This is a genomic window from Sulfurihydrogenibium sp. (assembly GCF_028276765.1).
Lineage (GTDB): Bacteria > Aquificota > Aquificia > Aquificales > Hydrogenothermaceae > Sulfurihydrogenibium.
In genome coordinates, this window is sequence record NZ_JAPYVU010000008.1 from 1 (window position 1) to 45,611 (window position 45,611).

The 45,611-nt window shown below is 32.9% G+C and carries 43 protein-coding genes, 2 pseudogenes and 1 CRISPR repeat array; of the genes and pseudogenes, 19 read left to right on the forward strand and 26 right to left on the reverse strand.

The window, feature by feature from the left end; translation table 11 throughout:
* The 5 genes from Q0929_RS02210 to Q0929_RS02230 form a co-directional block, all read right to left on the reverse strand.
* Window positions 1-563: molybdopterin-dependent oxidoreductase (locus Q0929_RS02210; RefSeq protein ID WP_299237960.1), on the reverse strand; the 563-nt coding region annotated here is incomplete at its 3' end.
* A gap of 22 nt (window positions 564-585) precedes the next feature.
* Window positions 586-1,077: a rhodanese-like domain-containing protein gene (locus Q0929_RS02215; RefSeq protein ID WP_299237961.1), complete on the reverse strand. Its 492-nt coding sequence runs from the start codon at window positions 1,075-1,077 to the stop codon at window positions 586-588.
* Window positions 1,074-1,223, reverse strand: a complete 150-nt coding sequence (locus tag Q0929_RS02220; protein WP_007547309.1) for a hypothetical protein — start codon at window positions 1,221-1,223, stop codon at window positions 1,074-1,076. The genes Q0929_RS02215 and Q0929_RS02220 overlap by 4 nt, the downstream gene beginning before the upstream one ends.
* A gap of 12 nt (window positions 1,224-1,235) precedes the next feature.
* A complete protein-coding gene (locus Q0929_RS02225; protein WP_299237962.1) occupies window positions 1,236-2,357 on the reverse strand; it encodes a YeeE/YedE thiosulfate transporter family protein in 1,122 nt (373 codons plus the stop codon).
* A 58-nt stretch (window positions 2,358-2,415) separates the two neighbouring features.
* On the reverse strand, window positions 2,416-3,333 hold the full coding sequence (locus Q0929_RS02230; protein WP_299237963.1) for a sulfurtransferase: 918 nt from the start codon (window positions 3,331-3,333) through the stop codon (window positions 2,416-2,418).
* A gap of 782 nt (window positions 3,334-4,115) precedes the next feature.
* Here Q0929_RS02230 and Q0929_RS02235 point away from each other — a divergent pair.
* The 8 genes from Q0929_RS02235 to truB are packed head-to-tail and all read left to right on the forward strand — an operon-like array spanning window position 4,116 to window position 10,024.
* Window positions 4,116-4,325, forward strand: a complete 210-nt coding sequence (locus Q0929_RS02235) for a MoaD/ThiS family protein (RefSeq protein ID WP_299237964.1) — start codon at window positions 4,116-4,118, stop codon at window positions 4,323-4,325.
* On the forward strand, window positions 4,322-5,236 hold the full coding sequence (locus Q0929_RS02240) for a TIGR00269 family protein (protein ID WP_299237965.1): 915 nt from the start codon (window positions 4,322-4,324) through the stop codon (window positions 5,234-5,236). Before Q0929_RS02235 ends, Q0929_RS02240 begins: the two co-directional genes overlap by 4 nt.
* Window positions 5,233-5,898, forward strand: coding sequence for a ribulose-phosphate 3-epimerase (gene rpe / locus Q0929_RS02245; RefSeq protein ID WP_299237966.1), 666 nt, complete (start codon window positions 5,233-5,235; stop codon window positions 5,896-5,898). Before Q0929_RS02240 ends, rpe begins: the two co-directional genes overlap by 4 nt.
* The gene (locus Q0929_RS02250; RefSeq protein WP_299237967.1) at window positions 5,886-6,620 is read left to right on the forward strand and encodes a DUF3298 and DUF4163 domain-containing protein; all 735 of its coding nucleotides are present in this window, start codon (window positions 5,886-5,888) and stop codon (window positions 6,618-6,620) included. Before rpe ends, Q0929_RS02250 begins: the two co-directional genes overlap by 13 nt.
* A 12-nt stretch (window positions 6,621-6,632) precedes the next feature.
* Window positions 6,633-7,166, forward strand: a complete 534-nt coding sequence (def, locus tag Q0929_RS02255; RefSeq protein ID WP_299237968.1) for a peptide deformylase — start codon at window positions 6,633-6,635, stop codon at window positions 7,164-7,166.
* A gap of 9 nt (window positions 7,167-7,175) precedes the next feature.
* A complete protein-coding gene (gene lgt / locus Q0929_RS02260) occupies window positions 7,176-7,958 on the forward strand; it encodes a prolipoprotein diacylglyceryl transferase (protein WP_299237970.1) in 783 nt (260 codons plus the stop codon).
* Window positions 7,942-9,183 (forward strand): folylpolyglutamate synthase/dihydrofolate synthase family protein, encoded by a 1,242-nt coding sequence (locus Q0929_RS02265; RefSeq protein ID WP_299237971.1) that lies wholly within the window; start codon window positions 7,942-7,944, stop codon window positions 9,181-9,183. The genes lgt and Q0929_RS02265 overlap by 17 nt, the downstream gene beginning before the upstream one ends.
* On the forward strand, window positions 9,158-10,024 hold the full coding sequence (gene truB, locus Q0929_RS02270; RefSeq protein ID WP_299237972.1) for a tRNA pseudouridine(55) synthase TruB: 867 nt from the start codon (window positions 9,158-9,160) through the stop codon (window positions 10,022-10,024). The genes Q0929_RS02265 and truB overlap by 26 nt, the downstream gene beginning before the upstream one ends.
* Before the next feature lie 556 nt (window positions 10,025-10,580).
* On the opposite strand, the gene Q0929_RS02275 is transcribed toward truB, so the two are convergent.
* From Q0929_RS02275 to Q0929_RS02300, 6 genes are all read right to left on the reverse strand, one after another.
* Complete coding sequence (locus Q0929_RS02275) at window positions 10,581-11,258, reverse strand: site-2 protease family protein (RefSeq protein ID WP_299237973.1); 678 nt, start codon at window positions 11,256-11,258, stop codon at window positions 10,581-10,583.
* Between the two features lie 499 nt (window positions 11,259-11,757).
* Entirely contained in the window at window positions 11,758-13,335 is a 1,578-nt protein-coding gene (locus Q0929_RS02280) for an alkaline phosphatase D family protein (RefSeq protein WP_299237974.1), read from the reverse strand.
* Window positions 13,336-13,346: 11 nt separating this feature from the next.
* Window positions 13,347-14,105 carry an energy transducer TonB gene (locus tag Q0929_RS02285; RefSeq protein WP_299237975.1) on the reverse strand — a complete coding sequence of 253 codons (759 nt, stop codon included), beginning with the start codon at window positions 14,103-14,105 and terminating at the stop codon, window positions 13,347-13,349.
* Window positions 14,102-14,533 carry a biopolymer transporter ExbD gene (locus tag Q0929_RS02290; RefSeq protein WP_299228679.1) on the reverse strand — a complete coding sequence of 144 codons (432 nt, stop codon included), beginning with the start codon at window positions 14,531-14,533 and terminating at the stop codon, window positions 14,102-14,104. The genes Q0929_RS02285 and Q0929_RS02290 overlap by 4 nt, the downstream gene beginning before the upstream one ends.
* Entirely contained in the window at window positions 14,520-14,957 is a 438-nt protein-coding gene (locus Q0929_RS02295; RefSeq protein WP_299237976.1) for a MotA/TolQ/ExbB proton channel family protein, read from the reverse strand. The genes Q0929_RS02290 and Q0929_RS02295 overlap by 14 nt, the downstream gene beginning before the upstream one ends.
* The gene (locus Q0929_RS02300) at window positions 14,958-17,180 is read right to left on the reverse strand and encodes a TonB-dependent receptor (RefSeq protein WP_299237977.1); all 2,223 of its coding nucleotides are present in this window, start codon (window positions 17,178-17,180) and stop codon (window positions 14,958-14,960) included.
* A 200-nt stretch (window positions 17,181-17,380) separates the two neighbouring features.
* Between Q0929_RS02300 and Q0929_RS02305 the strand changes: the two genes are divergently transcribed.
* Window positions 17,381-17,575: a hypothetical protein gene (locus Q0929_RS02305; RefSeq protein WP_299237978.1), complete on the forward strand. Its 195-nt coding sequence runs from the start codon at window positions 17,381-17,383 to the stop codon at window positions 17,573-17,575.
* 414 nt (window positions 17,576-17,989) lie between these two features.
* On the opposite strand, the gene Q0929_RS02310 is transcribed toward Q0929_RS02305, so the two are convergent.
* From Q0929_RS02310 to rpsP (Q0929_RS02325), 4 genes are all read right to left on the reverse strand, one after another.
* Entirely contained in the window at window positions 17,990-18,229 is a 240-nt protein-coding gene (locus Q0929_RS02310) for a KH domain-containing protein (protein WP_012459845.1), read from the reverse strand.
* 11 nt (window positions 18,230-18,240) lie between these two features.
* Window positions 18,241-18,483 carry a 30S ribosomal protein S16 gene (gene rpsP / locus Q0929_RS02315; protein ID WP_299237979.1) on the reverse strand — a complete coding sequence of 81 codons (243 nt, stop codon included), beginning with the start codon at window positions 18,481-18,483 and terminating at the stop codon, window positions 18,241-18,243.
* A gap of 544 nt (window positions 18,484-19,027) precedes the next feature.
* Entirely contained in the window at window positions 19,028-19,267 is a 240-nt protein-coding gene (locus tag Q0929_RS02320; RefSeq protein ID WP_012459845.1) for a KH domain-containing protein, read from the reverse strand.
* An 11-nt stretch (window positions 19,268-19,278) separates the two neighbouring features.
* On the reverse strand, window positions 19,279-19,521 hold the full coding sequence (gene rpsP / locus Q0929_RS02325; protein ID WP_299237979.1) for a 30S ribosomal protein S16: 243 nt from the start codon (window positions 19,519-19,521) through the stop codon (window positions 19,279-19,281).
* A gap of 686 nt (window positions 19,522-20,207) precedes the next feature.
* Between rpsP (Q0929_RS02325) and Q0929_RS02330 the strand changes: the two genes are divergently transcribed.
* The 3 genes from Q0929_RS02330 (at window position 20,208) to Q0929_RS02340 (ending at window position 22,925) form a co-directional block, all read left to right on the forward strand.
* Window positions 20,208-21,689: an AAA family ATPase gene (locus tag Q0929_RS02330; RefSeq protein ID WP_299237980.1), complete on the forward strand. Its 1,482-nt coding sequence runs from the start codon at window positions 20,208-20,210 to the stop codon at window positions 21,687-21,689.
* Between the two features lie 80 nt (window positions 21,690-21,769).
* Window positions 21,770-22,612 carry a hypothetical protein gene (locus tag Q0929_RS02335; RefSeq protein ID WP_299237981.1) on the forward strand — a complete coding sequence of 281 codons (843 nt, stop codon included), beginning with the start codon at window positions 21,770-21,772 and terminating at the stop codon, window positions 22,610-22,612.
* Window positions 22,613-22,649: 37 nt separating this feature from the next.
* The gene (locus Q0929_RS02340; RefSeq protein ID WP_299237982.1) at window positions 22,650-22,925 is read left to right on the forward strand and encodes a hypothetical protein; all 276 of its coding nucleotides are present in this window, start codon (window positions 22,650-22,652) and stop codon (window positions 22,923-22,925) included.
* An 88-nt stretch (window positions 22,926-23,013) separates the two neighbouring features.
* Here Q0929_RS02340 and Q0929_RS02345 read toward each other — a convergent pair whose 3' ends face one another.
* The 4 genes and pseudogenes from Q0929_RS02345 to Q0929_RS02360 all read right to left on the reverse strand — a co-directional run bounded on the left by Q0929_RS02345 (window position 23,014) and on the right by Q0929_RS02360 (window position 25,100).
* On the reverse strand, window positions 23,014-23,829 hold the full coding sequence (locus tag Q0929_RS02345) for a hypothetical protein (RefSeq protein WP_299237983.1): 816 nt from the start codon (window positions 23,827-23,829) through the stop codon (window positions 23,014-23,016).
* Window positions 23,830-23,887: 58 nt separating this feature from the next.
* Window positions 23,888-24,280, reverse strand: coding sequence for a hypothetical protein (locus Q0929_RS02350; protein WP_299237984.1), 393 nt, complete (start codon window positions 24,278-24,280; stop codon window positions 23,888-23,890).
* A gap of 11 nt (window positions 24,281-24,291) precedes the next feature.
* Window positions 24,292-24,672, reverse strand: a pseudogene (locus tag Q0929_RS02355) (IS200/IS605 family accessory protein TnpB-related protein); the annotation flags it as partial.
* A 50-nt stretch (window positions 24,673-24,722) separates the two neighbouring features.
* The gene (locus tag Q0929_RS02360; protein ID WP_299237985.1) at window positions 24,723-25,100 is read right to left on the reverse strand and encodes a hypothetical protein; all 378 of its coding nucleotides are present in this window, start codon (window positions 25,098-25,100) and stop codon (window positions 24,723-24,725) included.
* Window positions 25,101-25,573: 473 nt separating this feature from the next.
* Here Q0929_RS02360 and Q0929_RS02365 point away from each other — a divergent pair, with 473 nt between their 5' ends.
* From Q0929_RS02365 to Q0929_RS02390, 6 genes and pseudogenes are all read left to right on the forward strand, one after another.
* The gene (locus tag Q0929_RS02365) at window positions 25,574-27,985 is read left to right on the forward strand and encodes a DEAD/DEAH box helicase (RefSeq protein WP_299237986.1); all 2,412 of its coding nucleotides are present in this window, start codon (window positions 25,574-25,576) and stop codon (window positions 27,983-27,985) included.
* Window positions 27,986-28,174: 189 nt separating this feature from the next.
* Window positions 28,175-29,272 (forward strand): radical SAM family heme chaperone HemW, encoded by a 1,098-nt coding sequence (hemW, locus tag Q0929_RS02370; RefSeq protein ID WP_299237987.1) that lies wholly within the window; start codon window positions 28,175-28,177, stop codon window positions 29,270-29,272.
* Window positions 29,273-29,303: 31 nt separating this feature from the next.
* Window positions 29,304-30,824: pseudogene (locus Q0929_RS02375) on the forward strand (class I SAM-dependent DNA methyltransferase).
* 13 nt (window positions 30,825-30,837) lie between these two features.
* A complete protein-coding gene (locus Q0929_RS02380; protein WP_299237989.1) occupies window positions 30,838-32,034 on the forward strand; it encodes a restriction endonuclease subunit S in 1,197 nt (398 codons plus the stop codon).
* Window positions 32,031-33,902, forward strand: a complete 1,872-nt coding sequence (locus Q0929_RS02385; protein WP_299237990.1) for an ATP-binding protein — start codon at window positions 32,031-32,033, stop codon at window positions 33,900-33,902. The genes Q0929_RS02380 and Q0929_RS02385 overlap by 4 nt, the downstream gene beginning before the upstream one ends.
* Before the next feature lie 52 nt (window positions 33,903-33,954).
* Window positions 33,955-37,077, forward strand: a complete 3,123-nt coding sequence (locus Q0929_RS02390; RefSeq protein ID WP_299237991.1) for a type I restriction endonuclease subunit R — start codon at window positions 33,955-33,957, stop codon at window positions 37,075-37,077.
* A 73-nt stretch (window positions 37,078-37,150) separates the two neighbouring features.
* Here the strand turns inward: Q0929_RS02390 and proC are convergent, their stop codons facing one another.
* The 7 genes from proC to hisF form a co-directional block, all read right to left on the reverse strand.
* A complete protein-coding gene (proC, locus tag Q0929_RS02395; RefSeq protein ID WP_299237992.1) occupies window positions 37,151-37,939 on the reverse strand; it encodes a pyrroline-5-carboxylate reductase in 789 nt (262 codons plus the stop codon).
* Window positions 37,932-38,549 carry a 3'-5' exonuclease gene (locus Q0929_RS02400; protein WP_299237993.1) on the reverse strand — a complete coding sequence of 206 codons (618 nt, stop codon included), beginning with the start codon at window positions 38,547-38,549 and terminating at the stop codon, window positions 37,932-37,934. Before Q0929_RS02400 ends, proC begins: the two co-directional genes overlap by 8 nt.
* A 242-nt stretch (window positions 38,550-38,791) precedes the next feature.
* Window positions 38,792-39,859 carry a phospho-N-acetylmuramoyl-pentapeptide-transferase gene (gene mraY / locus Q0929_RS02405; RefSeq protein WP_299237995.1) on the reverse strand — a complete coding sequence of 356 codons (1,068 nt, stop codon included), beginning with the start codon at window positions 39,857-39,859 and terminating at the stop codon, window positions 38,792-38,794.
* Window positions 39,860-39,868: 9 nt separating this feature from the next.
* A complete protein-coding gene (locus Q0929_RS02410; RefSeq protein WP_299225763.1) occupies window positions 39,869-40,441 on the reverse strand; it encodes an RNA methyltransferase in 573 nt (190 codons plus the stop codon).
* A gap of 54 nt (window positions 40,442-40,495) precedes the next feature.
* A complete protein-coding gene (locus Q0929_RS02415) occupies window positions 40,496-41,422 on the reverse strand; it encodes an Rpn family recombination-promoting nuclease/putative transposase (protein WP_299237996.1) in 927 nt (308 codons plus the stop codon).
* Between the two features lie 167 nt (window positions 41,423-41,589).
* Window positions 41,590-43,173, reverse strand: a complete 1,584-nt coding sequence (gene cimA / locus Q0929_RS02420; RefSeq protein ID WP_299237997.1) for a citramalate synthase — start codon at window positions 43,171-43,173, stop codon at window positions 41,590-41,592.
* A 1-nt stretch (window position 43,174) separates the two neighbouring features.
* A complete protein-coding gene (gene hisF, locus Q0929_RS02425; RefSeq protein ID WP_299237998.1) occupies window positions 43,175-43,933 on the reverse strand; it encodes an imidazole glycerol phosphate synthase subunit HisF in 759 nt (252 codons plus the stop codon).
* A gap of 921 nt (window positions 43,934-44,854) precedes the next feature.
* Window positions 44,855-45,219: a CRISPR direct-repeat array (repeat unit 30 nt; unit sequence GTTTGTAGCCTACCTATGAGGAATTGAAAC).
* An 88-nt stretch (window positions 45,220-45,307) separates the two neighbouring features.
* Here hisF and Q0929_RS02430 point away from each other — a divergent pair.
* Window positions 45,308-45,556, forward strand: coding sequence for a hypothetical protein (locus Q0929_RS02430; protein ID WP_299237999.1), 249 nt, complete (start codon window positions 45,308-45,310; stop codon window positions 45,554-45,556).
* The last annotated feature ends 55 nt before the right edge of the window (window positions 45,557-45,611 follow it).

Sequence of the window (45,611 nt, forward strand, 5' to 3'; positions counted from 1 at the left end):
GCTGCTCTTGCCTCTGTAAGCATACCGGCACCAACGTGGATGTAGTTTCCAGCTGGTCCTTTTGTAAGCATAGTTTCATAAATTCTTGTTGCAACTTCTGTTATTGCTTCATCCCAGGATATTCTTTTCCACTTTCCTTCTCCTCTTTCTCCAACTCTTTTCATTGGATAGAGGATTCTGTCTTTTTCATACATTACTTGAGAGTGTTGAACGCCTTTATTACATCCCCTTGGGTTAGCATCAGGAATTTTTGGGTTGATTTGTGGATAGTTAGCTGCTTGGTTTTCTCTTGTAACTATACCGTTTTGAACCCAAACATCCCAAGCACAGTTTCCTTGACAATTTACACAGTGATAAGCAGTACCGTGCTCTTCTTTCTTTCCATAAGTATATGCAAACTCTCTTCTGTACATATTTTCAACAAAAGAGCTGTTTGGATAAGATGCTCTTGGGTCATCTACTACAACAGCTTTAGCTTTAGCAAAAGCTTCGCTTGACCCAAGACCTAAAGCTCCACCTGCTACTGACATTACTTTTAAAAAGTCCCTTCTTGAGATCGCCATCTAAAAACCTCCTATGGTATTTTTATAAACAACCGCCACCGCCACCTGCTTTTGGTGGAGTGTATTCGCCAGATTCATCCGGTAATCCAGCATCCTGCCATGCCTTCATACCACCGGCAAGGTTTTGAACGTTTGTAAATTTAGATGCACATTTTTTAAACATCTCCTGATTTCCATCTGTAGAAACAATTACAGTATAAACATACGGATTAATTCTTTTTAATGCTTCTTTTAGGTTTTCAGTTGTCATTTTAGATTCATCACAGTTTGGAAATGGTAATGCACCGGGTATTCTCGAGTCTTCATAGCCACCAACTTCATCGCTTGAAGTTAACTCTCTTACGTCTATAATTTGTACCTTAATTTTTGGATTTGAAAGTTTTTTATAAAGCTCTTCTGCGGTTATAGGTATTTGCTTTTTAAGTTCAACTTCTTTCTTACCAAGTGTAAAAAGAACGAATGCTAAAACTAAGATGACTACTATATATACGCTTCTTTCAATTTTAGGGTTCATTGCTGGTTGCCTCCGTTAGCAGGTTGTTGCTGACTTACTTGTGAAAGCTGTTTTTCTAAATTATCAACTTTTCCTTTAACTCCGAAGGTTGCAACTATTAAAACTATAATTGCAATCCAAAATAAAAGTCTTTCTGTCATGCTCATTTTTCTCACCTCTTAGTCGTATACTTCTTCTGATGCTTTTTTAGCTTCAATAAATCTTGACCATCTTCCCATGTAAATAAGGTTTGCTGTTAAAACTCCAACTATGAAGTAGGTTCCAGACATAACCATGCTACCGATAGATAAGGTTGGATATGCTGATAAGAATGCTCCGGTTGTACATCCACCGCCGATTAACGCACCAATCGCCAAGAACATTCCAGCAAAGAAAACAAGGATCATTCTTACCCATGGCATAGGTGCAACTTGAGCAAAAGCTGGTGGAACTGGGTCAAATTTGAATTTACCAGAGATGATTGCAGCTAAAAATGCTCCCGGTAATACACCAATGATTAAACCTGCATGCCAAATAATACCTTCTGTTACTTTAGGAACAACGTTTGATAATGGATGTCCAAGAGAATCTGCAACCCATCCAACTAAAGCAAGTAAAGCACCAGAAAATCCAAGATATTCGCCCTGAGCTGTTGCCCATGCAATTATAGAACCTGCCGCAACTCCACCTAACGCCCAATGCCACTCATCTCTTATAAAATTTAGACTAAATTTTTCTTGATAGAACTTTTTAGCCGGGTCTACATAATCAGCTATTAATGCAAAAATTAAGAATAACACACCCCATACAACAGCTAAAGGTCCATAAGATACGCCTAAAACACCATATAATGTAAGGTCTTGTTTGTTTCCGAGAATACCGGCTTCAACCAATGACGGCTGTATTGCGTTGTAGATTAAAACGCCAATAATTAAGCCAATAACACCCGCCGCTGATATAAACTTACCAGCCCCTACCCTTGCAACGCAAGTTCCAGGACAAAAACCGGCAGAAGCCATAGCTATCCCAAACATAATACCACCTATAATATGAGCAACACCCATGTAAGGCATTATTCTTGGAATTAAATTTGTACTTTCTGCAAACCCGAGAATATCAGCTAATCCATAAATGATAGAAGCAGTTGCTATCCCTGTAAAGGCAAACTTCATTATTTTTAAATCTCTAAGTAAAAGCATACCCTCAACTCTTGAATATCTAACCGCCCCTACTTTGAATAAAACGATACCAAAAAGCATTCCTGTTATTATTCCCATGATTAAATGATGTGAATGTTCCATGATACTAACCTCCTTGAAAAATATGTGAAGCCGGCATAGAGCCGGCTTGATTGACTAATTATTGTTCGATTGGTAAAGATTTATCGTTACCCCATTCGTCCCAAGAACCAACGTAAACCTTAGCTTTTGGATATCCAGCTAATTTTAAAGCGGCATATACGAACGAACCTCTACCTAAGCCTACGTGACAGTAAGTAATAACAGTTTTATCCGGAGTAATTCCAGCTTTTTCAAGTTGTTTTTTAATTTGGTCAACCGGTTTGAATAATGGCTTGTCAGGTTCACCGTTAGGGTTTCCTGCAACTTTTTTCCATTCGAAGAACTTAGCTCCAGGTATATGACCACCTCTTTCAACCTGCTTGTGCTTTCCAGGAGCTTCTAATGCTTCTAACAATGTTTTTCCTGTGTATTCTTCAAATCTTCTTGCATCAAGGATAACGTAATTTGGATCTTTAGAAGCTTTTAAAACCTCATCTTTTGTAGCGAGAATTTCTTTTCTAACTTTAACAGTAAACTTTCCAGGAGCTGGTTTTTTAGCCGGTCCTGTTTCTACCGGTAAACCTTTTGCTTTCCAAGTAGCAAATCCACCGTCTAACATTTGAACGTTGTCTACACCGTATAAGTATAAGAAGAACCATACACCAGAAGCGTTTGGACCTTTACCATCGTCATAAGCTATAACGTGAGAGTTGTTGCTGATACCAAGTTCGCTGATAACCTTTTGTGCGTTTTTCTCGCACATTGGAAGACCGCCACACTTTTTAATATCTTCTAAGTAGTGAAGGTCGTGAGCGTACGCGTTAACAGACCCAGGAATGTGACCTTGTGCGAATACTTTTGGGTCGTCTCCGTTTACAAATACTGCCTTTCCAACCAAGTCTTTTGCTTGGTCTACTGAGATAACTAAGTCAGTCGCTTTTGATGATGCTGATACTGCAAGTAAACCTGCTGCTGCGAGTGTTAAAACTTTTTTCATCTGAAAACCTCCTATAAAATTAATAGTATTCAGATATTAATATCTCATTATTCGTGCTTGGTTGTCAAATACTAACCAAAGACCTATTCTTTCGAAGTCTTAATTTATTATATAATCAAAAATCGTGCCAATTGTTAAGAAATTTTAATAATTAAATCCGTTATCTTTCGTTTAATTAGTAAGTATTAACTTATTCGATTATTTGAATATAAGCATATTTCAAAATGAAATATAATATTTCAAAATGAAATACATTTCTTTTTCCTTAAATACAAGATAAAACAACGTTAAAGGTGTTCCAAAATTTTCGTAAATTTAACTTTTCTTTGTCATCCTAAGGACGCAAGTCGGAAGGATCTCCTTTTTTGATTTTTTGACTTGAAAAGAAAAAACACGAGATTCTTCGCTTCGCTCAGAATGACAACACAATAGCCCCTACTCTTACCTTGTCATCCTGAGGTCGTGGCCGAAGGATCTTCTTTTTAAATTTTATAAAAATCGCTAATTTTTCATCCATGGATTAAGTTATAATAAATTATTTTAAAAATCATACGTCGGGTGAGAAATTCATTAAAAACATGAGATTCTTCGCCGGCTGCAGAATGACGAATAAGGTTATCCTTCCTTTAACACTTATTAATCAACCTTTTCCTTGTCATCCTGAGGCCTTAAGGCCGAAGGATCTCATTTTTAAATTCTATAAAAACCGCTAATTTCTCACCCAAGGTATGGATTAAGTTATAATAAATTATTTTAAAAATCATCAGTAGGAGTCTTAAAACTTGAAAATAACAGTTGAGTACAGAAACAACAAAATAGAGCTTGAGTTTGAAAGCAGTAAAGTGAAAGCAAAAGATATTCTAAAAAAGTTGAATCTATCAAGGGATTATGCTTTTGTAGTTAAAAATGATGAAATAGTTGATTTAGATGAGTATATTACACAGTCAGATAAAGTTAAAGTTATCAATGCAATTTCTGGAGGAAAGTTTTGAGAAAATGTTATAAATGTGATAAAAAAGCACAGATTTATCTTCCACAGCATAGATTAGCATTCTGTAAAGACCACTATTTAGAATGGTTTGATAGCAGAGTTGAAAAAACAATCAAAGAATTTAAAATGTTTGATAAAAACAGTAAAATTTTAGTAGCTGTATCAGGTGGTAAAGATAGTTTGTCTTTATGGAATGCTCTTGTAAAGCTTGGATACAACGTAGATGGTTTTTATATAAATCTTGGAATAGGAGATTATTCTCAAAAATCTAAGGAATTAGCTTTAAAATTTACAGAAAAGATAGGAAAAACTCTTCATATTGTTGAGCTTAAAGATGAGATAGCAACCATTCCGGAGATGAAAACATACGACAACAGACCAGCCTGCTCTATCTGTGGAACGATTAAAAGATACTTTATGAACAAAAAAGCCAAAGAGCTTGGATATGACATAATAGCAACAGGCCATAACTTGGACGATGAAGCAGCGGTTTTATTTTCCAATACTTTAAATTGGAGCGTTGAATACTTAAAAAGACAGTATCCTGTATTAAAAGAAGAAAACGGATTTATAAGAAAAGTAAAGCCTTTATGTAAAATATCAGAGAAAGAAAGCGCCATGTATGCTATTTTATCAGGCATTGAGTACATAGAAGAAGAATGTCCATACTCAGTGGGAGCAACTTCTATTGACTATAAATTATTTTTATCACAGCTTGAAGAAAAAAGTCCAGGCACAAAATTAAGATTTTATTCAGAATTTTTAAGAAAAATGTATCCGATCCTTCAAAGTTATGAAGAAAAAGTAGAGCTTGGAAGATGTGAAATCTGCGGAGAGCCGTCTATGAATAGAATTTGTTCATATTGCAGTTTAAAGATGAAACTACAAGCAAAAAAGGAGAAAACTGTATGAAACTATTGGCACCATCTATTTTATCAGCAGATTTTTCTATTCTTGGACAGCAAATAAAAGACGTAGAAGAAGCAGGAGCTGATATAATTCATTTGGATATAATGGATGGTCGCTACGTTCCAAACATAACATTTGGACCACCTGTGGTTGAATCTATCAGGAAAATAACAGACCTGCCATTTGATGCACATCTTATGATAGTTGAGCCGGAAAAATACATACCGGATTTTATAAAAGCGGGAGTAAATATGATATCTTTTCACATGGACGCAACCATACATGCTCATAGAGTTGTTGATATGATTAAATCTAACGATGTAAAAGCCGGAGTAGTTTTAAATCCAGCAACGCCTGTAAACACTTTAGAAGAAATTATTCATTATATAGATTATGTTCTTATTATGTCGGTCAATCCGGGATTTGGTGGTCAAAAGTTTATTCCACAAACAGCAGAAAAGGTTAAAAAATTAAAACTACTGATGGAAGAGACAAACAGAACAGATATATTAATCGAAATAGACGGCGGAGTTAATCAAGAAAATATAAACTATTTATCCATGCTTGGAGTAAATATTTTCGTAGCCGGAAATGCTGTATTTAAAGGAAATATTAAAGAGAATGTTATTAATTTAAAAAGGAAGATGTTAGGATGTGTAATTTAAAGAGAATGGCTTTATTAATCTTGATTTTATCAAGCTTATTGGTAGGATGTCAAAAAGAAGCAAGTAAAAGTGATGTGGGAAACAAACAGGAAGTTAAAAGAAACGATGAAGTTGTATTTACTTTTAAAAGTGTAAAAGAAGACAATGGTGATTTGAATGTTAAATATCCAGTTTTTGAAGGAGAGGCTTTTAAGGATGTAAACGATTTTATAGATAAGGAAGTTAAAAAATTCATCAATGACTACCATGATGTAAAAAAAGATGCAAAAGAAGACAACATAGAACCATTTTATCATATAAGTATGGCAGCTTATTTAATAGATAACGATATAGTAAATCTGAAAGAAAGTCTATCTATTTACCAGGGCGGAGCACATGGATCTGCAGATGAAATTTGGACAGTATTCATAAAAGACGAAAATCAAAAAAAGTACGTTCAGATTAGGCTATCTGATATTATAAATTTAAACGGTAAATGCGAAAAAGATTTGAGACAAGCAATATATGAAGAATTAAAGAGACAAAATGCGTCATCATCAAAAGATGTATTAAAACAAGATTTAGCTTTAGATAATTTCTATTTAGACCAATATGCCATAGTATTTGTCTTTAATCCATATGAAGTAGGATCATTTGCAGAAGGGATTTATAAAGCTGAAATACCGTACAATTCTCTTCCTTGTATTAAAAATAATAGCATAACCAAAAAAATTTTAGACTAACAAGGAGCTAAAATGGATTATAAAATCAGAACATGGCCAGACCCAATTTTAAAAGAGCCAACAAAAGAAGTAGATTTTTTTGATGAAAAATTACAAGAGTATATAAATAAAATGTGGGAATTTATGTATAAAGAAGAAGGTGTTGGACTTGCTGCAAATCAAATTGGCATTCCATATCAAATTTTAGTTATCGATACGTCTTTAAGAGAAAACAGAAGCGAAGAAGAGACAGAACCACCGGTAAAGATGGTTTTGATAAATCCAAAAATTGTTGAAAAAGAAGGAGAAGTTCAATCAACGGAAGGATGCTTAAGCTTTCCGGGTGTGCGAATTACAATTCCAAGAGCAAAAAGGGTTAAAGTAGTAGGTAAAAATGAAAAAGGTGAAGATGTAGAAATAGAAAGCTCAGAGTTTTTAGCTATCGTACTTCAGCATGAGATAGACCATCTAAACGGCATTCCATTTATAAATTATCTTTCACCATTAAAAAGAAAGCTTGTGTTAGATAAATACTTAAAATCTTTGAAAGAGCTTGAAAAAGCTTAAGGAGAGATTATGTTTCCAGACTTAATCAGTATTGGTGGTATCACTATACATACATACGGCGTTTTGACGGCTATTGGTCTTATAGTTGGTTTTTATGTTGGACTTTATCATGCTAAAAAAGAAGGTATTAACGAAAAAGATTACGAAAATGCCTTTATTCTTACAGTCTTAAGTGGTATTGTAGGAGCAAGAATTGCTTACATAATAGAGCATAAAGAAGATTTTGGTTCATTTTTAGATTTTTTCGCAATTTGGAATGGTGGAATTGATTGGTTTGGCGGTTTTTTAGGTGGTTTAGCAGCAGCTATATTGTATTTAAAATATAAAAACATATCAATATTAAAAGTTGGTGATGTGGCGGGTGTTTCTATACCAATAGGACACTTTTTTGGAAGGCTTGGATGCACATCTGCAGGTTGTTGCTATGGAAAACCAGTTCCACCAGATTCACCTTTAAGAGATATTGCAATCATTTTTCCAAATGACCCACATTGTTTAGCACCAAAAGGCATACCACTTTATCCAACTCAGCCAGCGGAAGCAATAGGAAATCTCTTAATCTTTGCCATTTTATTTTATACATACAGAAAAAAGACATTTGACGGACAGATTTTATCTTTGTATCTTATACTTTATGGATTTTTAAGATTCTTATTAGAATTTTGGAGAGGAGTAACGCCGCCTTTGCCATACATTGGTTTAACTTGGAATCAGATAATCACTTTATCGATGGTATTAGCAGGAATAACTTTATTTTTCTACATGAAGAAAAAATATGCAAAATCTGTATAACCTTTTTCAAAAAAAAGTATTTAACATTGAGCCAGGATTAGAAAGGATAAAGTCAGCGTTAAAAGAACTTAGCTATCCGGAGAAAAATTTTAAATCCATTCTTGTAGCAGGAACAAACGGTAAAGGTTCAACGTCAGCATACTTGGAGAGTCTATTTAGACACTATGGCTACAAAACAGGATTGTTTACATCTCCGCATCTGATAAGAGAAAATGAAAGATGGCAGATAGACAGAAAAGAGATCGACGATAAAAAATTACAAAATTACATCAATGAACTAAAACCAATCATAGAAAAATGCAATCTTACATATTTTGAAGCATGCACACTTTTAGCTTTTAAATACTTTTCTGATGAAAAGGTAGATATTGCAGTTGTAGAGGTTGGTCTTGGTGGAAGGTGGGACTCGACAAATGTTTTAGAGCCGGAGATTTCAGTCATTACAAACGTATCCTTTGACCATATGCACATGCTCGGAAACACGCTTTTAGATATAGCATTTGAAAAAACAGGCATTACAAGACAAGATAAACCGGCTGTAGTAGGAAGAAACCAGCCAGAAATCATCCATTGGCTTAAAGAAAGAAAGATAAAAGAGTATTACATCAAAGATATAGACTACTTTGTAAAAGAGATAGATTTTAATAAATACGACTATAGATTTAAAGAGTATATCTTTGAAAATTTAGAAATATTAATGCTTGGAAAAAGGCAGATAGAAAATTCAAGCTTAGCGTTAACAACTTTCCTGCTATTTTTAGACAAGAACAACCAACCGGTTGTTGAAAACATAATCAGAAAAGCACTCTACAATACAAAATGGAAAGGAAGAATGGAAATTATCAGCAAAAATCCTTTTATCATAATTGACGGAGCACATAATGAAGAAGGGCTTATAAAAACATTTCAAGAAATAAAGGAAATCTTTCCAAATAAAAAGATTTTCACTATCTTCTCATTCATGAAAGATAAAGACACAGAAAAAATGATAAATATAATCAAGCAAAATAGTGATTTCTACATAGCTACAACAATGCCATTTTCAAGAGCAATGACAGCAGAAGATTTTAAAAATGTTGGTATTAAAAATGTAAAAGAAAATCATTTAGAAGCAGTTAAAGAGCTTAAAAACAGTGTAGATAAAGATACAATAATATTAATCACAGGTTCGTTATACTTAATAGGAGAGACCTTAAAAGATGGATGGAATACTTTTAGTAAATAAACCAAAGTTTATAACTTCAAACGATTTGGTGATAAAGATAAAGAAGCATCTTAATCAAAAAATGGGTCACACAGGCACGCTTGATTATGCAGCATCGGGTTTGATGGTTTTAACAGTAGGACAAGGAACAAAAATAACACAGTATTTACAAAAGCTTGACAAACAGTATATAGCAGAGGGAAAACTTGGAGAAATTACAGACACATACGATAGCCAAGGTAAGATAATAGAGACAAAACCTGTTGAGATTGATGAAGAAAGGTTAAAAGAGATAATTTTTTCTTTTGTAGGAGAATACTATCAGACACCACCGCCGTATTCATCAAAAAGGATAGGTGGAACAAGGGCTTACAAACTTGCAAAAAAAGGAGTAGAAGTTCAGCTAAAACCTGTATTAATAAAAATATACAGCATAGAAATCTTAGAGATAAATCTACCATACTTTAAAATAAAAGTTGACTGTTCTTCAGGTACTTATATTAGAAGCTTAATAAAGGATATTGGAGACAAAGCAGGCTGCGGAGCTTACATGACAGATTTAATTAGAACTAAAATAGGACAGTTTGATTTAAAAGATGCTTTATCGTTTGAAGAAATATTAAAGAAAAATCCAAATGAGATAAAGCTAATCAGTCTAAAAGATGCATTATACTTCTTACCAGAAATTAAACTAAATCAAGATTATGAAAAAAGATTTAAACATGGACAAAAATTAAAAATTGACTGTATAGAATCAAAAGATATAAAGGTTTTAAATGAAAAGCAAGAGCTAATAGGTATAGGAGAGATAATAGACTGTATTTTAAAGCCAAAGATAGTTTTGGTTAGAAGTGAGAATTAACAAGCATTTTTAAACTTTACCCAGAGAATGCTCTAAAATTTTTGGAAAATTACTTTTTAAAATGTTCTAAAATTCTATTAAGCTTACCTTTCGGTGCCGGGCTTGAAAGACAAAAACCTGAACCCAAATGTAATAACGTTCTTCAAATATATTTCGTACAATACGTCGAGTGAAAAATTCAACAAAAACATGAGATTCTTCGCCGGCTACAGAATGATGATTTGTATTTTTGGAACACTTTCTGCCATGAAGTTGACATCGAGAATTTGCATTTTTTTATTTTTTTTCGGCATTGATGAACGATAGAGGCTTGTTCTTAAAATAAGAAGTTGAGCATGTTTTAATTTTTTCGAGTTTTGGAATGATTATGTATATATAACTTTGTCTTTTTCCTGTTATCTTTATGGCTCTGCTCCGGAGCCTCTCCTCTTTTAAGAAGAAAAGACGAGGAAGTGAGAAATATGTGTAAGAAAGAAAGAAGATTCTTCGTTGTAGCTGCAGAATAACAATCAAAAGCTAACTAATTTTTAGACTTAGTCAAATTTGAAAGCATTCTTTATTGAATTAAAATACTAATCAAATAACTGTATATAGGAAATATTATTTTACTTAGAACACCTGACATTAAAAGCAGGATTAAAATAAAAAACCCATATTGCTCGTATGGTGCAACTTTTTCATACATATGATTAGGTAATAAGTTTAATAAAATATGTCCGCCATCTAATGGTGGAATTGGTAGTAAATTAAATATTCCAATAATAAGATTTGTCATCACAGCATACTTAAAGAAAATAATCAAAGGAACAACAATAGCTTCAATCAGATTACTAGGCATAAAAGATGCTAAGAATGTTAAAAATCCTTCGTTTCTAAATATCCAGTAGAAAAGACTAAAAATAATTGCAAGAAGAAAGTTAGCTCCTGGTCCGGCAAAAGATGTAATTACCAAACCTTGCCTAAAATTAACTTTTCTGAAGTTATATGGATTTATCGGAACAGGTTTTGCCCAGCCAAACAAAAACGGAGAATTAATCAAAATCAAAAGTCCTGGAACTAATAAAGAGCCAAATATATCAATATGAGGTATTGGATTTAAAGTTAACCTTCCTTCTAATTTTGCGGTATTATCTCCCAGCTTATAAGCAACATACCCATGAGCCACTTCATGAAAGATAACTGCAGTAAGTAAAGCCGGTATCATAAAAATAACATCAACTATATTAAAGCTCATAAACAACCTCGTTAAATTTAGTTAGATACTAATTTTATCATAATCTATCTCGGATAAGAAATTAGCGGTTTTTATAAAATTTAAAAATGAGATCCTTCGGCCTTGGAATTGACAGAGTAAGGTTGATTGATAAGCATTAAAGGAAGTATAACCTTAGATATCTAAGCAAAGCCAAGCAGGAAAGCAATCATTATGAAGTTTAGGAGGAAGTATTTACTCAGTTGGACGCTCGCTCATCTCTGTCCCATGTTGCATTGCTACCTGAACATCGAGAAGATTACAATTTTGTAATGTTCTGTCCAATAATCGGTCTCCGGGATAAGAAACGACAAGGATCCAATGAAAACTTGAGTCTGGTATTGTTAAGTTTGACTTTAGAGTAAATATAAAGAGCCCCCTATCCAAGACATAGAACATCCTGAGGCTGTAAGTCGAAGAATCTATTTTTGAATTTTACAAAAACGCCAATTTCTCATCCGTAGTATTTGTTAACAATTTTTTAAACTTTCGCTAATCCCTTTCCAGGAATATACTGATAAGTCGCTGCTATTTCTTTATCTGAGTCTTTTTTATATTTGTTAACGCTTACTATTTGACACTTAGCAGATGATTTATCTATATCTAAAATAGAATATCCCCATACTCTATGGCTTAAATACTTTGTCCATGGGTTTTGTTTTATTTCTAACTGGGCATATTCGTCAGCATCTTTAACTCCGTAATCTTTCCACCAGTTGGCTTCTGCTGCAGAGATCGAGGATACTGCAGGCGTCATAAACTCTACTCCTACGATTTTCTCATAATTTTCTTTAAATTCTGTAGGTATTTCTGCAATCAAGCCGGCGTGTCTATCTCCTGTAAGGGCTACAAATTTGTTTATGTTATTTTTGTTTAAAAATTCTATTATCTCTTGTCTTTCTTTTATATATCCATCCCAAGCATCTAAGGAGCCATAAAGTCCATTTATTTTTCCTTGTACAAATTGAACTTCATTAGCTACTATTTTCCAACTATTTCCTTGTTTTAGCTTTTCATAAAACCAGAATTTTTGATTTTCTCCAAGCATTGAGGTTTTATACTGGTCTTCACAACCTGAAGATGCGTATCTTTTATCGCAAGGTTGCGGAGTTCTGTAAGACCTTTCATCTAAGCAAATCAAATGTGCTAATTCTCCAATTTTGAAATCTCTATAAATGGTAATCCATTCCAAAGGATTTTGAGCGTTAAGGTTTAATTTAGCCCTTGAAGGTGTGTAAAAATGCCATGCCAATATTGCAGCTTTTCTTAGGTTAAGGACTTTTTCCCTGTCATTTTCAAAAGGATGTTTTGGAAGTTTATAAAACCCTTTTTCGTAGTCAAATGAGTAATCGTTTGCATATTCATGGTCATCCCAGATATAGATAAATGGATGCATTGCTCTTGCAAGCTGATAATCTTTGTCTGATAAGTATGTTGTATATAGATATTTATAATCTTCTAAATCAAGTGCGATGCTATGACCTGATGGAAAAGCTAAATCTCTGCCTGGAACTCTTGCTTTGCCATAAATTCTCTCGTAGATTTGGTCTCCAAGATGCAGGATAAATCCTACATCTTCATTGGCTAAGTGTCTGTAGGCTGTAAAATATCCATCGGCGTAGTTTTGACAGGTAACAAATCCCATTCTGTAATTTTCAACATTTCCTGCCGGCAGAGTTTTAAACCTACCTATCATTGAAGGCACATCTGCATAGGAAAATCTGTAATAGTAAGTATTTCCTGGTTTTAGATTGTCTATTGTTAATCTGATTGTGTAGTCTCTTTCTTTTATAATCTTATCTCCGGGTATTTTTATGACTGATGATTCTTTCATCTCTGGACTTTGTGATATCTCTAATATAAGGTCTTTGTTTAATTTACTGTGAATATTGGGATTGATTCTTGTCCATAGTATAATGCCGTCTTGTGTTGGGTCTGCGCTTGCAATTCCAAGGTCAAAAATTTCTACTGCATCGCCCGCCAATACTTCTAAGTTATGTGTAAGTAAATACAAGGTTGATAATGATAAGCTTATAAACTCTCTTCTGTTTAAAAGCATTTTACTTCTCCTTAGTTTAGTTTGTATTCTATCTCTAAATTTAGCGTTATAGACTTTCCTTCCGGTGGTGGAGGAAATTTTAAGCTCTTTAAAAGCTTTAAAGTTTCTCTATCCAAGATGTTACTGTCGCTTGACCTAACAAGTGATACATCTTTAACATTACCATCTTCATCTATTGTAAATCTTACTAAAACAGTCCCCTCTTCTTCCTTTCTTTTTGCTTCTTCTGGGTATCGTTTTTTGGATTCTATGATTTTTCTAACAGTTGCATAATAATGGTTAATTTCTGATTGGTCAGGTTTTTTTGGTGGTGGAGGTGGTGGCGAAGGTAGCTCTTCATGCTTTGGTGGCGGAGGTGGCGGTTCTGGTTTTTTTATTTCTGGTGGTTTTTCTACGATTTCTGGTTTTTTAAAATCTTGTTTTGGCTCTTCTTTTATTGGCTCTATTGGTTTATTCTCTGTCTTAACTTCTTGCTTTACTTCTTGCTTTACTTCAGGTTTTTGTTTTTCTATTGGTTCTTTGTGCTTAACAATCTGTTTTAGCTTATGAATTTCTTTTTTAACTTCTTTTGTAATCTGTTTTTTTGGTTGCTCGGGTCTCTTAATTTCCGGTTTTTCTTTCGGAAACTCAACTATTTCTATGATGGTAGGTGGTTTTGGTGGCTCGTGAAGTTTAATATTAAAAAGTAGATAAGTTCCATAGGCTGATAAGGAAGAAAAAAGCAAAGAAAGAATAAATGAAACTGGTTTTTTATCATCAGAAAATTTCATTTCTTTTCACCGGCGATAGATATTTTTGTTATTTTGTTTTCTTTAAGAGTGTCTATTGCTACCATCAGTGATTGGGCTGTTGCGTCTTTGTCTGGAATTAGAATAACTATAGCTTCTTCCGGAGATTTAACTGTTTTAAGGTACTGTTTTAAAGCTTCTACTCCTGTTCCAAATTTTTCTGTTTTAATATTTCCTTCTTTGTCTATATATACTTTCAAAGGTTCTTGAATTTGGTTTTGTTCTACTGTCGAAGATGTAGGGAGTTTAATGTTTTGATACAACATAGGCAGTACATTAAGAGTATAAAGAATGAAAAAGGTGAGTAGAAATAGCATAACATCTATCATAGGAATTATTTGAATTTCTTCCTTTTCGTTCTCCTGCTCTTCAAGGAGGTAAAGCAATGAAAGCTTTTTATGTTTGTTCATTCAAAACCTCCATCAATATCTTGCTTTTAATATCCTCTTTCTTTTCTTGGATTTTGGAATTAAAGAATTTAAACCATAGATAAAACCATAATGATAATGCTATCCCTATTGCAGTTGCAACAAGGGCTAATCCAATTGCGGCGCTTATTTCTCCGGCTCCTGATACACCTTTTTTACCAAGCTCTTGGAAAGCTATGATAAGACCTATTACAGTTCCTAAGAGTCCAAGCAGTGGTGATGTAGTAGCTGCAAAATCTAAAAACCATAATCCTTTTTTAAAATCTTTAGCCCAGTGGAGGGCATCCACCGGGTTAGCATTTCCACTTGGTTTTTTTATCATGAAAAATTTTTGAAATATGATAAAGTTTCCATAAACAAAAACAATAAACATTAGCAGAAAGACTGCTGATTTAATCTCAACCATTTAAAACCTCCCGTTGATTCCAAAAGATATCGTGAATGGTGCTCCTGCATAGTAAGTACCTGATGCTGTCCCTGGGCTTATTCTACCTACGTATTTTTGATTTGTTAGGTTAATTACATCCATATAAAGGTCAAAGTGTTTATAAATCTTTCTTGTAGCTGATAGGTTTACGATTGTGTAGTTATCAACTTTTTCTGTATTTGTGAAATTACCATATCTTGAACCTATAAACTGGATGCTTGGAGAGACTTTAAAATCATGCACATCAAAACGAGAGCCTAATTTGACCATATATCTTGGAGTGTCTGGGACGCTTTTGTCTTTAATGTCATATCTTGTACTTCCATCATAGAAAGAGTCATCTTTGAATTTAGCTTCGTTGTATGAGAAGGATGCGTAAATGTTAGTTTTTGGCATAGGATTTGCTCCCACTTCTAACTCAAACCCTTTAGCATCTACTTTTCCGGCGTTTCTAATGTATAGTAAAGTTGGGTTAGTTGGGTCAGCAACTCTGATTAGTCTGTTTTTGTATCTTACAATATATGCTGTTGGAGCAATGTAAAACTTATCGTAAGTTAATCTTGCACCTATATCATAGCTATCTGACTCTTCAGGCTTTAGTTGGTCAGCTACAAATTGCGCTGAACTGCTTGTTGGTATAGTTCCCAGAAAATTCTGAGGTACTCTAAAGTTCTTAGCATAAGAAGCATAAAGATATAGATTGTCTAAAACGCTAAATCCTAATCCAAAATTAGGTAAAGTTTTTTTGTATGTTTTTTCGTATGATGTAGTTTGATTTTTGCTTAATCTTGGGTCGTCGTAAACACCATCCTCTGGATAATAAGGCAGTCCAGTCGTACTATAATCGTTAAACTTTCTTTTAATGCTTGCAAATCTAAAGCCGAGATTAAAATCTAATTTACCTAAAAGCTCTTTTGATTCAAATGAAACGTAAGGAGTATTTGTTGTTGTCTTTGTCCTTTGAATGTAGTTGTATCTAAAGGATGCAGAATTATTCAATGTGTAAGTTCCATCTGAATTTATATCTACCCGTCTTGATGGTTGCCATTGTTTTAAGTCTGCGTATTCATACCAGTATCCTAAGAAAAATTTAGAATTATGCGGTAAATCCACCTTTAACTCAGTTGTAAATCCAGGTCTATCTGTATAGTTAAAAGATTCTTTAAAGAAAACATAGTAATTAGATCCAATTTTACTAGATGTTGCACTCGTTCCACTTCCTCTACCAACCCACATGTAAGGTTTGAAATTAAGGGATATTTTGTCTGTAAAGTTAAGATTAAAGATGGCTCTATATTGCTGGTTTGTATAAGGGTTTTGATAGAATTCATAGTAAAGTGTGTTATTGGTAGTATTACCTGGGATTAATTTATTAGTATAATCTCTACTTCTAAAAATGTTTCCGTCTTTGGTTTCTGCGTATGTAAACCCTCTGTAGAAATAGTTTAATTGAACGTTTCTGTCATAGTAAAATTCATAATCAAGAATTCCGATTGTTTGTGCTATTCCTAAGGTATAGTGGTCTCTGTACTGAGGTGCACCACCAGGTCCTTTCCATTTATCAGCTTCTGTGTGAGAGTAAGAGAAGAATATTTTTGGAAGATTCTTGTTTCCAAATAAATATCCAGTGTCTAATCTATAAAATACTCTCTTAAAGTTATAAGAACCAAATTTTAGACCAAATGAGTTTGTAAACTTGCTTCTTGGTGGAGCAGTTCTAACTTTTAAAGCACCGCCAATTTCTGTATAGAAAGGAGACCTTTTGTTTACAGAACCTCTTGTAATAGTTATAGTCTCAAGATTTTCTACATCTGCATACTCATGAGGATAAAGGGCAAAATTTCCTGAGTCGTTTAGTGGCATATCATCAATAGTTACTCCAATTTGAGAATTTTCAAAACCTCTTATTCTTATGGTACCACCACCAAGTCCATATGCATCATCAGTTTGAACGTTTACAGATGGAGTAAGTTCAATAGCCTTAAAGATGTTAACCGAACCAGCTCCGGCTCTTGTTTGAATCTCTTCTTTTTTTACTGTTGTTTCAGTAGCCGGTACATTTTTCTTGATTTCAATCGGAAGTTCTTTTTCTAAGCCTGTTTGGTCTTCGACTCTAACTTTTAAAGTTGCTTCTTGTGCATAAACAAAACTACCACTTACCATAGCAGCATAAAAAAGTGCTAAAGCCTTTTTTCTTTTCACAGCATTTCCTCCTCTTTGATTTAATTTTTGTCTATTTTATAGATAGAGTTTTAAGATTTAATAAAAGAATGGTTAAAATTATTTAAGTTTCTAATAAGTTTCTAAAAAGATAACATTTAAAAATCTTAACTTTATTTTCATAAAACTTTTACAGTTCTGTGTTAACTTTATAATCAATTATTGACTCCGGAGATGTAAAAATGAATAAAGAAGAATTGATCAAGAAAGTTGCAGAAAAGATCTATCACATTACTGGCAAAGATGATTCAAGAACTGTCCAAAACTGGATTGACGCTGAAGAAATAGTGAATATGATTCTTGAAGATTGCAAAAAAGAAGAAAAAACAGAAGAAAAGCCTAAGAGAGGAAGAAAAACTAAAAAAGCAGGAAGTTAGATAATTCACTTTTTTCGTATTCGTTGCGTGAAAAATTAAAAAATTATGAGATCTTTATTTGTTTTAAAAATTTATCACCCTTTAATACCTTCGCGAATACCTTCTGATTAAAAATTAGTGATTTTTATAGAATTCAGGAATAGATCTTTTGGACTTACGTCTTCAGAATGATAGCAAAAATGAAAGTATTAGCGGTTTTTATTGAATTTAAAAATGAGATCCTTCAGCCTTAATGCCTTAGGATGACAGAGAAAGCAAAAGTATGTTAACGATTGCCTTATTTGTCATTCTGCAGCCGACAAAGAATCTCTTAGTTTTATTGATTTATTCACTCTGACGTATCATTTAAGGAGATTAAAGATATTAAAGATATTCAGACTATAGAGGGTCCTTTTAGACCCTCAAACATTTTTTTTATTCTAAAATTTCAAGGACAGCTTTTTTATTTTCTTTTCTTGCAACTGAAGCTAAGATTACTCTCATCGCTCTTGCTGTTCTACCTTGTTTACCGATAACTTTTCCAAGGTCTTCTGGAGCAACTTTTAATTCAATAACTGTTACTTTTTCTCCTTCAATTTCTTTTACTTCAACTTTTTCTGGATGGTCAACGATAGCTTTTGCCATTTGCTCAACGATTTCCGTAAGTTTGCTCATATACATCCTCCTTATGCGTTAGTATTTAATCCAAAAGCTTTGAGAATTTTTAGCGCTCTTTCAGAAGGCTGTGCACCTTTTTTTATCCATTCTAAAGCCTTTTCTACATTAATATTTCCAGTTTTTAATATTGGATCATAGGTTCCAATATAGTCGATTGCTTTAGTTTCTCTTGGTTTTTTGCTATCTACTACAATCATTCTGTAAACTGGATGCTTTTTTCTACCTGCTCTTGATAATCTTATTCTAACCAAAAAATAAACCTCCTCTAAAAAGAATTTAGTTAAAAATTATATCATATTTTTTGATTTCATTTTATGTATAATTCTCTGCAGTATTTGTTAAACCTTATTGCTGATAATGCTGCCTGTAAAATATCTTTCTTGCATAGGATTTCCATTTTCTTTATTTTGCCACTTTTCTTTACACATGCTGCACTCTCCTGCTATAAAGTATGAATCAGCTTTATCTGTTTGACTCTTGTCATTTAGCTTCCGTAAACTTCTTTATTGAAAAAGGCAATGACAAAAACTTGATCTATCCTTCCTTTTTCTCTCATGTCTGCAATTATTATAAAACTTATTCTCTTAAGGCTTAAAAATTTTTGGTATACTTAATATACGACGATGACAGAGAAAGTAAAAGCATGTTAACAATTACCTTATTTGTCATTCTGCAGCCGACAAAGAATCTCTTAGTTTTATTGATTTATTCACTCTGACGTATCATTTAAGGAGATTAAAGATATTAAAGATATTCAGACTATAGAGGGTCCTTTTAGACCCTCAAACATTTTTTTTATTCTAAAATTTCAAGGACAGCTTTTTTATTTTCTTTTCTTGCAACTGAAGCTAAGATTACTCTCATCGCTCTTGCTGTTCTACCTTGTTTACCGATAACTTTTCCAAGGTCTTCTGGAGCAACTTTTAATTCAATAACTGTTACTTTTTCTCCTTCAATTTCTTTTACTTCAACTTTTTCTGGATGGTCAACGATAGCTTTTGCCATTTGCTCAACGATTTCCGTAAGTTTGCTCATATACATCCTCCTTATGCGTTAGTATTTAATCCAAAAGCTTTGAGAATTTTTAGCGCTCTTTCAGAAGGCTGTGCACCTTTTTTTATCCATTCTAAAGCCTTTTCTACATTAATATTTCCAGTTTTTAATATTGGATCATAGGTTCCAATATAGTCGATTGCTTTAGTTTCTCTTGGTTTTTTGCTATCTACTACAATCATTCTGTAAACTGGATGCTTTTTTCTACCTGCTCTTGATAATCTTATTCTAACCAAAAAATAAACCTCCTCTAAAAAGAATTTAGTTAAAAATTATATCATATTTTTTGATTTCATTTTATGTATAATTCTCTGCAGTATTTGTTAAACCTTATTGCTGATAATGCTGCCTGTAAAATATCTTTCTTGCATAGGATTTCCATTTTCTTTATTTTGCCACTTTTCTTTACACATGCTGCACTCTCCTGCTATAAAGTATGAATCAGCTTTATCTGTTTGACTCTTGTCATTTAGCTTCCGTAAACTTCTTTATTGAAAAAGGCAATGACAAAAACTTGATCTATCCTTCCTTTTTCTCTCATGTCTGCAATTATTATAAAACTTATTCTCTTAAGGCTTAAAAATTTTTGGTATACTTAATATACGACGATGACAGAGAAAGTAAAAGCATGTTAACAATTACCTTATTTGTCATTCTGCAGCCGGCGAAGAATTCCTACTTTTATTAGATTTCTCACCCGACGTGATGTAAACTTGAGTCAGATTTATTAAAGTGAATGAGTGAATAAAGAAGAGATAATAAAGTTAAACGATATATCAGGAGTACGTTGCTGTATATAGAGCGTTAAAGAGATTAAACAAGGTAGAGAAATTACTTTTAAGCGTTGTGGATTTAATACGTGAGACGTGAAACGTGAGACGTGAGACGTTAAAGCGTTCAACGTTAAAGGAGGGAAATAGACATGTACTACTATGACGAAGAAGCAGCTAATAGAGCACGTGCTAAAGCTATTTTATTCATCCTTAGCATTCCTATTTTAATCGTGATTGGTGAATCACTTTTTCTTTTGTCAATGCCTGGAGTTGCTTTTGCTTTATTAGGCGTTCAGTATGGATATGAAGCATTGGGTTTAAACGTTAGCCATTCAGTCATAATCGGCACTTTCCTATTCCTTCTCTTCCTAACCATGTTTCTTACAGCTTTTATAATATTCAAACGCATTCGTAAAGATAAAACATACAAAAGAATATTAAGGATATTAGAAATTTTTATTGTTTTAACAGGCATTTACTTCGGACATAAATCTTCAGACTCAAATGATGACGGTTATCTACTCTTAATCGGTGCTCTTCTGCCTTTCATCTTCCTATACATCTCTCTTAGAATTCTAAGAATATTCAGACGTAGCAACAGCACATACGAAAGAGCATTAGAGAAGTTGCAACTTTTCAACCAAACAGGAGACAGAAAATACCTTTTAACACCTGAAGAATCTAACGCTATCTTACAAAAGGCAAGGGAAAGAAGAATAAAAGAAGGAATTTCATTAAATCAACCAACAAACACACCATCTCCCGTTCAACGTTCAACGTCCAACGTCCAACGTTTAGAATTAGATGTAGATGACTTAGAAAAATACTTAAAAGAGAAAATCGTAGGTCAAGATGATGCTATTAAGATGCTAACAGACGGGATTTATCAGCAAGCAAAAGCAGGAAATCAAAACTTTGGCTCATATCTATTTGTAGGACAAACAGGTGTAGGTAAAACTGAAACTGCAAAGGCGTTGGCTGAGTATTTAAAGCCTTACGGATATGCATTCTATAGATTTGATATGAATAACTTTACAGAAGCTCATACTGCTTCAACGCTTCTTGGTGCTCCAAAGGGATATATTGGCTCTGAAGAAGGTGGATTGCTTCCAAGAAAGCTTCTTGAAAATCCAAGGGCTGTAATACTGTTTGACGAGATAGAAAAAGCTCATCCGTCTCTTTACAGAATCTTTATGACGCTTATAGATGAAGGATACGTGCAAGAAGTAACTACAGGAATGAGAGTTCCTGCTAAAAACTCTATATTCATCTTTACCTCTAACCTATATCAAGAGACCATATCTGCCATTATGTCTTCTGATAAAGATGAGATAGAGAAAGAGATGCTAATATTAGATGTCTTGACAGGCAAAATACAGCCACTACCTACTGACTATATATACACAGACCAATACGGCATGCCATTTAAATTCCCTGCTGAATTTGTAGCAAGAATAACTAAAGTAGTGCCATTTAGAAAACTAAGCTACCAAGACTTAGAAAAAATTGCCATTAAAATAGTAGGAGATAAAGATAAAGCAGTAAGACTTACAAAAGAGCTGTATCCGTTGGCTGAAAAGTATGGAGTTAGAGTGTTTGTTAAGAAGCTTAGAGAGAGAGTGTATAATTGAGTAAGAGTGATTTCAGATAAGTTCAAATTTTGGTGTAATATAAATAATAAGGAGAAGTTAAATAAGGGAGGAATGATAAGATGATGATTACAAAACACCCGTACTTATTTTGTGGAACGTTTGATGAAAATCCACTGTATTACCTATTCTTTAGCGAAAGTGGAGAGTTTGATGACGGCTTTGTTTATCCAATAAAGGCACAGATAGTTCCGTTGAAGTTTGAAGACGGTCCAAATGATCCGGTAGGGTCTAAAAGAAAGATAGAACTTTTGACATTCATAGCCAACATTAACATCATACTCTCATACAGACATAATAAGTGGTTTAAAGAAAATATAAACACGCCTGCATCTCTTGAATCAAAGTCGGTAGTGCATTACAAAATCTTTTGGAACAGGGATAACATTGAGATATTAGAAGACTTGGGAGAGCATGCAGAAGCTATAGACCGTCTTTTTGCGAAGAAAGGAGAGATACTCAAAAGACTTAAAATCTCTCAAGAAGAATACGATAAATATTATCCTTTAGCAAGGGAGTATGTAATGTACTTAAGAAAAAGACATATGGAAGATAAAACAAAAATTCACGAACGTTTTTATGATTTGGAGATGGCCAGATATTTAAGTTCCTTCTATATCTACAACGAAAACGGACATCCATTGATAGATAGATATGTTAAAGACCACCATAAGATGTCTAAGTATCCACATTACTTACATTATTTCTTCCAAGATGGTTTATATTATCCTTCATATGAAGCATGGGCAATTCCTTCAAGAAGGCTTGGAATACCTGAAAGTCTCATTATAGAGAAATACATTGAATATGCTAATAAACATACTCCTCCTGAGCTTGAGCCATTTAAGATGATTGCCTTTGAAGAAATGAGAAAATGGGGGGCTTATTTAAAAGTTATCAATTGATTTTAATATTTTAATACTTAAATGGAGGTATGTCGTCATGAGAAAGATAATTCTTCAAGACGTGGAAGCAGAAAAAGAAGAGATAAGAAGAGAGCTTAACATTAAGGAAGATAAGGAAGTAAGAAATAATCAGGCAACTTCCCAGCCACAGCAACAATACTATCAACAATACTATCAGCAACCACAACAACAAAACCCATTTCAAACAGACACAAAGTACGAGTTTATGTTAATTGCAATGAACCCAATTGTTGGTTTCATGTATCAGATATTTAAAGGATTGGCTTGGTTGATTTCAGGTAATAAAAGGTGAGGAAGTAAGGTAAAAGTTGTGGGATGATAAAGGAATCTTCTTTCTTTTACTAAATTTCTCATCCCAGATGTATATTTTTTAATTTTTCTTATTTCTTTCCACGCCTTTTTTCTAATTCCATATTTTCTTTTTCTACAAGCTTAAAAAGTATTTCAAGCAGTCTCCTTCTTACGGTTTTAAGTGCTTTTACTTTATATATCCAGTGATATGTTATATATTTATTCAAATCTTTTAGTTTTTCATCCTTGTGTGTTATTTTGTATAGGTTTACTATTTCTATCGGTCTATATATTGTGTCTATTTTATCATCTCCTTCTTTCGATGCTTCTTTTAACTTTTCTGAAATCTCTTGCAGACTTATATCATGAACCGTTAAACTTTCTTTTTCTTCTGTGTTTTTGTTGACATTGTTCAGAAATTTTCGTTTCTTTTCTATTTCTTGATTTAAGAGTTCTATATCGTTTCTGATTGCTACTTTTAATCTCATAGCATGTCCTATCGCATCTTCTAATGTTTTATGAATATCCAATTCTACTACATCTTTGATTAGGTCCTGTTTTAGTATCTCTATGCTTTCTATTGTTTCCGGTGAAAAATATTTTGTGTTTTTAAATACTATGATTAGATTGTATTTAAGTATGTCTGTATATTGTTTTATTTTGTCAAACTCATCTTCTTCTATTTCTATTTTTGAGTCTATTTCTTTTAAGGTTGATATTACAAACCCTACAAAGTCTTTCTCTGCTTGGATAAATTTTTGAATATTTTGTAGTTGGTTTTTTTCTTTTTTCATTTTAACTATAGAGAGAATAAATTCCATGAAAGCTTTTTTGCTTTTTATTAAACCTATTGCTTCTTCTTCTACTTTTGATGGGTCTTTTAGGAATTTAATATGCTCTCTCATTAGGCTTAATGATTGCAATGCTTGGAATAGGATGAAAGTTCCAAATTTTTCAAAGTTTTTAGGTTCTTTTTCTAAGATTTTTTCCCACCTTTTTTTTAGTTTTATTTAGGTATTCTCCAAAAATCTTTAACCTTTCTTTATCTTCAATAAACTTATCCAATGTTATATTTTTATCTAAACTTTCTTTCTTTTTTATCTCTTCAAATGTTTTATTTATAAGCTTATCCACTTCAAGCTCAAACAAATAGCCTTCTGCCATTTCTTTCGAAAGCTTTTCTAACTCTCTTTTGTCTATATTGATGCTGTAGCTATCGAAAATAGACAGTATCTCTTTTGATAGAGCTTCTACATCTTGTCTTTGAATGTCTGATGGAAATATTATTGGTCTGGTTCCTTCTCTATGCTCTTCATACATTTGTGCTAATTTTGATAATAAATCTTTTTTGTTCATTCTTAACCTGGTCAGCCAAACTGTACAAAATTCGCACAGCTTGGGTTGGGGTATTTGTATTCCGCCATTTCAGACACTTCCGTCCCCCAACAGGCGGTATTTTGGAAGTGTCCTATTAGCCACTACTATCCAATCCTTTGAAATTATAACACGTTTCAAGCAGAAAGCTAAGGCTATGGAAAGAACTTGCCAACTTTTATGTCTGATTGCAGGCAAACGTCTCATCTGCTGCTTCCGTTGTCTGACAGGTTGTTGGGTAGCTGTCTTACTCTTTCCACTTTCTGAACGTGAGACGTGAGAAGTGAGACGTGTTTTTGTAATGTTTTTAAGTTTTTTCTTAGTTTTGCTAATGTGCTTTTTAGTTTATTTCTCTTGTATTCGTAAGACTGTTTCAAAAATCCAAACTGTCATTCTGAGCGTCAGCGAAGAATCTCTTTTTTCATCAATTTTTAAAATTAGCTAAAAGTTCTAAAGAGTTTTGATTCAAAATTACTATAATTGCAATCAAAATGATAACCGCAATTCTTAAGTCTTTCTTGAATTCCAGTCTTGTTATTTCAATTTCTTTCCTAACAACATCAATCTCTTTCTTAAATTCAACTTCCATTGTTTTCATTTCTTGTCTTAGCAACTCAATATCGTACTTAGAAGCAAGTTCTTTTTTAAGGTCTTCTGAAATAGAGATTTTTAATTTTTCTTCAAAAGACTCTAAGGATTCATTAATAGATTTTTGGAGTATTTCAACGGCTTTTTTAGCATCTTCTTTTCCAAGCACTTTTTCAAACATTTGATATACTTCAAGTGGTATTCCATATGCCATAAGTCAACACCCCTTATGTTAACTGTAATTTTAATTTAAATCCATCAAAATAATTTTACAATAAAATACATTAGGGTGAGAAATAATAGTGTTCCAAAATTCCCGTAAGTTTACCTTTCCTTGTCATCCCGAGGCCGTAATGTCGAAAGATCTCGTTTTTGATTTTTTGATTTGAAAAGAAAATTATGAGATTCTTCGCCGGCTGCAGAATGACAATTTTGATTTTTGGAACAGCCTCGGGTGAGAAATTGGGGAAAAGTGGGAGATTCTTTGCACAGCTTCAGAAATGACAGATTTTTATTTTCCTCGTCATTCAACAGCGAAGTAAATGATCTCATTTTTATTTTTCTTTAAAGAGACATAAAAAGAGCCTTAACTTCAATCAAAATTAAAAACTTTCTAATTTCTAATCCAAACCCTTTGTTATAATATTTCTTTCAAACTGAGCAATAAAACCATGAGACAGTAGAAAAATGAAAATAGTCTATGAGAAATTAATACCGGCTACAAAACCAGAATACAAAGAATTTGAATTTAAATCTCAAAAAATTAACAACTTTATAAAAGAAAACAGTATAAAACTTTACAGCCATCAAGCCGATGCAATAGAGCAGATACTCAAAGGAAATGACATAATCGTTATTACACCTACAGCTTCAGGAAAGTCTTTAATCTATACTTTATCTATCTTAGAAAAAATAGACCAAAACCCGGACACAACAGCCATTTTAATTTTTCCCCTTGTTGCCCTCGCAAGAGACCAAAAAGAAAAAATAGAAAACCTTATAAAAAAGACAAAAATCAAAGCAACCGTTGAAACATACTACGGAGACACTTCAAATACTGAAAGAGCAAGAATTAGGTCAAATCCGCCAAACTTTTTAATCACAACCCCGGATATGTTAAATAAGGGAATTTTGCCAAATCATTGGAGCTGGGATAAATTTTTTACAAATTTAGAGTTTGTCGTTGTTGACGAAATTCACGCCTACAGAGGAGTGCTTGGGTCTCATGTTGCAAATATTTTTAGAAGATTAAACAGATTAGCTAACTTTTACACAGGGAAAGAGCCTTTATACATCTGCAACTCTGCAACCATTAGAAACCCAAGCCTTTTTGCAGAAAAGCTTACAGGAAAGAAAAATTTTATAGAAATATCAAAATCCGGAGCACCATCTCCAAAAAAATTAATATACATTACAGAGCCGGCTTCTAATCATCAACTTATGGAGCTTATAATAGAATATCTAAAAACAGGGACATCAACGATAGTTTTTATAGACAGCAGAAAAGATATAGAAGTTATTTATCTAAACATAAAAAAAGAGCTTGAAAAAAGAAAGCTTTTCCATCTTATAGGCAAGGTAAAACCTTACAGGTCTGGATACAGACAGGAAGAAAGGAGAGAAATAGAAAAAGGTTTGGCTAATGGAGATATAACGGTCGTACTTTCTACAAGTGCGTTAGAAATGGGAATAGATATTGGAGAGATTCAGTGCGTCGTTTTAAAAGGTTTTCCTGGGACGCTGGCTGCTATGTGGCAACGTTTTGGAAGAGCCGGCAGAAGAGGACAAACAGCATACAACTACCTAATCACAAAACAAAATGCCTTAGACCAGTATTATCTTAAAAACCCGGAAGACATTTTTAACAGAAACGTAGAGGAGCCAATCATCAATCCGGAAAATAAATACATTCTTAAAAAACATCTAATATTATCAGCTAAAGAACTTCCTATTCATATCAAAGACATAAAGCCATCAGAAAAAGAAGCGGTAAAAGAGCTTTTAGAAGAAAAAATTCTTTACATTGATAAGGATAAAATCAAATCAAGGAAAAAAATCTCCTTTAGCATCAGGTCGGCAGGGGATAGTTATGAAATAGTAGACATACAGACCAATCGTTCTATCGGAAATCTTAATCAAGAGTATGTATTTTATGAAGCTTTTCCAAACGCAGTCTATATTCACTCTGGAAGAACTTATAAAGTTATCAATGTAGATAATGATGATAAGGTGGTGTATGTTGAAGAAGCGGATTTAAATTACTTTACCCAACCAGTATTGGCTTCAGAGACAGAGATACAAAACATTGAAAAATCAAGAAAATTTAAAGATATAGAGATCTTTTATGGAAGCGTTAACGTTAGGTCTATGATAATAGGATACTCAAAAATAGAAATAGAATCTAATAAAAGAATCAACGATGTTATGTTCGATGATGAAAAAATTTTAGAAAGAAATTTTGCAACAAAAGCAGTATGGTTTACCATTCCGGATTATTATGAAAGTTTGATAAAAAAGCACACATTAGAAAACAGTCAGAAAATAGTTTTATCGTTGCTTGAAAGAAAGCTTGAAAAACCGGTCTATGAGATGGTTTTAAACATAGTTTCAAACAGTAAAACTCCATACAAAAAACTTGGAGAAATTTTAAAAGAGAATGATGCTAATTTCATAAAAAATTATTTAAAAAATCTATCTAAAACAGAGATTGAGATTTTGATGGCAGAAGCTGAAAGATTATTGAACGAGAAAAATATTTTCATAGGTGCTTTACATGGAGCCGAGCATGGAATGATTGGCATTTATTCCATCTTTGCCATGAATGACAGATGGGATATTGGCGGATTGTCTACAAACTACCATCCACAGACAGAAAAAGCAAGTATATTTATTTATGATGGCTACGAAGGCGGGATAGGCTACGCAGAAGCAGGTTTTGAAAGATTGGAAGATATTTTAAAAGCAACTTACAAAAACATTAAAAACTGTAAATGTTTAAACGGCTGTCCGTCTTGTATCTTGTCTCCAAAGTGTGGAAACGCAAACGAGCATCTTGATAAACTAGCAACAGAAAAATTTTTAGAATTAATCTTAGCATGATACCTATGGATGAGAAATTAATGATTTTTATAGAATTTAAAAAGGAGATCCTTCGGACTTACGTCTTCAGGAAGGTTAAATGATAAATATTAGAGAAAAGATAATCTTATTTGTCATTCTGAGCGAAGCGAAGAATCTCCTGCTTTTATTGAATTTCTCGCCTGACGTATTTTTAGAGTTAGTCTTAGCATGATAAAAGGAATTTATATACACATACCATTTTGCAATATAAAATGTCCATACTGTGATTTTACATCTTTTGTTTGGCAAGAAGATAAATTGAAAGATAGGTACGTAGAAGCTTTAAAAAAAGAGCTTTTGATGTACTTAGATAGTGATTTTGATATTCAAACCATCTACTTTGGAGGTGGGACACCATCAACGCTAAAACCTGAAAAGATCGCTGAAATAATAGAGTTTATAAAAAACAACGTAAAGCATCAAAAAAATCTTGAAATAACAGTTGAAATAAATCCAAAAACCTATGAATATCAAGAGTTTAAAATCATAAAAGATGCAGGAGTAAACAGAATAAGCATTGGCAATCAATCATTTTTAGAAAAAAATCTTGCAATGCTTGGAAGAGACCACAAACCGGAAGATAGCTATAAAACCATAGAAAACTGCCTTAAAGCCGGAATATCTAACATAAACCTTGATTTGATTTATGGAATTCAAAATCAAACTTTACAAGACCTTGAAAAAGATTTAGAAATATACACATCACTACCTATAACTCACATATCAGCTTATATGCTAACTGCCTACGAAGACACACCCCTTGGAACACTTGTAGAAAAAGGACTTTATCATCTACCTGACGAAGATTTAGTATATCAAATGTTTTTAATGATAGACCAAGCTTTACATAACAAAGGTTTTGAAAGATATGAACTTTCAAATTGGGCAAAAAAAGGCTATGAATGTAAACACAATCTTTTTTATTGGACAGATGTAAACTTTCTCGGCATTGGCGTTTCTGCTTGGTCTTATGTAGACAATAAAAGGTTTGGAAATACTAAGAATATAAACGAGTATTTAGAGAATGTTGAAAAAGGCATCAAACCTGTCAAGTTTAGTGAGGTTTTAGATGAAAAGAAAAAGCTTGAAGAAAAAATCTTCTTAGGCTTAAGGCTTAAAGAGGGTATAGATGTAGATTTGATTAAGAATAAAGATTTTCTAAAAGAGTTAGTGGATGAAGGCTATGGAGATATAAAAGATAGAAGGTTTTATCTACTTCCAAAGGGAATAATGGTTATTAATGAAATAGTTAGGAAGGTTTTATAGTAAAATTTTTTAATAAAAATAGGAGAGCATCATGGCAAAGAAAACAAAAGTAAAAAATAATGAGCCGTTAGAGGCTAAGCTTTGGAAAGCAGCAGACACTCTTAGAAAAAATATTGACGCAGCAGAATATAAACATGTTGTATTAGGCTTGATCTTTTTAAAGTACATTTCAGATGCCTTTGAAGAACTTTATGAAGAACTCAAAAAAGACCCTTACGCCGACCCGGAGGATAAAGACGAATATTTAGCAAAAAATGTTTTTTATATTCCAGAAAAGGCAAGATGGAGTGAGATTAAAAAACATGCAAAAAGTCCGGAGATAGGAAAATACCTTGACGAAGCAATGGATGAAATAGAAAGAGAAAACCCACAATTAAAAGGTGTTTTACCAAAGGTTTATTCGAAAGGAAACATAGACCCATTATCTCTTGGCGGGCTTATAGACCTATTTGATAACATTGAGTTAGAAGCTGCAAAAGAAAAAAGCTCTGATGTGTTAGGTTATGTCTTTGAATACTTTTTAGGACAGTTTGCATTAGCTGAAGGAAAGAAAGGCGGGCAATTCTACACTCCAAAAAGCGTTGTAGAGCTGTTGGTAGAAATGATACAGCCGTTCAAAGGAAGAGTATTCGACCCTTGCTGTGGCTCTGGCGGGATGTTTGTTCAATCTGAAAAGTTTGTATTAGCACATCAGGGAAGAATTGATGACATTTCTATATACGGACAAGAGAGTAACCAAACCACTTGGAAGCTTTGCAAAATGAATTTAGCAATCAGGCATATAGACAGCTCACAGGTAAAATGGAACAGTGAAGGCTCACTTTTAAACGATGCACACAAAGACTTAAAGGCAGATTTCATATTGGCAAACCCGCCGTTTAATCAAAAAGAATGGGGAAGAGAACATTTAGAGAATGACCCAAGATGGCAGTATGGAATACCACCGGCAGGAAATGCAAACTATGCTTGGATACAGCATTTTATTTATCATTTAAGCAATAAAGGAAAAGCTGGGTTTGTTCTTGCTAAAGGTTCTTTAACATCTAAACAAAAAGAAGAGTATGAGATAAGAAAAAACTTAATAGAGGCTGATTTGATAGAGTGTATAGTAAATTTACCCCCTAAGCTGTTTTTAAATACAGGTATTCCTGCCTGTTTGTGGTTTATAAATAAAAACAAAAAAAGGAAAGGAGAAATTCTTTTTATAGATGCAAGGGATATGGGAGAGCTAATAAAAAGAAGACTAAGAGTTTTAAGACCTGAGGATATACGAAAGATTGCAGATACTTATCATCAGTGGCAAAAAGGTAGCGACGGAAATTATCAAGATATAGCAGGTTTTTGCAAATCTGCAAGTTTGGATGAGGTAAGGAATTTAGATTATGTTTTAACCCCTGGCAGGTATGTTGGGCTTCCTGATGAAGATGATGATTTTGACTTTGTAGAAAGGTTTAATAAGTTAAAGGCTGAGTTTTAAGAGCAAATAAAGGAAGAGGAGAGATTGAATAAACTTATCTTAGAGAATTTGGCAAGGTTGGATTTGGAGGGTTAAAGGTAAAGAGTTTTTGGAAGAGATAGAGTATATGGAAGATATTCCTGAAGGTTGGAAGTGTATGAAAGTAGAGGAATTTGCAGAAGTTGTGAGTGGAGGAACACCGAGAACAGATAAACTAGAATTTTGGAATGGAGATATAGCTTGGATTACTCCAAAAGATTTATCTAATTTCAAATTTCGTTATATAGAGAGGGGAGAAAGGAACATTTCGAGAGAAGGGTTAGAAAATTCAAATGCAAAATTATTACCAAAAGGAACTGTTTTATTAAGCAGTAGAGCACCTGTAGGATATCTTGCTATTGCAAAAAATGAACTTTCTACAAATCAAGGCTTTCAAAGTTTAATACCTAAAGAAAATGTTATTTCGGAATTTTTATACTATCTTTTAAAAAATAATGTTGAATATTTAAAGTCGCAAGCATCAGGAACTACTTTTGGGGAACTATCAAAAAGCACATTAAAAAAGTTGACTTTCCCCCTCCCCCCTCTCCAAGAGCAAAAGGCTATAGCTGATGTTCTTTCAAGCATAGACGATAAAATAGAGCTATTACATCGTCAAAATAAAACACTTGAAGAAATGGCAATGACTTTATTCAGGCAGTGGTTTATTGAGCCAACAAAAGATGGATTGCCTGATGGATGGGAAGAAAAAAAGCTGAAAGATATTTATGTTTTTGAAAAAGGCATAGAACCAGGAAGCAGAAATTATTTAGAAACTCCAAGCGTTGATGCTATTAGATTTATAAGAGTTGGTGATATGTTAGACAATAAAGCTGATGTTTATATTAAGAAGGATTTAGCGGGAGATAGTATTTGTAAATTTGACGACCTTTTAGTTTCTTTTGACGGTACAGTTGGCAGGGTTTCATTTGGTTTAGTTGGTTGTTATTCATCAGGAATTAGGAAAATCTATTCAAAATATGAAATTTATAATAAGCTTTGGTTAAAGCACCAGATATTTATTAGCGAAGAAGTCCAAGATGAAATAAACATGCACGCAGAAGGCACAACAATTTTACATGCAAGCAGTAGCATTGATTATTTATCCTTTGCATTTCCACCAAAAGAAAAAATTAAAGAATACGATAAATTTTTTGACCCTATCTATAAAAAGATATTACACAATAAAGCTCAAATCCAAACCCTTGAAAAACTAAGAGATGCACTACTACCAAAATTAATGAGCGGGGAGGTGAAAATAATATGAAGATATCAAAATTAATTTTAGAAAACTTCAGAGGGTTTTATGGTAAACATGAAATTTTATTCGATAATTTTAATGTTTTTATAGGAAAAAATGACCAAGGTAAATCTTCAATCTTGGAAGCAATAGATATTTTTATCTATGATGGGAAAGGGAATGTTAAAACAGAATCAAAAGATTTAAATATTGACGCTGAAAAAAATGGAATTTCAGAATTTAAAATTGCTATAGAGTTTTCCGATGTCCCAAAATATGTGATTATTGATGCCTCCAATCCTACCTCCTTAGAAGATGAGTATTTGTTAAATGAGAACAATTTGTTAGAAATTTGGAAAATATTTAGGAATGGCAAGGTTGCAGATACCATTTTAAGATGCAAACATCCTGTTAATGATGATTTTTTGAAAAATATTATGAAAAAAAAGAGAAGTGAATTGCAAGAATTTGTAGAAGAAAAAGGAATATATGTAGCTGATAAACGAAAGGCAGCAGAGTTGCGAAAATCTATTAGAGAATATTACATAAAGAAAGATGGTGAACTTAAATATGATATTATAGATTTACCTATTAATGCTGAAGGTTTAAAAGATATTTGGAGTCAATTAAATAAATATCTTCCCATATATGCCCTTTTCCAATCGGATAGAAAAAACATAGATCAAGATGCAGAAATACAGGACCCATTAAAAATAAAAATTGAACAAGTTTTTAAAAAAGAGGAAATACAAGAAGCTCTTGAAAACATAGCTAAAAAAGTGAATAACGAAATTAAAGAGATTGCTGATTTAATAATTCATAAATTCAAAGAAATATCAACCATTGAAACTTCAATATACCCAGATATCCCTAATGTCTCGGATCTTAAATGGAAGGATGTTTATAAGAATCTTGGGTTTAAGACTGAAGATGATATACCTTTAAACAAGAGGGGGAGTGGTTTTAGAAGAATTGTACTGCTAAGCTCTTTATTAGTTGATGTTGAGAAAAAAACAGAAGGAAATGAAGATTCTCATGTGATATATGCAATTGAAGAACCAGAAACTTCTCTACACCCAGACCTACAGATAAAATTGGTAAATTCTTTAATTGAATTATCAAAGAAAGCTAATTATCAAATAATATTGACTACGCATAGTCCAGCCTTAATAAGGTTGTTTGAGACTAAACATATAAAGTATGTTGAAAAAGTAGAAGGAAAATCTAGGGTTTTTGATTTTTCGGAGGAAATTGTCGGAAAAATTATTGAAAATCTTGGATTACTACCTGAAATATCAAAGGTGGTTTTATGCGTAGAAGGCAAAATTGATGAACTATTTCTTAAAAATATAAATCAAAATATTGAAGAACTAAGAAAAATAATAGATTTAGAGGGTTGTATAAATAATGGACTTTTAGCCATTATTCCTATGAATGGAAGCAATCTAAAAGATTGGATTAATAGACATGCTTTAAAGAATACAAACGTAATCGAATATCATTTATACGATAGAGATCATAACGAGCAATATAAAAAAGCGATTGAAATCGTAAAATCAAGAGAAGATGGTTCAAAAGCTCAATTAACCAAAAAGAGAGAGATAGAAAATTATGTTCCGAAAGAAATCATAGAGGCAGAACTTGGAATTACTTTGAATATAGAAGACTCAGAATGGGATAATGCAGATATTGTGGAAGCTATTAAAAATTATGATAAATACAAAAAAATGAAAGACTCGGATATTAAAAAAATCATTTGCGGATCATGTGCAAAAAAAATAACCAAAGACCACCTTGTAAAATTAGGTGCATGGGATGAGGTTAAGGGTTGGTTTGAGGATATAAAAGGCCTTATAGATAAGGCATGGAAAAGGAGGGATAATTCTCGTGCCTAACCTTAACGAGTTTTCCATCAATATGAAAAGATAATAAAATGCGAGGGTTTTCATGATATACGAAAACGAAATAGAACAGTTAGCTATAGACCAGCTAAAAGAAATTGGCTATGAATACTATCACGGACAAGAAATAGCTCCAAACAGCCAAAATCCAAAGAGACAATCTATAGAAGAAGTCATACACGAAGGAGACTTAAGAAATGCACTAAAAAGAATAAATCCAAACGTTCAATCAAACTTAATAGAAGAAGCTATAAAAACTATAAAGCATCCACACAGCCAAAACCTAATAGACAACAACGAAAAATTTCATAAAATGCTTATAGAAGGCGTTAGTGTAAACTATATAAAAGACGGAGAAGAAAGAGCAGAAATTATAAAAATAATAGATTTTCAAAACCCAGAAAACAACCACTTTTTAGCAGTAAATCAATATACAGTAAAAGAGAAAAACAACATTAAAATACCTGATATAGTGCTGTTTATAAATGGCTTACCGTTAGTAGTTATGGAGCTAAAAAATCCAACAGAAGAAGATGTAAATATCATGTCAGCCTACAATCAACTTCAAACCTACAAAGAAACTATACCATCACTATTTACCTATAACGAAATACTCATAATCTCTGACGGAGAGGAAGCAAGAGCAGGGAGTTTGACAGCAGGATTTGACAGATTTCTTGCTTGGAAGTCAGCAGATGGAAAAACGATATCAAAAACTAATCAGCTGGAAACCATCATAAAAGGATTACTAAATAAAAAAACAATCATAGATTTTATAAAAAACTTTGCAGTATTTCAAAAATCAAAATATGAAGATGAAAAAACAAGACAAATATTTATAACATTAGATAAAAAAATAGCAGCATATCATCAATACTACGCAGTAAATAAAGCTATCGAAACCACTATAAAGGCAATATTAGATAAAACAAGAAAAGCAGGCGTCATATGGCATACACAAGGCAGCGGAAAGTCTTTAACGATGGTATACTACGCAGGGAAAATCATTCAACATCTAAACAATCCTACCATAGTAGTTTTAACAGATAGAAATGATTTAGACGACCAGCTTTTTGAAACATTTTCTCAATCTAAGGATCTTTTAAGACAAGAACCAAAAAAAGCAGAAAGTAGAGAAGATTTAAAACGGTTATTAAAAGTAAACTCAGGAGGTATTATTTTTACCACCATTCAAAAATTCTTGCCAGAAGATGGAAACGTCTTTGAGTTGTTATCAGAAAGAGAAAACATAATTGTTATAGCAGATGAAGCACACAGGACACAGTATGGCTTTAAAGCAAAGATAGATAAAAAGACAGGAGAGACCACCTACGGTTATGCAAAATACATAAGAGATGCATTACCAAACGCCACATTTATAGCCTTTACGGGAACGCCAATAGAAAAAGAAGATAAAAACACGCCAGCAGTGTTTGGAGACTATATAGACATATACTACATCTCACAATCAATAGAAGACAAAATGACAGTTCCTATATACTACGAAAGCAGGTTAATAAAAGTATCATTAACAGAGGAAGGAAAACAGCTTATAAAAGAGTTTGAAGAAGAATTGGAAGAAGTAGGCTTAGAATTGGTAGAACAAAGCGATAAGACAAAAAGACTTGAACAAATACTTGGAGCAGAAGACCGACTAAATCAGCTTGCAAAAGATATAGTAGAACATTTTGAAAAAAGGCAAGAAGTCTTCGAAGGAAAAGCCATGATAGTGGCATTATCAAGACCAATAGCAGCAAAGCTATATCAAAAAATCATACAGCTAAGACCGGATTGGCACAGCGACGACCTGACAAAAGGAAAAATAAAAGTAGTCTATACCCGTAGCTCTTCTGATGGATCAGAAATAGCAAAGCACCATACCACAAAAGAGCAAAGAAAACTACTTCAAAAAAGAATGAAAGACCCACAAGATGAGCTAAAGCTTGTAATAGTAGTTGATATGTGGTTAACAGGCTTTGATGTACCATGCTTGCATACAATGTATATAGACAAACCAATGAAAGGACATACCCTTATGCAGGCTATAGCAAGAGTTAACAGAGTATACAAAGATAAACCAGGCGGATTAATAGTAGATTATCACGGAATAGCAACAGACCTAAAAGAAGCCCTTTCTTTCTACTCAAAAAGTGGAGGAAGAGGAGACCCGGCAATAATACAAGAAAAAGCGGTAGATTTAATGATAGATAAATACGAAATCGTCTCAAACATGCTGCATGGATTTAATTATAAAGAATACTTTACAACATCAGATACAAGGAAAAAGCTTGATATATTAAGAGATGCAGTAGAATATGTACTTGGATTAGAAGATGGCAAAAAGAGATTTATAAAACATGTAACAGAACTTTCAAAATCTTTTGCACTGGCAATACCACACGAAAAAGCATTAGAGATAAAGGACCATGTAGCATTTTTCCAAGCCGTAAAATCAAGAATATTAAAACTAACAAGCACAGGCGGAAACACAGATAGAACATCAAAAGCAAACTACGAGATAGAAACAACCATAAAGCAGATATTAGACAAAGCTTTAATATCAGAACAAGTAATAGATGTATTTGAAATAGCAGGCATCAAAAAGCCAGAAATCAGTATATTATCTGAAGAATTCCTGTTAGAAATAAAAAATATGCAACATAAAAATATAGCAATAGAACTATTAAAAAGAATTATAAACGACCAAATAAAGATAATAACAAAAAGAAGCTATGTAAAAAGCAAATCCTTATTAGAGCTATACGAGGAAATTATTAAAAAATATCAAAACAAAATCCTTACCGCAGCCCAAGTAATAGAAGAACTTCTTAATCTTGCAAGAGAAATAAGAGAAATAAGTAAAGAGCCAGAGCAAATGGGACTTACAGAATACGAATACGCATTTTATACAGCAGTAGCAGACAATAAAAGTGCATTGGAATTGATGGGAAAAGAAAAATTAAAAGAGCTTGCGACAGTTTTATTCCAAGAGGTAAGAAAAAATGCTACTATAGACTGGACGATCAGAGAAAACGTTAAAGCCAAGCTAAGAGTTGCTGTAAAAAGAATCTTGAGAAAATACGGATATCCACCGGATATGCAAGAATTAGCAACAGAAACTGTAATAAAACAAGCAGAAATGATAGCTCAGGAAATAGCGGATATGTAAGCAGAAGTAGCCTCAGGATAACGAATTGAAGTTTATATTAGTTTTAGGCAGACTAGAATTTTAGCAGCAGTCCCTAACTCAATTCCTTGCTTCTTTTTGTTGCAGATTCTACCGCAGACATTACAGCATCTTTAAAATTTTTCTTTTCAAGCTCATGTAAACCATAGATAGTCGTTCCTGCCGGAGAAGTCACCATATCCCTTAAAACTACCGGATGCTGACCGGATTCTTTTAATAACTTGGCAGAGCCTAAAACTGTTTGAGTTGCAATTTTTAAAGCCATATCATAAGATAATCCCATTTTAACTCCGCCTTGAGCCAAAGCATCAATAAAATTAAACACATAAGCAGGACCACTTCCGGACAAACCTGTGATTACGTCTAACAACTCTTCCTTGACCTCATAAACTTCTCCCAAAGTTTTAAGCAAGCTTAGAATATAGTCCTTTTTTTCTGTATTTTTTTCAAAGCTAACACCAATCACACCCTCACCAATCAAGGCAGGAGTGTTTGGCATGATTCTAACTATCAAAGGCTTTTCAGCAAACTTTTTTATCTTTTCTATCTTTACACCGGCTAAAACTGATATTAATATCTGATTTTCTTTGAATAAATCCTTAACCGGCTCCAAAGTACTTTCAATGTCTTTTGGCTTTACTGCAAGAAATATTATTTCAGACAGATTTACAACCTTTCTTATATCAGCACCGGCTACGTTATACTTTTCTATAATATCTTTTACTCTGACTTGATTAATATCTGTGATGACAATTTCCGGCCCATTTATACCTGCTTTTTCAATCAAACCTTTTAAAATAGCTTCTCCCATATTTCCAACGCCAATGATTCCTATCTTAAACATACCTTCTCCTTTTTGATGGCAGTTTTAAATCTTTACCATTAGAAAGCCTTATTAAATCAATAACTTTATTAACTTTATAGTTTTGAAGATAGTCAACAAACTTTTTAAAAAGCTCATAAGTAACTTCTGCATCTGCCAAAGCTCTGTGCTTTCTATGGTAAGGAATATTAAAATGATAAGCTAAGTTAGTAAGTGATTTACTTTTTAAATCCGGAAACAATCTATTTGCAAGAACCAAAGTGCATATAACAGGATTTTGAATAAGCTTTCCTGTCAATTGAAATGATGCTTCGTTTAAAAATGATATATCAAATTTGGCATTATGGGCTATGATGATTGAGTTTTTAGTAAACTCTAAAAAATGTGGAAAAACCTGTTCAATTTTTAGTTTATCTATTACCAACGGGTTTGTGATTCCTGTAAGCTTTGTAATATGCTCTGGAATAAATCCAATGGATGGTTTTACTAATGTATGAAATCTTTCTGTGATAACATTCCCTTCAACCTTTATCGCGGCAATTTCTATTATCTCGCTTGTTTTAGGATTTAGTCCTGTTGTTTCTAAGTCTACTACTGTAAACGTTGCTTCTTCTATTGTTAAGTTAATCATTTTAGTATCCTTTAATGCAAGATGTAAATATTATACAGAGACTGTTCCAAAAATCAATGTTGTCATTCTGAGCGAAGCGAAGAATCTCATATTTTTCTTTTCAAGTCAAAAAATCAAAAAAGGAGATCCTTCGGACTTACGTCCTCAGGATGACGGATAAGGGTAATCTTGTAAAAATTTTGGAACACTCTCCTTATTGTATGAAAAAATTCATGAATTATTGTCTCTACTCACAATCTCACCTATCTTATCTTTAACGTTGAAAGTGCTATAATTGATAATAATAAAGAAATTATCCACACTCTAACAACTATTTTCGGCTCTGGAAGTCCTGCCAGTTCAAAATGATGATGAATCGGAGCCATTTTAAACAGCCTTTTACCGCCTGTTAATCTAAAATATGCTACCTGTGCAATTACCGACAAAGTTTCTACTACAAAAATACCTCCTACAACTGCAAGGATTAATTCTTGTTTTGTAATTATAGATGCTATTCCTAAAACTGCTCCAATTGATAATGACCCACCATCTCCCATAAACATTTCAGCCGGAAAAGAATTAAACCACAGAAAACCAAGACCACCGCCTAACAAAGCCATTAAGAAAACCGTTATCTCTCCACTACCATCTATGTAAGGTATAAATAAATATTTTGATAATACCGCATTACCGGTTATGTATGCAAAGATTGAAAACGTTGCAACAGATATTAAAGAAGGACCTATTGCCAAGCCATCAAGACCATCTGTTAAATTTACCGCGTTGGATGTACCAACGATTATAAAAATCATCCAAAATAGATAAAACACCCCTAAATCAATAGATAAATTTTTAAAAAACGGAACATATAAAACTGTATTAAATTTTGGATAAGTATAAAGAATAAAAGCTACAATAGAAGCCGCAGAAAGTTGCATAAGAAACTTGGCTTTTGAAGATAGACCTTTTTTATCTTTTATTTTTTTATAATCATCGATAAATCCAATCAGTCCAAATGATAAAAATGTTAAGATTAAAAGCCATACATATAGATTATCTAATCTACACCATAATAAAGATGTTAAACTCACAACAATCAAAATCATCACACCGCCCATTGTTGGTGTGTGCTTTTTCATCTGATGCCAGTCTGGTGTATCTTCTCTTACATAACCACCTTGCTTATTTTGAAAAATTTTTAATTTATTAATTACATAAGGACCAATAAGCAATGAAATAAAAAATGCAGTAATTAATGCATAAAAACCTCTAAATGTTATGTATTTAAAAAGATTAATATCAAAGTGTTCATAAAATAAATGATAAAACATAACCTCTCCTTAGCATCTATTTATTGAAAATAGTCTATCTAATATTATCGCGGCGGCGTTTCTTACAGAAAGATGATTATAATCGCCCGGACCTAAAATAGGTTCTAATATATAATCGCAGCTTGAAACTAACTCCTCAGGCATTCCCCAACCTGTGCCAAGAAGTATTAAAAATATTTCATCTTTATTTTTTAAAATTTTTCTCATCTCACCATAACTTACAGTTTGTGGATATTTTTTTGCTGATGTAGCTATTAACTTTGGATATTTTCCTTTTTCTTTCTTTATTTCTTCAAGCATCTGTGTAATGGATGAAACAACTCTTACCATACTACCGGCCATGGACCTTTTCGGATTGAATTTAGAGCCAAATCCTTCTGTCCAGTATTTAAGTTGTTCTTTGATGATAAACTGTTGTGCTTCTAATGGTTGGACTATGTAATATGCTTGGAGTTCATATGTTCTTGCCGGTCTTGCTACATCATGAAAGTCTAATGTTGTAAAAGATGTACATATCCATCTTCCTTCTTTATTCTTTGCCGGATAATGAATAACAGAAATATAAACATTATCGTTTGTCAATTTATCCTCCGTTTTTATGTTGCTGACCTATTTCTGACTTTTCAATTATAATATTTATAAACTATTTAGCTTTTCTCTCACTTCATCCAAGCTGTGACTTTTTCCGACTATTCTTAAAATTTGCTTTAGAGTTTCTATATTATCTATTTGATTAACTTTTTCTACTATAGATTTATCAACCACTCCAAACTTTACATCTATCAAATCTATTATATTCTCTCTTAAATTTTCTATTTTTCCTTCTATTTTCAATTTATCAGTGAATAACATCATTTTTTCTTCACCTCCTCTTATTTCTCTTAAAACTTCTTCGACCTTTTCATAATCTTTTTTTACTAATACAAGATAATTAAGAATTATAACAAAACAATCTTCCGAACATTCAACTTTCACATCTTTGAGTAAAGTTTTTATCCTTTCTAACCTATCATGAATGTGCTTCATTATAAGCATTTCCATGATTAAATCAACATTTTTCTTTAAGTGCCTTTTTAGATTTTCATCTTCTATTTCGTTTAGGTCTATGAGGATATAGTTGAGTTTTTGGATGTATTTGTCTAACTCTTCATCTTCTATTTCTGGAATGGTTGTCGGAAAGTTCCATTTTACCCGTCCATGGTAAAAGACTATGTTTATGATTGGTGGATAGTAATCTTTTTCTTTTAACGCTTCTTCCCAAATAACGGCGTTGTACTGCATAAGCTGAAGTGGTAGTTTTTTGTCTACGTATGATTTATGTTCGAATATCAATCTTATATATGCATCTTTGTCGTTTAGTTTACATTTGTATAGCAAATCAAGAAAATGTTTTTTCTGATTATTTGAGAATTTTTCTGATGGTACTATTTCTAATGAGTTTAGCTGTATTTTTTGAGACAGGTCGGGTAGAAAAATACTAATAAAGTCTTGAACGTTTTTTGGGTTTGAGAATACTTGCTTAAAAAACCAATCGTGAGGTTGTATACTTTCTTTGTTTTCCACTCTAACTCCCATCTTGTTTGTCGTTTTGAGTTTTCCATTCTTTTACACAAAAATTAACAAGCCCAATGCCTTATATGTTTTGCCTAAGCCTCCATTTTAATATCTTTAGAAATGAAAAAATTAAAACAAATCTCATCACGAAAAATAAAATCTCTCATTTTACTCTTTTATGCTGGTTGTATGTTATCCTTCACCAATTTATAAATAAGGCTATCTACAACAGCCTGCCAAGAGGCTTCTATAATGTTATCTGAAACTCCAACAGTACCCCATTTTTTGGTTTTATCTCTACTTTCGACCAACACTCTTATTTTTGCTGCTGTTCCTCCACTTTCATTCACGATTCTAACTTTGTAGTCTATAAGCTCCACCTCTGCTAAAGATGGATACTTAGATATTAAAGCTTTTTTTAAAGCATTATCAAGTGCGTTAACCGGTCCATGTCCAAGAGATGCTGTATGTTCATAATGATTTTCTATCTTTATTCTTACAGTAGCTTCGGATATAGGTGTTTTGTCTGTATATCTACGTGCTATTAAAACTCTATAAGCGTCAAGGTCAAAATACTTTGGTAGCGTTCCAAGATGTTTTCTTATAAGTAATTCTAAGGATGCTTCTGCTGCCTCAAAATGATATCCTTGATTTTCAAGCTCTTTTATTTCTTGAACAAGAGAAACTAATCTTTCATCTTTTTCATCTATTTCTATACCTATTTCTCTTGCTTTATAAATAATATTGCTTTTACCTGCCAGGTCTGAAACAAGAACTTTTCTTCTATTTCCAACTTCTTCCGGCAAAATATGTTCATAACTTCTTGGGTTTTTAAGAACAGCTGAGGCATGAACGCCACCTTTATGAGCAAAGGCACTATCTCCTACGTATGGCATATTCTTAGGAACAGGCATGTTTACGATATCAGAAACAAAGTTTGAAATTTCTTTTAATCTTCTAAGATTTTCTCTTGGTATTGCCTCATATCCAAGTTTTAACATAAGGTTTGGTATTATAGAACAAAGGTTTGCATTTCCGCATCTTTCACCAATACCGTTTATAGTTCCATGAATTTGAACAGCTCCATTTAAGACTGCAACGATAGAGTTCCAAACAGCTGTGTCTGAGTCATTATGAGCATGAATTCCAAGTTTTGCAGTAATTCCGGTATCCTTTACAGCTTTAAAAGCTTTTTCTATATCTGTTGGAAGACTTCCACCATTTGTATCACAAAGTATTAAATAATCTGCTCCTGCTTCTTGCGCTGTTTTTAAAACTTTGATTGCATACTCAGGATTTTCTTTAAATCCATCAAAAAAGTGTTCAGCATCAAATATTACTTCGTCAGTGTATTTTTTTAAATAAACAATAGAATCGTAAATCATTTCAAGATTTTTTTCTAAGGTTGTTTTAAGTGCCTCAGTAACATGTAGGTCCCATGATTTTCCAAAAATTGTAATAGCCGGTGTTTCTGCCTTTATCAGGTCTTGAATCTGTGGATCATCTTTAACTTTTAAGCTTGCTCTTCTTGTAGAACCAAATGCTGTTAGTTTTGTGTTTTTAAGATTTAGTTTTTTAGCCTCTTTAAAAAATGCCATGTCTTTTGGATTAGAGCCTGGCCATCCACCTTCTATGTAATGAACGCCGAAATCTGCAAGCTTTTCTGCTATTCTTAATTTGTCTTCAACAGAAACACTAACACCCTCAGCCTGAGTTCCATCTCTCAGTGTTGTATCGTATATTAAAACTTTCTTTTCCATTTTACAACCTCACGTTTATACCTTTATTTTTTAGAAAGTTTTTAAGCTCGGAAATCTCTATTTCTTTAAAATGAAATAAGGATGCAGCAAGGCATGCATCAGCCTTTCCATATTCAAATGCTTCATAAAAATGCTGCACATTCCCAGCTCCACCGGATGCAATAACAGGTATTTTAACAGCCTCTGAAACAGCTTTTGTAAGTTCTATATCATATCCGCTTTTTGTTCCGTCTTTATCCATAGAGGTAAGAAGTATTTCGCCAGCTCCAAGGCTCTCTACAGCTTTAGCCCATTCTATTGCATCTATTCCTGTAGGAGTCCTCCCGCCATGAATGTAAACTTCCCATTTATTTTCTCCTACTTTTTTAGCATCTATCGCCACCACAATAGTTGAAGAGCCAAATCTAATTGCTGCACTTTCTACGAGAGATGGATTTTTTACAGCTGCCGTATTGATAGAAACTTTATCTGCGCCATTTTCAAGAAGCTTTCTAATATCTTCTAATGACCTAACACCGCCACCAACGGTTAAAGGCATAAAAACAGTTTCTGCCGTCTTTTTAACAACATCTAAAATTATATTTCTATCTTCAGATGATGCGGTTATATCAAGAAACACAAGCTCATCTGCACCTTCTTTATCATATACAGATGCTATTTCCACAGGATCTCCTGCATCAATAAGATTTACAAAATTAACACCTTTTACAACTCTTCCTTTATCAACATCAAGGCAAGGTATAATTCTCTTGGCTAACAACTCTTAGCTCCTACTGTAATAAATAGTTATTTTAACATATAAACCTCGGGCAAGAAAATTTAATAAAAACATGAAATTCTTTGCCGGCTGCAGAATGACAATGCGGATTTTCGGAACATCCTCATACATTCACTAAGAGTGTTCCAAAAAAAACCAAACTGTCCTTCTGAGCAAAGCGAAGAATCTCATAATTTTCTTTTCAAATCAAAAAATCAAAAACAAGATCCTTCGGCTTACAGCCTCGGGATGACAAGGAAAGGTAAACTCACGGGAATTTTGGAACACTCTCATTTTCTGCTTGACAGGTAGAAAATTTTTTTGTATATTTATATTAGCTTTTTAATTTTTTAACTGTACCTTGGCAATTGAATATGTTAGCCCATGCAAGCCTGTTTACGTGAAACGTGAAACGTGAGAAGTGAGACGTTGAAAATTGATTTATCAATATCTTAGCTATTTTTGTTTGATTATGTGATAGTTTGGTGAGATGATTTAAAAGTCAGTAAAGCTAAGGTATTGGCGATGTGATTTTATTTTTTGATGTTTGATTTAAGCTTGCGTAATGATGGTTTGAAAGGGATTTTTTGAAGAGCAGTTGTAAGTATCTGTTGAATTAAACTTTTTGATTTTTAATTTTTTAATGCTTTATTTTTTGAAAATTTGTAATTTTTTATTTTAAAATTTTTTGATATCGGCAAGTTAAAGATTGATATTTGCAGCGAGCTTCTGAGTTTGTGGTTTTCAGCGGTTGGCTTGTGATGGGAAGTTAAAGGATAAAATATAATAATATATTTTCTGTATATCGAGGTTTGCTGCAAAAAACTTCAACTTGCGGATTTTTTAAAAATTTGGTATAATGTTTTATAACTTGGCAATTGAATAAGATTTTTACGAATTTATTTTTGAGTTAAAATTTAACGGGTTTGTAGCCTACCTATGAGGAATTGAAACAATACAGCATTTCCATTAAGCAATTTAGCACGAAGCGGGTTTGTAGCCTACCTATGAGGAATTGAAACTATGTTGAAACAAAAACAACAACAAAAAGTTATAGAGTTTGTAGCCTACCTATGAGGAATTGAAACATAACAGGTTTAGAGTTTACACTGCAAATATTCTCTTGTTTGTAGCCTACCTATGAGGAATTGAAACTTCTCATAATTTTCATTTTCTGTTATCATGATAGTTGTTTGTAGCCTACCTATGAGGAATTGAAACATTAATCCATGTTGTCTATAATTTCTGTCTCCGTACGTGTTTGTAGCCTACCTATGAGGAATGAGATTGCTTTTAAAACAGTTTTCAAAAACCTATTGACAACTCATCAAAAAATCTCATAAAATTATTCAGAAAAAATAAAAGAGAGAAAGAATTTTGAGAATAAAATTAGAATTAGAAAAAGAGGGGAAAGATTTAACACTGCCTGTTCATTACAATCAAATCATACAAGGAATGCTTTATCGTAGCCTGCCAAGACTACTTGCTAAATTTCTTCATGATGTAGGATTTTTCCATAACAACAGACCATTTAAACTATTTACATTCTCTAAAATACTTTGGGTGAGAAATTCAAATATAAATAAAACATCTAAAAAAACTCCTTGGTGGCAGTTAAAATTGTAATAGCAAAAATTCCACCAAGGAGGTAAAAATGCAAAACTCTAATCTTTATTTTACA

Coding starts and splice junctions, on each gene's coding strand:
- Q0929_RS02215 (WP_299237961.1), bottom strand. CDS start 1,077: ATGAACCCTAAAATTGAAAGAAGCGTATATATAGTAGTCATCTTAGTT.
- Q0929_RS02220 (WP_007547309.1), bottom strand. CDS start 1,223: ATGAGCATGACAGAAAGACTTTTATTTTGGATTGCAATTATAGTTTTA.
- Q0929_RS02225 (WP_299237962.1), bottom strand. CDS start 2,357: ATGGAACATTCACATCATTTAATCATGGGAATAATAACAGGAATGCTT.
- Q0929_RS02230 (WP_299237963.1), bottom strand. CDS start 3,333: ATGAAAAAAGTTTTAACACTCGCAGCAGCAGGTTTACTTGCAGTATCA.
- rpe (WP_299237966.1), top strand. CDS start 5,233: ATGAAACTATTGGCACCATCTATTTTATCAGCAGATTTTTCTATTCTT.
- Q0929_RS02250 (WP_299237967.1), top strand. CDS start 5,886: ATGTGTAATTTAAAGAGAATGGCTTTATTAATCTTGATTTTATCAAGC.
- def (WP_299237968.1), top strand. CDS start 6,633: ATGGATTATAAAATCAGAACATGGCCAGACCCAATTTTAAAAGAGCCA.
- lgt (WP_299237970.1), top strand. CDS start 7,176: ATGTTTCCAGACTTAATCAGTATTGGTGGTATCACTATACATACATAC.
- Q0929_RS02265 (WP_299237971.1), top strand. CDS start 7,942: ATGCAAAATCTGTATAACCTTTTTCAAAAAAAAGTATTTAACATTGAG.
- truB (WP_299237972.1), top strand. CDS start 9,158: ATGGATGGAATACTTTTAGTAAATAAACCAAAGTTTATAACTTCAAAC.
- Q0929_RS02275 (WP_299237973.1), bottom strand. CDS start 11,258: ATGAGCTTTAATATAGTTGATGTTATTTTTATGATACCGGCTTTACTT.
- Q0929_RS02280 (WP_299237974.1), bottom strand. CDS start 13,335: ATGCTTTTAAACAGAAGAGAGTTTATAAGCTTATCATTATCAACCTTG.
- Q0929_RS02285 (WP_299237975.1), bottom strand. CDS start 14,105: ATGAAATTTTCTGATGATAAAAAACCAGTTTCATTTATTCTTTCTTTG.
- Q0929_RS02290 (WP_299228679.1), bottom strand. CDS start 14,533: ATGAACAAACATAAAAAGCTTTCATTGCTTTACCTCCTTGAAGAGCAG.
- Q0929_RS02295 (WP_299237976.1), bottom strand. CDS start 14,957: ATGGTTGAGATTAAATCAGCAGTCTTTCTGCTAATGTTTATTGTTTTT.
- Q0929_RS02305 (WP_299237978.1), top strand. CDS start 17,381: ATGAATAAAGAAGAATTGATCAAGAAAGTTGCAGAAAAGATCTATCAC.
- Q0929_RS02310 (WP_012459845.1), bottom strand. CDS start 18,229: ATGAGCAAACTTACGGAAATCGTTGAGCAAATGGCAAAAGCTATCGTT.
- Q0929_RS02320 (WP_012459845.1), bottom strand. CDS start 19,267: ATGAGCAAACTTACGGAAATCGTTGAGCAAATGGCAAAAGCTATCGTT.
- Q0929_RS02330 (WP_299237980.1), top strand. CDS start 20,208: ATGTACTACTATGACGAAGAAGCAGCTAATAGAGCACGTGCTAAAGCT.
- Q0929_RS02335 (WP_299237981.1), top strand. CDS start 21,770: ATGATGATTACAAAACACCCGTACTTATTTTGTGGAACGTTTGATGAA.
- Q0929_RS02340 (WP_299237982.1), top strand. CDS start 22,650: ATGAGAAAGATAATTCTTCAAGACGTGGAAGCAGAAAAAGAAGAGATA.
- Q0929_RS02345 (WP_299237983.1), bottom strand. CDS start 23,829: ATGAGAGAGCATATTAAATTCCTAAAAGACCCATCAAAAGTAGAAGAA.
- Q0929_RS02350 (WP_299237984.1), bottom strand. CDS start 24,280: ATGAACAAAAAAGATTTATTATCAAAATTAGCACAAATGTATGAAGAG.
- Q0929_RS02360 (WP_299237985.1), bottom strand. CDS start 25,100: ATGGCATATGGAATACCACTTGAAGTATATCAAATGTTTGAAAAAGTG.
- Q0929_RS02365 (WP_299237986.1), top strand. CDS start 25,574: ATGAAAATAGTCTATGAGAAATTAATACCGGCTACAAAACCAGAATAC.
- hemW (WP_299237987.1), top strand. CDS start 28,175: ATGATAAAAGGAATTTATATACACATACCATTTTGCAATATAAAATGT.
- Q0929_RS02385 (WP_299237990.1), top strand. CDS start 32,031: ATGAAGATATCAAAATTAATTTTAGAAAACTTCAGAGGGTTTTATGGT.
- Q0929_RS02390 (WP_299237991.1), top strand. CDS start 33,955: ATGATATACGAAAACGAAATAGAACAGTTAGCTATAGACCAGCTAAAA.
- proC (WP_299237992.1), bottom strand. CDS start 37,939: ATGTTTAAGATAGGAATCATTGGCGTTGGAAATATGGGAGAAGCTATT.
- Q0929_RS02400 (WP_299237993.1), bottom strand. CDS start 38,549: ATGATTAACTTAACAATAGAAGAAGCAACGTTTACAGTAGTAGACTTA.
- mraY (WP_299237995.1), bottom strand. CDS start 39,859: ATGTTTTATCATTTATTTTATGAACACTTTGATATTAATCTTTTTAAA.
- cimA (WP_299237997.1), bottom strand. CDS start 43,173: ATGGAAAAGAAAGTTTTAATATACGATACAACACTGAGAGATGGAACT.